Source organism: Pseudomonas sp. GW460-LB5 (assembly GCF_059423245.1).
Map to the genome: position 1 here is coordinate 1 of NZ_JBWKXT010000015.1, position 55606 is coordinate 55606.

At 62.6% G+C, this 55606-nt stretch carries 55 protein-coding genes and 1 tRNA gene; 31 read left to right on the forward strand and 25 right to left on the reverse strand.

The annotated features are described in order from the left end of the window. The first annotated feature begins 453 nt into the window (after positions 1 to 453). Positions 454 to 867, forward strand: coding sequence for an alternative ribosome rescue aminoacyl-tRNA hydrolase ArfB (arfB, locus tag AC07XM_RS11480; RefSeq protein ID WP_102689118.1), 414 nt, complete (start codon positions 454 to 456; stop codon positions 865 to 867). Between the two features lie 188 nt (positions 868 to 1055). Here the strand turns inward: arfB and AC07XM_RS11485 are convergent, their stop codons facing one another. Both AC07XM_RS11485 and AC07XM_RS11490 read right to left on the reverse strand, forming a co-directional pair. Further along, on the reverse strand, positions 1056 to 1697 hold the full coding sequence (locus AC07XM_RS11485) for a 3-oxoacid CoA-transferase subunit B (protein ID WP_102689102.1): 642 nt from the start codon (positions 1695 to 1697) through the stop codon (positions 1056 to 1058). Between the two features lie 8 nt (positions 1698 to 1705). Beyond that, entirely contained in the window at positions 1706 to 2401 is a 696-nt protein-coding gene (locus AC07XM_RS11490; protein ID WP_016488002.1) for a 3-oxoacid CoA-transferase subunit A, read from the reverse strand. Positions 2402 to 4304: 1903 nt separating this feature from the next. Here AC07XM_RS11490 and AC07XM_RS11495 point away from each other — a divergent pair. Together AC07XM_RS11495 and AC07XM_RS11500 are read left to right on the forward strand one after the other, a co-directional pair. After that, positions 4305 to 4955: a methyl-accepting chemotaxis protein gene (locus AC07XM_RS11495; RefSeq protein ID WP_371262284.1), complete on the forward strand. Its 651-nt coding sequence runs from the start codon at positions 4305 to 4307 to the stop codon at positions 4953 to 4955. A 129-nt stretch (positions 4956 to 5084) separates the two neighbouring features. Next, entirely contained in the window at positions 5085 to 5963 is an 879-nt protein-coding gene (locus AC07XM_RS11500; protein WP_016487999.1) for a LysR substrate-binding domain-containing protein, read from the forward strand. A 222-nt stretch (positions 5964 to 6185) separates the two neighbouring features. On the opposite strand, the gene AC07XM_RS11505 is transcribed toward AC07XM_RS11500, so the two are convergent. Further along, on the reverse strand, positions 6186 to 7403 hold the full coding sequence (locus AC07XM_RS11505; RefSeq protein ID WP_016487998.1) for an amidohydrolase family protein: 1218 nt from the start codon (positions 7401 to 7403) through the stop codon (positions 6186 to 6188). 281 nt (positions 7404 to 7684) lie between these two features. Here AC07XM_RS11505 and AC07XM_RS11510 point away from each other — a divergent pair, with 281 nt between their 5' ends. Next, positions 7685 to 8839, forward strand: a complete 1155-nt coding sequence (locus AC07XM_RS11510) for an MFS transporter (RefSeq protein ID WP_016487997.1) — start codon at positions 7685 to 7687, stop codon at positions 8837 to 8839. 36 nt (positions 8840 to 8875) lie between these two features. Here the strand turns inward: AC07XM_RS11510 and AC07XM_RS11515 are convergent, their stop codons facing one another. The 3 genes from AC07XM_RS11515 to AC07XM_RS11525 form a co-directional block, all read right to left on the reverse strand. Next, the gene (locus AC07XM_RS11515; protein ID WP_016487996.1) at positions 8876 to 9769 is read right to left on the reverse strand and encodes an SMP-30/gluconolactonase/LRE family protein; all 894 of its coding nucleotides are present in this window, start codon (positions 9767 to 9769) and stop codon (positions 8876 to 8878) included. A 26-nt stretch (positions 9770 to 9795) separates the two neighbouring features. Then, the gene (locus AC07XM_RS11520; RefSeq protein ID WP_016487995.1) at positions 9796 to 10614 is read right to left on the reverse strand and encodes an NAD-dependent epimerase/dehydratase family protein; all 819 of its coding nucleotides are present in this window, start codon (positions 10612 to 10614) and stop codon (positions 9796 to 9798) included. Between the two features lie 74 nt (positions 10615 to 10688). Next, positions 10689 to 11414: an oligogalacturonate-specific porin KdgM family protein gene (locus AC07XM_RS11525; protein WP_016487994.1), complete on the reverse strand. Its 726-nt coding sequence runs from the start codon at positions 11412 to 11414 to the stop codon at positions 10689 to 10691. Between the two features lie 340 nt (positions 11415 to 11754). Here AC07XM_RS11525 and AC07XM_RS11530 point away from each other — a divergent pair, with 340 nt between their 5' ends. The 9 genes from AC07XM_RS11530 to AC07XM_RS11570 all read left to right on the forward strand — a co-directional run bounded on the left by AC07XM_RS11530 (position 11755) and on the right by AC07XM_RS11570 (position 22293). Then, on the forward strand, positions 11755 to 12909 hold the full coding sequence (locus AC07XM_RS11530; protein WP_016487993.1) for a mandelate racemase family protein: 1155 nt from the start codon (positions 11755 to 11757) through the stop codon (positions 12907 to 12909). A gap of 69 nt (positions 12910 to 12978) precedes the next feature. Then, positions 12979 to 14589: an ABC transporter substrate-binding protein gene (locus AC07XM_RS11535; RefSeq protein ID WP_016487992.1), complete on the forward strand. Its 1611-nt coding sequence runs from the start codon at positions 12979 to 12981 to the stop codon at positions 14587 to 14589. Positions 14590 to 14655: 66 nt separating this feature from the next. Further along, positions 14656 to 15693, forward strand: a complete 1038-nt coding sequence (locus tag AC07XM_RS11540) for an ABC transporter permease (RefSeq protein ID WP_016487991.1) — start codon at positions 14656 to 14658, stop codon at positions 15691 to 15693. 55 nt (positions 15694 to 15748) lie between these two features. Continuing rightward, positions 15749 to 17359: an ABC transporter substrate-binding protein gene (locus AC07XM_RS11545; RefSeq protein ID WP_016487990.1), complete on the forward strand. Its 1611-nt coding sequence runs from the start codon at positions 15749 to 15751 to the stop codon at positions 17357 to 17359. 62 nt (positions 17360 to 17421) lie between these two features. After that, positions 17422 to 18339: an ABC transporter permease gene (locus AC07XM_RS11550; RefSeq protein ID WP_023047280.1), complete on the forward strand. Its 918-nt coding sequence runs from the start codon at positions 17422 to 17424 to the stop codon at positions 18337 to 18339. 11 nt (positions 18340 to 18350) lie between these two features. Next, positions 18351 to 19190, forward strand: coding sequence for an ABC transporter ATP-binding protein (locus tag AC07XM_RS11555; RefSeq protein WP_024717435.1), 840 nt, complete (start codon positions 18351 to 18353; stop codon positions 19188 to 19190). Positions 19191 to 19200: 10 nt separating this feature from the next. Next, positions 19201 to 19977 (forward strand): ABC transporter ATP-binding protein, encoded by a 777-nt coding sequence (locus AC07XM_RS11560; protein ID WP_024717436.1) that lies wholly within the window; start codon positions 19201 to 19203, stop codon positions 19975 to 19977. 69 nt (positions 19978 to 20046) lie between these two features. Continuing rightward, positions 20047 to 20415 carry a 5-carboxymethyl-2-hydroxymuconate Delta-isomerase gene (locus AC07XM_RS11565; RefSeq protein WP_016487988.1) on the forward strand — a complete coding sequence of 123 codons (369 nt, stop codon included), beginning with the start codon at positions 20047 to 20049 and terminating at the stop codon, positions 20413 to 20415. Positions 20416 to 20478: 63 nt separating this feature from the next. After that, complete coding sequence (locus AC07XM_RS11570) at positions 20479 to 22293, forward strand: glycosyl hydrolase family 28 protein (protein WP_016487987.1); 1815 nt, start codon at positions 20479 to 20481, stop codon at positions 22291 to 22293. 2 nt (positions 22294 to 22295) lie between these two features. Here AC07XM_RS11570 and AC07XM_RS11575 read toward each other — a convergent pair whose 3' ends face one another. Beyond that, positions 22296 to 23042: a FadR/GntR family transcriptional regulator gene (locus AC07XM_RS11575; RefSeq protein ID WP_016487986.1), complete on the reverse strand. Its 747-nt coding sequence runs from the start codon at positions 23040 to 23042 to the stop codon at positions 22296 to 22298. A gap of 96 nt (positions 23043 to 23138) precedes the next feature. Between AC07XM_RS11575 and AC07XM_RS11580 the strand changes: the two genes are divergently transcribed. Both AC07XM_RS11580 and AC07XM_RS11585 read left to right on the forward strand, forming a co-directional pair. Continuing rightward, the gene (locus tag AC07XM_RS11580; protein ID WP_102689104.1) at positions 23139 to 23858 is read left to right on the forward strand and encodes a FadR/GntR family transcriptional regulator; all 720 of its coding nucleotides are present in this window, start codon (positions 23139 to 23141) and stop codon (positions 23856 to 23858) included. Between the two features lie 171 nt (positions 23859 to 24029). Continuing rightward, positions 24030 to 24668, forward strand: a complete 639-nt coding sequence (locus AC07XM_RS11585) for a TetR/AcrR family transcriptional regulator (protein WP_096426444.1) — start codon at positions 24030 to 24032, stop codon at positions 24666 to 24668. Between the two features lie 3 nt (positions 24669 to 24671). On the opposite strand, the gene AC07XM_RS11590 is transcribed toward AC07XM_RS11585, so the two are convergent. From AC07XM_RS11590 to AC07XM_RS11605, 4 genes are all read right to left on the reverse strand, one after another. Beyond that, on the reverse strand, positions 24672 to 28229 hold the full coding sequence (locus tag AC07XM_RS11590) for a molybdopterin cofactor-binding domain-containing protein (RefSeq protein WP_102689105.1): 3558 nt from the start codon (positions 28227 to 28229) through the stop codon (positions 24672 to 24674). Further along, complete coding sequence (locus AC07XM_RS11595; RefSeq protein WP_016487982.1) at positions 28226 to 28699, reverse strand: (2Fe-2S)-binding protein; 474 nt, start codon at positions 28697 to 28699, stop codon at positions 28226 to 28228. The genes AC07XM_RS11590 and AC07XM_RS11595 overlap by 4 nt, the downstream gene beginning before the upstream one ends. A gap of 243 nt (positions 28700 to 28942) precedes the next feature. Further along, a complete protein-coding gene (locus tag AC07XM_RS11600; protein ID WP_016487981.1) occupies positions 28943 to 29419 on the reverse strand; it encodes a MarR family winged helix-turn-helix transcriptional regulator in 477 nt (158 codons plus the stop codon). Between the two features lie 69 nt (positions 29420 to 29488). Next, on the reverse strand, positions 29489 to 30541 hold the full coding sequence (locus AC07XM_RS11605; protein ID WP_016487980.1) for a 2,5-dihydroxypyridine 5,6-dioxygenase: 1053 nt from the start codon (positions 30539 to 30541) through the stop codon (positions 29489 to 29491). Positions 30542 to 30862: 321 nt separating this feature from the next. Here AC07XM_RS11605 and nicC point away from each other — a divergent pair, with 321 nt between their 5' ends. The 6 genes from nicC (at position 30863) to AC07XM_RS11635 (ending at position 37189) form a co-directional block, all read left to right on the forward strand. Continuing rightward, positions 30863 to 32011 carry a 6-hydroxynicotinate 3-monooxygenase gene (gene nicC, locus AC07XM_RS11610; protein ID WP_016487979.1) on the forward strand — a complete coding sequence of 383 codons (1149 nt, stop codon included), beginning with the start codon at positions 30863 to 30865 and terminating at the stop codon, positions 32009 to 32011. Beyond that, positions 32008 to 32814 carry an N-formylmaleamate deformylase gene (nicD, locus tag AC07XM_RS11615; protein ID WP_060517150.1) on the forward strand — a complete coding sequence of 269 codons (807 nt, stop codon included), beginning with the start codon at positions 32008 to 32010 and terminating at the stop codon, positions 32812 to 32814. Before nicC ends, nicD begins: the two co-directional genes overlap by 4 nt. 13 nt (positions 32815 to 32827) lie before the next feature. After that, the gene (locus tag AC07XM_RS11620; RefSeq protein WP_016487977.1) at positions 32828 to 33580 is read left to right on the forward strand and encodes a maleate cis-trans isomerase family protein; all 753 of its coding nucleotides are present in this window, start codon (positions 32828 to 32830) and stop codon (positions 33578 to 33580) included. 14 nt (positions 33581 to 33594) lie between these two features. Next, on the forward strand, positions 33595 to 34236 hold the full coding sequence (locus AC07XM_RS11625) for an N-carbamoylsarcosine amidohydrolase (RefSeq protein WP_016487976.1): 642 nt from the start codon (positions 33595 to 33597) through the stop codon (positions 34234 to 34236). Positions 34237 to 34443: 207 nt separating this feature from the next. Continuing rightward, positions 34444 to 35757 (forward strand): MFS transporter, encoded by a 1314-nt coding sequence (locus AC07XM_RS11630; RefSeq protein ID WP_016487975.1) that lies wholly within the window; start codon positions 34444 to 34446, stop codon positions 35755 to 35757. Between the two features lie 139 nt (positions 35758 to 35896). Further along, the gene (locus AC07XM_RS11635; RefSeq protein WP_016487974.1) at positions 35897 to 37189 is read left to right on the forward strand and encodes an OprD family porin; all 1293 of its coding nucleotides are present in this window, start codon (positions 35897 to 35899) and stop codon (positions 37187 to 37189) included. Positions 37190 to 37286: 97 nt separating this feature from the next. Here AC07XM_RS11635 and AC07XM_RS11640 read toward each other — a convergent pair whose 3' ends face one another. Then, positions 37287 to 37472 carry a hypothetical protein gene (locus AC07XM_RS11640; protein WP_016487973.1) on the reverse strand — a complete coding sequence of 62 codons (186 nt, stop codon included), beginning with the start codon at positions 37470 to 37472 and terminating at the stop codon, positions 37287 to 37289. Between the two features lie 777 nt (positions 37473 to 38249). Between AC07XM_RS11640 and AC07XM_RS11645 the strand changes: the two genes are divergently transcribed. Continuing rightward, positions 38250 to 38444 carry a hypothetical protein gene (locus AC07XM_RS11645; RefSeq protein WP_016487972.1) on the forward strand — a complete coding sequence of 65 codons (195 nt, stop codon included), beginning with the start codon at positions 38250 to 38252 and terminating at the stop codon, positions 38442 to 38444. A 131-nt stretch (positions 38445 to 38575) separates the two neighbouring features. Here the strand turns inward: AC07XM_RS11645 and AC07XM_RS11650 are convergent, their stop codons facing one another. Further along, positions 38576 to 39481 carry a LysR family transcriptional regulator gene (locus AC07XM_RS11650; RefSeq protein ID WP_016487971.1) on the reverse strand — a complete coding sequence of 302 codons (906 nt, stop codon included), beginning with the start codon at positions 39479 to 39481 and terminating at the stop codon, positions 38576 to 38578. A gap of 98 nt (positions 39482 to 39579) precedes the next feature. Here AC07XM_RS11650 and AC07XM_RS11655 point away from each other — a divergent pair, with 98 nt between their 5' ends. Beyond that, a complete protein-coding gene (locus tag AC07XM_RS11655) occupies positions 39580 to 40341 on the forward strand; it encodes a sulfite exporter TauE/SafE family protein (RefSeq protein WP_060517156.1) in 762 nt (253 codons plus the stop codon). Here AC07XM_RS11655 and AC07XM_RS11660 read toward each other — a convergent pair. The 4 genes from AC07XM_RS11660 to AC07XM_RS11675 form a co-directional block, all read right to left on the reverse strand. Next, the gene (locus AC07XM_RS11660) at positions 40315 to 41766 is read right to left on the reverse strand and encodes a GGDEF domain-containing protein (RefSeq protein WP_016487969.1); all 1452 of its coding nucleotides are present in this window, start codon (positions 41764 to 41766) and stop codon (positions 40315 to 40317) included. The two genes, AC07XM_RS11655 and AC07XM_RS11660, sit on opposite strands and share 27 nt — an antisense overlap. Positions 41767 to 41903: 137 nt before the next feature. Then, positions 41904 to 43733 (reverse strand): SLC13 family permease, encoded by a 1830-nt coding sequence (locus AC07XM_RS11665; protein ID WP_016487968.1) that lies wholly within the window; start codon positions 43731 to 43733, stop codon positions 41904 to 41906. A gap of 125 nt (positions 43734 to 43858) precedes the next feature. Further along, complete coding sequence (locus AC07XM_RS11670) at positions 43859 to 44251, reverse strand: glycine zipper domain-containing protein (RefSeq protein WP_060517179.1); 393 nt, start codon at positions 44249 to 44251, stop codon at positions 43859 to 43861. A gap of 73 nt (positions 44252 to 44324) precedes the next feature. Next, a complete protein-coding gene (locus AC07XM_RS11675) occupies positions 44325 to 44510 on the reverse strand; it encodes a hypothetical protein (protein ID WP_016487966.1) in 186 nt (61 codons plus the stop codon). Positions 44511 to 44734: 224 nt separating this feature from the next. Between AC07XM_RS11675 and AC07XM_RS11680 the strand changes: the two genes are divergently transcribed. Further along, complete coding sequence (locus AC07XM_RS11680) at positions 44735 to 45895, forward strand: GGDEF domain-containing protein (protein ID WP_016487965.1); 1161 nt, start codon at positions 44735 to 44737, stop codon at positions 45893 to 45895. Position 45896: 1 nt separating this feature from the next. Here AC07XM_RS11680 and AC07XM_RS11685 read toward each other — a convergent pair whose 3' ends face one another. After that, entirely contained in the window at positions 45897 to 46187 is a 291-nt protein-coding gene (locus AC07XM_RS11685) for an RcnB family protein (protein ID WP_016487964.1), read from the reverse strand. A 116-nt stretch (positions 46188 to 46303) separates the two neighbouring features. Between AC07XM_RS11685 and AC07XM_RS11690 the strand changes: the two genes are divergently transcribed. Next, the gene (locus AC07XM_RS11690) at positions 46304 to 46654 is read left to right on the forward strand and encodes a hypothetical protein (RefSeq protein ID WP_016487963.1); all 351 of its coding nucleotides are present in this window, start codon (positions 46304 to 46306) and stop codon (positions 46652 to 46654) included. Between the two features lie 167 nt (positions 46655 to 46821). After that, a complete protein-coding gene (locus AC07XM_RS11695) occupies positions 46822 to 47643 on the forward strand; it encodes a class I SAM-dependent methyltransferase (protein ID WP_095115579.1) in 822 nt (273 codons plus the stop codon). Here AC07XM_RS11695 and AC07XM_RS11700 read toward each other — a convergent pair whose 3' ends face one another. The 4 genes from AC07XM_RS11700 to AC07XM_RS11715 all read right to left on the reverse strand — a co-directional run bounded on the left by AC07XM_RS11700 (position 47644) and on the right by AC07XM_RS11715 (position 50817). Further along, on the reverse strand, positions 47644 to 48411 hold the full coding sequence (locus AC07XM_RS11700; RefSeq protein WP_016487961.1) for an SDR family oxidoreductase: 768 nt from the start codon (positions 48409 to 48411) through the stop codon (positions 47644 to 47646). 36 nt (positions 48412 to 48447) lie between these two features. Further along, positions 48448 to 49515 carry a phosphotransferase family protein gene (locus AC07XM_RS11705; RefSeq protein ID WP_095115577.1) on the reverse strand — a complete coding sequence of 356 codons (1068 nt, stop codon included), beginning with the start codon at positions 49513 to 49515 and terminating at the stop codon, positions 48448 to 48450. Between the two features lie 217 nt (positions 49516 to 49732). Then, entirely contained in the window at positions 49733 to 50050 is a 318-nt protein-coding gene (locus AC07XM_RS11710) for an SCP2 sterol-binding domain-containing protein (protein ID WP_016487959.1), read from the reverse strand. 56 nt (positions 50051 to 50106) lie between these two features. Beyond that, positions 50107 to 50817 carry a histidine phosphatase family protein gene (locus AC07XM_RS11715; RefSeq protein WP_070086355.1) on the reverse strand — a complete coding sequence of 237 codons (711 nt, stop codon included), beginning with the start codon at positions 50815 to 50817 and terminating at the stop codon, positions 50107 to 50109. A gap of 199 nt (positions 50818 to 51016) precedes the next feature. On the opposite strand from AC07XM_RS11715, the gene sohB reads away from it, so the two are divergent. The 5 genes from sohB to AC07XM_RS11740 all read left to right on the forward strand — a co-directional run bounded on the left by sohB (position 51017) and on the right by AC07XM_RS11740 (position 53850). Further along, complete coding sequence (gene sohB, locus AC07XM_RS11720; protein WP_016487957.1) at positions 51017 to 52036, forward strand: protease SohB; 1020 nt, start codon at positions 51017 to 51019, stop codon at positions 52034 to 52036. A 154-nt stretch (positions 52037 to 52190) separates the two neighbouring features. Beyond that, positions 52191 to 52264: transfer RNA gene (locus AC07XM_RS11725), tRNA-Cys, on the forward strand. 529 nt (positions 52265 to 52793) lie between these two features. Continuing rightward, positions 52794 to 53102: a hypothetical protein gene (locus AC07XM_RS11730; RefSeq protein ID WP_016487955.1), complete on the forward strand. Its 309-nt coding sequence runs from the start codon at positions 52794 to 52796 to the stop codon at positions 53100 to 53102. A gap of 92 nt (positions 53103 to 53194) precedes the next feature. Continuing rightward, the gene (locus tag AC07XM_RS11735) at positions 53195 to 53524 is read left to right on the forward strand and encodes a hypothetical protein (protein WP_016487954.1); all 330 of its coding nucleotides are present in this window, start codon (positions 53195 to 53197) and stop codon (positions 53522 to 53524) included. A gap of 86 nt (positions 53525 to 53610) precedes the next feature. Next, the gene (locus tag AC07XM_RS11740; protein ID WP_016487953.1) at positions 53611 to 53850 is read left to right on the forward strand and encodes a hypothetical protein; all 240 of its coding nucleotides are present in this window, start codon (positions 53611 to 53613) and stop codon (positions 53848 to 53850) included. 138 nt (positions 53851 to 53988) lie between these two features. On the opposite strand, the gene AC07XM_RS11745 is transcribed toward AC07XM_RS11740, so the two are convergent. The 3 genes from AC07XM_RS11745 to AC07XM_RS11755 all read right to left on the reverse strand — a co-directional run bounded on the left by AC07XM_RS11745 (position 53989) and on the right by AC07XM_RS11755 (position 55584). Further along, complete coding sequence (locus AC07XM_RS11745; protein WP_016487952.1) at positions 53989 to 54351, reverse strand: YceK/YidQ family lipoprotein; 363 nt, start codon at positions 54349 to 54351, stop codon at positions 53989 to 53991. A gap of 164 nt (positions 54352 to 54515) precedes the next feature. After that, on the reverse strand, positions 54516 to 54836 hold the full coding sequence (locus tag AC07XM_RS11750) for a hypothetical protein (protein ID WP_016487951.1): 321 nt from the start codon (positions 54834 to 54836) through the stop codon (positions 54516 to 54518). 28 nt (positions 54837 to 54864) lie between these two features. Continuing rightward, positions 54865 to 55584 (reverse strand): SOS response-associated peptidase, encoded by a 720-nt coding sequence (locus tag AC07XM_RS11755; protein ID WP_102689106.1) that lies wholly within the window; start codon positions 55582 to 55584, stop codon positions 54865 to 54867. Between the last annotated feature and the right edge of the window lie 22 nt (positions 55585 to 55606).

Consider the following 55606-nt stretch of genomic DNA (forward strand, 5'->3'; position numbering starts at 1 on the left):
TTCGAGGGAGGGGAGGGTGTGGGGTGGGTCGGGGACCATCTTTAACATTCCTATATCTCCAGATAGGCTGCGCCGATCCCGCTGTCAAACAGGTTAGGTGGCAGCTGTGCGTGGGTTGACAGACCGGCGGATATAGGAAGTTCCGGCGCACGCAAGCGTGCCCCACGCGCAGCCGCCATTGAGGGCGCCGCAGAACCTATATACCGTTACGGCCTGTCAAAGCCGTGTCGCTGATGAGCAACGACCGGCCCAGACTAGAGCGCCAATAGGGCACCCGCAACGGAAAATAGGCGGCATCAGTATCTTTGGGAAATGCCCTACAAGAAAGCGAAAAATTCTGATTTTTCGACACAGATAGACATCATCTTGGGTGGGGATAGCAAGGAATCGTGCATTGTCCTATGGGAGCGCGGCCAAGGCTGTGATAATGGCGGCAATGACAAGGGCCATACCATGCTGACCATCTCCAATAACGTGCATCTGCCGGATGCCGAAATCGAACTGACCTACATCCGCGCGCAAGGCGCGGGTGGGCAGAATGTCAACAAGGTGTCCAGCGCCGTGCATCTGCGCTTCGACATCCCGGCCTCATCGTTGCCTGAGTATTACAAGGAGCGGCTGCTGGCGCTGCGTGACAGTCGCATCACCGGCGACGGTGTATTGATCATCAAGGCCCAACAATACCGCACCCAGGAGCAGAACCGTGCTGACGCACTGGCGCGTCTTGCCGAGTTGATCATCGCTGCCGGCAAGACCGAAAAGAAACGCCGCCCCACCAAACCGACCCTCGGCTCGAAGACCCGCCGGCTTGAAGGGAAAGCCAGGCGGAGCACTGTCAAGGCGGGTCGGGGCAAGGTGGATTTCTAGGGCGGTGTCGGACCGTCGCTGGCAAGTCTGGGCTCTGGCGATGCCTGCGTGGCTAGTCCGGCTGCAAAGCGGCCCCCGGATTTTGGCGTTACATCAACTGGTGCTGGGGCTGCTTTGCAGCCCCTTCGCGGCACAAGGCCGCTCCTACAAAGGTCCGCGTAAGCCAACAGATCGTGTAAGCCGCAAGATCACTTGATCAGCGGCACACCGCTCAGCTTCTGCAACGCGTCAAAGTCGATATCTGCACAAATCTCGACCACTTTCAGCCCTTCAGGCGTTACTTCCAGTACGGCCAGGTCGGTGTAGATGCGGCTGACGCACGCAATGCCGGTCAGCGGGTAGGTGCACTCGGGCACCAGCTTGCTTTCGCCGGTCTTGGTCAGGTGGTCCATCATCACGAACACCTGGCGGGCGCCGGTGGCCAGGTCCATCGCGCCGCCTACAGCCGGGATCGAGCCTTCGGCGCCGGTGTGCCAGTTGGCCAGGTCGCCCTTGACCGACACCTGGAAGGCGCCCAGTACGGCGATGTCCAGGTGGCCGCCACGCATCATCGAGAACGAGTCGGCATGGTGGAAGAAGGCGCCACCGGTCAGCAGAGTCACGTGCTGCTTGCCGGCGTTGATCAGGTCATCGTCTTCCTCGCCCGGCGCAGGGCTTGGGCCCATGCCCAGCAGGCCGTTCTCGCTGTGCAGGAACACTTCCTTGTCGCCCAGGTAGTTGGCCACCAGGGTGGGGGCGCCGATACCCAGGTTTACGTACGCGCCTTCCTGGATGTCTGCGGCCACGCGCTGGGCCATCTCGGTGCGGGAGAGCTTTTTGGTGATGGTCATGGCAGGCCTCAGACAGCGTTGGCAATCGAAGAAGCGGCAGCACCGGAAACGGCAACCACGCGCTGGACGAAGATACCCGGGGTGATGATGTGTTCCGGGTCCAGTTCACCGAGTTCGACAACCTGGTCGACCTGGGCGATGGCGGTCTTGGCAGCCATGGCCATGATCGGGCCGAAGTTACGGGCGGCCTTGCGGTAGGTCAGGTTGCCCCAACGGTCACCCTTGTGCGCCTTGATCAGCGCAAAGTCGGCATGCAGCGGCATTTCCAGCACGTACATGCGGCCGTCGATTTCACGGGTTTCCTTGCCTTCGGCCAGCAGGGTGCCGTAGCCGGTCGGCGAGAAAAACGCACCAATGCCCGAACCTGCTGCGCGGATGCGCTCGGCCAGGTTACCTTGTGGTACGACTTCCAGTTCGATCTTGCCGGCCCGGTACAGTTCGTCGAACACGTAGGAGTCGGACTGGCGCGGGAACGAGCAGACCACCTTGCGCACGCTGCCCGCCATGAGCAGGGCGGCCAGGCCGATCTCGCCGTTACCGGCGTTGTTGCTGATAATGGTCAGGTCGCGGGCACCGGTTGCGATCAGGCCATCGATCAGCTCGGACGGCATGCCGGCTGTGCCGAAGCCACCGACCATGATGGTCGAACCGTCGGTGATCCCTTCCACCGCGCTGGCGATGGACTCGTACGTTTTGTTGATCAAGGCGAGCTCCTGGTTGTTCCTGGAGTAGGGTTGTCGGGCTGGCCGGCGCGTTGAAGCGATCAGGCCTGTCAGCGCTTGAAATGGGTTGCTGACTTTCGCTATAGCGTGCCGCAAGATAGGGCAACAGTAGAGGGGGTTTAGCGGAATTTGTGCGATTATCGAACTGTTGTGCGATGTGCGAGCAGTTCTGGTGGCTATTTGTCACATTTCGGACAAGGGCCTGATTTCATCTGGTTTGCGCCTCGTTGGTGCATGCAGGGCCTGGCATAACCTTTCTTGCACAAGTGCTGTGCATTCAATGACTTGAATTCCCCATTTATCACCGCTCCCGCCGTTGGCGTGCGAATTGCTATCAGATTGCCATCCGATGTCGCGTATGGTGAAGATAATGTCGCTTTCCAGTGGTTCGATGGCGTTGTCATCGAGTGAGAAGGGCTGGTTGCCCTGGTTCGGTAAAACCGGAAAGCTCAGCATGGGCTGGGCATGTCGCCTGAACCGGGCGAGCTATCCGCAGATCGAACAAACCTTCGAAGCCATTGCCCAGACCCGCATGCGTTTGTTGCATGACTGGGCGAACGAGCACTGGGAGCATTTGGCTGAACTTGCAGAACAACTCGCGCAAGGGTTCGCTCAACCCGATAGCACGCTGCTGCGGGACAAACTGGCGCAGGCCGAAGACTTTTCCGAGTTGTTTGTCGTCGATGCTGCGGGCAGCATCATCACCTCGACCTGGCCACAACGTGGTACGCCACGTATCGAGCAGACTGCAGCGCTGGCCCAAGGGCTGAAGGCGCCCTTTCTGCATGGCCCTTACAGCGACCCGCTGACCCTGCGCATCGGCCCGTCGTCGTCACGCTTCCACGACGAAGTGACGCTGATGTTCTACCAGCCGGTGAAGGCTGGCGGTAAAGTCCTTGGCTGCCTGTGCGGTCGGGTACCCAACGATGTTCTGGGTGACCTGATCCAGCGCGAGGCCGGGCATATTTTCGCCGAGTCGGGCGACAACTACCTGTTCATGGCGCAGTCGCGCTTCGACCCGGCGATCCAGCCCGGCACGGCCCTGTCGCGCTCGCGCTTCGAGGACGGCACCTTCACCCACGGCGAAAACCTCAAAAGTGGAGTGCACACGCCTTGGTCCACCGTACAGGTCCAGCGCCATACCGAACTGGAACTGCGCTTCACCGACCCCTCCACGCGCGAACTGCACCCTGGGGTGAGGGAAACCATCAGGCGTGGTGCCAACCTGTTCGTGACCTACCCGGGTTACTCGGATTACCGCCACGTACCAGTGGTCGGCAAGGGCGTAACGTTCCAGTTGCCGGGCTCGCCTGACCGCTGGGGCATGATGTGCGAAGCCGACCTGGAGGAGGTCTACCGCCGCCGCTCGCTGAGTCATGGGTTGATGAAACCCTATGTGGCGACCATGGCCGGGTTGTTCGGCTGCAACTACCTGGTGCAGCACTATGCCGGCCTGGCGCAAGGGCTGAACGATGTTGTTCTGGGCCTGAGCATGCTCGGCGCCACGCTGTTGTTCGGCGTATTTGGGCCCAAGCGCCTGGCTGCCAGGCTTAACGGCATGAGCGGCGTGCTGCGTACCATCGCCGAGGGTGAAGGCAACCTGCGTCAGCGCCTGGACACCAGCACCCTGGGCAATGACGAGAGCGGCGACATGGCGCGCTGGATCAACAGTTTCATCGACCGCCTGGACGCGGTGGTGGGCCAGGTGGTCAAGGCCAGCCGCACGGTCGGCAGTACCAACCAGATGATGCTCGGGCGCAGCCAGGCGGCCAGCGTGAGCTCCTCCGATGTGGCTGATGCGGTGCATCAGATGATGATCATCATGGAGGAGCAGCTTGGCGAACTGCAGCAGGCGTCGGTCAGCGCCGAACAGATGAAGCAGGCCATGGACGAGGTGGTCAGCCGTGCCCGCGAGCAGTTTCTGGCGGTGCAGGCAGGCACCCAGTCCATTCGCGATGTGGTGGCGCGCTCGTCATCCAGCGTGCAGCGGCTTGACAGCCGCATGGTCGAGATCGACAACATCACCGGGCTGATCAGCGACATCACCAACCAGACCAACCTGCTGGCGCTCAATGCCGCCATCGAGGCGGCGCGCGCCGGCGAGCATGGTCGTGGTTTTGCGGTGGTGGCCGACGAGGTGCGCAGCCTGGCCGCGCGAACCGCGCGCGCGGCCGAAGACATTCGCCACATGGTCGAGAGCCTACAGGGCGAAACCCGCCAGGCCGTCAGTTTCATGGAGCAGGGCGTACAGGACGTGGACAACAGCCTGCGCCTTGCCGAAGACGCCTCGTCCGAGAACGTCCAACTGCACCAGGCCGTGGAAAGCATGTTCGCCATCATCCAGCAGCTCAACCGGCGAAGCGTGGAATATGGCAAGACCATCGAGCAGGTCAACCAGTCCTCCAGCGAGATGCAGCAGACCGCGGTGGTGCTGCAGAGCAGCGCGCAGAAGGTGCGGGTGGATGCTGGCAAGCTGCAGAAGCTGGTAGGGCAGTTCGAGGTCAGCGGTGAGGGTAAGGGGGCCGCTGCAGCTTGAGCACAAGATCGGGTGCGCGAAACGGTTCGTGCATGCGTACAAGGCATGCCGTGCCCTCGGGCAATGCATCATGCACTCCAGCTTCAGGCATCATGTACCCAGCCCCATCCAGAAAGCTGAACCCGTCAAATGCCAGACTCCATCAAACCCAACCGCGCCATCTATGACCTGGACATGCTCCGCACCGTGGTCATGGTGGCCGACTGCGGCAGTTTCACCACCGCTGCCGCGCGCCTGCACTCCACCCAGTCCACGGTCAGCCAGAAGGTGCGCCGGCTGGAGGAAATGGTCGGCCAGCAGCTGCTCGACCGCAGCAACCGCGAGGTGCACCCGACCGATGCGGGGGAAACCCTGCTGGGGTATGCGCGGCACTTGCTGGCGGTGAGCAGCCAGTTGACCGAAGCCATGTCGGGCGGGGTGACGGTGACCGTGCGCATCGGCCTGCCGGACGATTTTGTCGCGGGCAAGACGATGCAGGCGCTGGCGGCGTTCAACCGCCGCAACCCGACGGTAAAACTGGAAATTACCGGAGGGCTTAGCCGGGACTTGATGAGCACCTATGACCGTGGCGAGCTGGACCTGGTGCTGATCAAGCAGCGGCGCCACAGCCGTGAGGCCAATGCGTGCCAGCCGGAGCGCATCGAATGGATCGACAGTGCGCAGTACCCGTGTTTTGCCCAGGACCCGATTCCGCTGGTGACCTTTCCGCCACGCGGGTTGTACCGGGATGACATGATCGGTGCCGTCGAGGCAATGGGGCGCAGTTGGCGGATCGCTTTTACCAGTTCGAGCCTGGCGGGGATTCAGGAGGCGGTGGCTAACGGGTTAGGGGTTAGCCTGTTGCCGTCGCGGGTAGTGACGGGTGGGCATCGAGTGCTCGGGGCGGAGCAGGGGTTCAAGCCTATCAAGGTGTTCGAGGCGGCGATTTTTCATCGGCCTACGGCGGACCCTATGGTCATGGCGCTGGCTGAAATTCTGATCGGGATCTTGCGGGCTGAGGCGGAGTAAGCATGCGCCTTCGCTCAGAGTGCAAAGTCTGAAACCGAGTCGCGTACTTTGTGGGAGCAACTGTCTTGCTCACATCTGAAAGCTTTCGCGATCACTGTGGGAGCGGGCATGCCCGCGAACACGGGCGAAGCCCGTGCCATCCACCGCGCCGCCTGCTTCGCGGGCTTGCCCGCTCCCACAAGGGGGCGCGCAGGGCTTAAAATCTGTGCTCTGCCAGGGGTTTTAACGGTGGATTTCCGTGGCGAACTGCGCAGCCTTCAACTGCAACTGTGCAGGCCTGCCCCAGAACGCGCCGTGGCGCACGATCACCCGTTCATGAATGGCCGCTGCCACCGCCGCAGCAGCATTCGGTGCCCTGAACAGAACGAAGCTGGCCTCGTTACCAACCTTCAACCCATAGTCCTGCTTGCCCATCACCCCGGCACTGGCTTCGGTCGCCATTTCCAGCGCAACCCGCAGCTCCTCATCGGTATTGAAGCCCGAGCGGTAGCTGACCAGCATGGCCCTTTGCAGCATGTCGCCATTGCCGTAGGGCCACCAGGCGTCCTGGATGTTGTCGTTGCCGGTAAATACCCGCACGCCGCCGTCACGCAGGCGCAGTACGGGTGGAAACGCATGTTCGCCGGGGGCGTTGGTCATGATGGAGATGCCTGCGCCGGCCAGCACTTCGGCCGTGCGGTCGACAACAGCATCGGATACGTCGCCCAGGCCATAGGCGTGGCTGACCGCCACCAGGCCTTGCATGCCCAGTGCCTGGGTGCGCGCAGCGATGCGTTGGAGCTGAGCGATGCAGATGTCGCCGGGTTCGTGCAGGTGGATATCAACCTTCACGCCATGGCGCTCGGCGATACCGAACACGATGTCCAGTTGGGCGTCGGCGTCGCCATCCAGTGTGGTGGGGTCGATGCCGCCGACCACCTGCACGCCTTCGCGGATGGCCGCTTCCATCACTTCAGCCGTACCGGGGCAGGTCACCACACCGGCCTGAGGGAAGGCCACCAGCTCGATGTCGAGCAGGTCTTTCCACTTGTCCCGGGCTTGGAGCATGGCGTGCAGGTTGCTCAGGCCGGTGGTGGCGTCTACGTCCACGTGGCAGCGCATCGCCAGGGTGCCGAACGAGGCAGCTTGGCACATCAGCGCATCGGCGCGCTCGACGATGGGTGGGGCACTGGCCAGTTCGCGTTTTTCCACGGCCAGGCGCTCGCGCAGGCTGGCCACGGGTTGGTGCGGTCGCCAGCGGTCGCCGACAAAGCTCTTGTCCAGGTGAATGTGGCCATCGACAAAGCCTGGCAGCACCAGCAGGCCTTCGAGGTCGATGGTTTCACGGGCTGGGGTGCTGGCGCGTTGCGGGCCGATGTGGGTGATGCGGCCGTTGGTTACGGCAATGTGCAGGGGCTTGCCATCGGCATCGATAGCGTTGATGAACTCACGGTCGTTCATGATCGGGCCTTTTTTACGGAGGCTTGGGTGACGGACCACGGTAGGGGGGATGCGGGCCTGTCTCCAATTAATTATCAGGATCGGGTGCAGTGCATTTCTGGATGCAGGCAGGGGATGCTGACCTGTATTAAAAAGCCCACTGACGTGGATGCCGATAATTAACTTTCAAAGCCCGCAATGTCGGCCCACGATTGCCACCGAGACCCGCCTCGCCGCCAGCTACGGCGCCTTTCGGGCAGGTCGCCACACACAATAAAAACAAATGCCGTGTCGGGGTCCCCATGACGCAAGATTCCAAGCTGCTGCGTGCCGCGCTGATTTTCATCGCCTGTACTTCCTTCATCGTCTGTGGCGTACAACCCATCTTCATGGGTTTGGTCACAGAGCAGCTGAGCCTGTCACTCGATCAGCAGGGCTGGGTGGTGTCGGTCGAGATGATCGGCATGACCCTGGGCACCTTGCTTTGCCCGGTGCTGATGAAGCGCCATGGCGGGCGCAGCCTGTGCCTGTTCGTTGGCGCGCTGTGCGTGGCATTGAGCATCGCGACCGCCTTTGCCACCACCAACACCGTGCTGCTGATCGTGCGCCTGGCGGCCGGCACCTGTGCGGGGCTGGTGTATGCCTATGCGGTGTCCACGCTGGGCCGCTTGCCCAACCAGGACCGTTCGTTCGGGTTGATGCTGTTGCTGCAAACGCCCGAGTACTCGTTGTTTTCCGCAGGGTTGCCGCTGCTGGCCGCGCAGAGTGGCACGGTGACCGCCTTGTGCGCGTTCGGCCTGTGGTACTTGCTCATCTGCGGCGCCAGCCTGGTGCTACCGCGTCGCCCGGCGGCGTTGCTGGCCAGTGGCGAAGCCTCACCTGCCCAGGGTGGTTCGGCGCGCACGGGGCGCACTGCGCTGGTGGGCATGCTGTTCATGCAGATCGCCATCTACTGCGTATGGGGCTTCATCGACCAGTTGGCGCGAGACCAGGGCATCAGCGGCGTCGATATCGGCTGGGCATTCGGCCTGTCGGCCCTGGGTGGTTTGCCCGGGGCGGGGCTGCCTAGCCTGCTGGGGGCGCGGGTCAATCGCCAGTTGATGATCGCCGTAGGGCTGGTGGCGGTGTTCATTTCCATCGCCATGCTTACGGGGCATACCCGCACGCCAATGCAGCTGTTCGTTGCGTTGTTGCTGATCAACTTTGGTTGGGTGCTGTCGTTGTCGTACTACATGGCGCTGATTACCACCAACGACCCGACTGGCAAGCTCACACCGCTGGTCAGCATCACGTTGATGGGGGCGGCAGCGGTGACGCCGGCGCTGATCGCCATGCTGGTGGAGGGCTCCAACCAGCAGCTGATTTTCCTGTTGGGTACCGGGGCGTTGGTGATTGCCTTTGCAGTCACTTGCCTTGGGGCAGGTCGCAGGGGGATGCCCAGCAAGGCTGCTTATTGAGCATACCCCTGGTGGCAGCCAATACCGGCCCAGGCTTCAGCCCCCGGCAATCGGCTCCGGCAAGCCCTTTACGCCGGGGTTGAGCGCGAACACGCCGCCGGCCAGGGGCTGGTCGCTCAGGTCGATGCCTTGTGGGCGAATCGACGTCACGAACAGCGTATCCAGCTGCGGGCCGCCGAATGCGCACATGGTCGGTTTCTTTACCGGTAGCGGCAGGGCGCGATCCAGCTTCCCTTCGGGGGTAAAGCGCAGTACCTGACCGGCATCGATCGCGCAAATCCAGTAGCAACCCTCGGCATCTACCGCAGCCCCGTCCGGTCGGCCGGGGTGCTGGTTCATGTCGACGAATATTCGGCGGTTGTGCGGTGTGCCGCTGTCGATGTCGTAGTCGAAGGCCCAGATCAGCTGAACGCTGGGGTGCGAGTCGGAGACATACAGTGTTTTGCCGTCCGGGCTGAACGCCATGCCGTTGGGCACGATCAGCTCGTCCAGTCGTGCTTGCATTGGCTTTACCGTTGCGTCCGCCGTTGCGTCATATCGGTAAAGCGCACCCACCGGCTCGGCGCCCATGTTTGTTTGCATCGTACCGGCCCAAAAGCGCCCCTGGCGGTCACAACGTCCGTCATTGAAACGCATGCCGGGCCTCGCGTGTTCGACGCTGGTGCGCTTGTCGACAACCAGGCGACCGTCAGCCTGGGGGGTGAGGTGAAAGATCCCGCTCTCCATGGCCCCAAGCCAGTGGCCTTGGTGGCTACGGACGATGCAGCCGAGCATTTCGTCTGCGGCCCAGTGATGTGTCTGGCCGTCTGGTTGCCAGCGGTGCAGGCGGCCTGCCGATATATCTACCCAGTACAAGGCATTTTCCTGCGGGTGCCAGACCGGGCTTTCGCCTGTGGCATTGCGTGCATCGGTAATCAGTTCGGCTGTCATGGAAGAAATACGCGCTCCATCAGGGTTTAGTCGTCAAAAGGGCCGGCAGCGGTGAAGGCGCCACCTTGCAGGTGGGCCGTCGGGTCATCTGTAGCGGGCTTTGGCTGCTGCTCCAGGGCCGGGCGGAAGCGCTCGGCACTGTCCTTCGGATTGAAGTCCAGGTGTGCGGCGTGGCGGTTGCTCCACCAGAGGTCGCGGTTGGCTGAGACACCGTACACCACGGTATGGCCGACGTTTTCGGCGAGCAATGCGCGATCTACCAGATGCGCCAGGTCGCCGTAGCTCAGCCAGGTGGACAGCATGCGCACATTGCGTGGTTCGGGGAATGAAGAGCCGATGCGCAGGCTGACGGTTTCGATGCCGTAGCGGTGGAAGTAGAACGTGGCCAGGTCTTCGCCGTAGGCCTTCGACAACCCGTAGTAGCAGTCTGGTCGGCGCGGCGAATGCGCATCTACCTGTTCGCCTTGAGGGTAAAAGCCGGTGACATGGTTCGAGCTGGCGAACACCACGCGCTTGATGCCGTGCTTTCGGGCGGCCTCATAGATGTGGAAGGTGCCGACGATGTTGGCTTGCAGAATCTCTTCGAAGGCACGCTCGGTGGAGATGCCGCCCAGGTGCACGATGGCGTCCACATCCTCGGCCAGGGCCAATACGCCGGCCTTGTCGGCCAGGTCGCAGTTGATGACTTGCTCATGCTCGCCCGCAGCCGCTGCCATGGGGCTGATGTCTGATACGCGCACGATGTTGGCGTGTGCTTGCAGTGCTTGGCGAAGCACTTGCCCGAGCCCGCCGGCGGCGCCGGTGAGCAGCAGGCGGTTGAAGGGTTTGCGGTTGGTCGTGGTCATTGTCGGATGCCTTTTGCTGAAACTGCATGAGGGTGCCGTGGTGCAACGACACCGGCATGGTCGGGCGGTTGCCCTTACAGGAAGTTGTACTGGATACCCAGGCGCCAACGGGCCTGGCGATCGTCCGTGTAGCTGTTGACCTTGATGTCACCCACTTCCATGAATGGCGCCCACTGTTTGTTGAGCTTGTACTTGATGATCAGGTTCTGCTCGTAGTCGCGCTTCTTGTTGTCGTAACGGATGTAGTCGGTGGTGAAGTGGATGTACTGGTATTCGAATGCCCACGGGCCGCTGGGGGTGTAGCCGAGCCAGCCTTCAAGGCGGGTGGTGTTCTGGTTGTCCTTGGCGCGGTCCGCTTTGCTGTGGTCGACCTGATCCCGGTCGAGGCTGCGTGCGTCGTGGCGTACGCGGGTGGCGACGTACCAGGTGTCGCTGAGCTTGTAGTTGTACTTCAAGCCGAACTTGTAGGTGGTTGCGTCCTTGGAACTGTCCATCTGGAAGGCGGGGGTCCAGGTCGACCGGGGGCTCATCTTGTAGTTGTAGTCCACGGTGAACTCATGGCCGTTGTTGACCATGTTGTCGTAGGCGACGTCTTCGCGGTCGCCGGCAGTTTTGTATTTGATTTCTGCGGCAAACCCCAGGCCGCTGTCCTTGCGGTAGCTCAGCTTTATCCGGTCGGAGTGAATGCTGTCGTCTTCGGTGTACCCATGCCGGTAGTTGATGCTGGCGGAGTCCGCGCAGGCGTAGAACGACAAGCCGAGGGTACTGGCGGCGATAAGGCGGCGAAGTGTGTTGTTCATGCGATCTCTTTTTTTGTTTTTGTTGAGGACGTGATGAGGCGTGTGATCGGGATGAGGTGGGTGGGGCGCTCCGTGATTTTTCAAATAAGTTATCGTACGACCAGGGGGCTGTCTACGAAATATTGAAATGTTGTCTGATCACCTTAATCGAAGGCTCTAAATCAGTAGTTATGGCTTTTGTTGTGCTTTGTGATGGGGATCACATGGTGGGGTTTAGCAGGCTATTCACGACTATTTCGTCGGTTTGAAGTGATGCTTTTCAAATGTTGTATGATGACGTAGGATTGCCCCCAGAGCGTGACTCACCCGCCACAAATCCAATAAGAAGGCTCAGACGTCCATGATCATTACTGCTGTAAACGTCCAGGTGTTTTCCTACCCCACGCGCCGCGCTGTAGACAGCGCCGGCCATGCCCATCCGGGCGACGTGACCCAGGCCAAGATGGCCTTGCTGCGAATCAAGACTGAGTGCGGCAACGAAGGCTTCGCCTTCGGCGCTCCCGAGCTGATCCGCCCGTACGTGCTGGATGGCTTCGTGCGCAAGGTGCTGGTCGGCGCCAATGCCTTCGACCGCGAAAAAATCTGGCACGACCTGGCGCACTGGCAACGCGGCAGCGCAAGCCAGCTCACCGACCGCGCCCTGGCACTGGTCGAACAGGCCCTGTGGGACTGGGCCGGGCGCAAGCTCAAGGTGCCGGTGCACAAGCTCATCGGTGGCTACCGCGACAAGGTCCCGGCTTACGGTTCGACCATGTGCGGTGACGAGCTGCCGGGCGGCCTGTCGACCCCTGAAGAATACGGCCGCTTCGCCGAGACCCTGGTCAAGCGCGGCTACAAGGCGATCAAGCTGCACACCTGGATGCCGCCGGTGTCGTTCGCCCCGAGCGTGAGCATGGACATCAAGGCCTGCGCCGCCGTACGTGAAGCGGTCGGCCCCGACATCGCGCTGATGATCGACGGCTATCACTGGTACAGCCGCACCGAAGCGCTGACCGTCGGCCGTGCGCTGGAGAAGCTGAATTTCGCCTGGTTCGAAGAGCCGATGATGGAAGACTCGGCCGAGTCCTACGCGTGGCTGGCCGCCCAGTTGGACATCCCCGTGCTGGGCCCGGAAAGCCTCGGTGGCAAACACCTGAGCCGCGCCAGTTGGGTCAAGAACGATGTCTGTGACATCCTGCGCGCCGGCGTTGCCGGGGTCGGCGGTATCGCCCCGTGCCTGAAGGTCGCGCACATGGCCGAAGCGTTTGGCATGGATTGCGAGATCCACGGCAACGGCGCGGCCAACCTGGCGGTGGTCGGCGCGATCAAGAACTGCACCTGGTACGAGCGCGGCCTGCTGCACCCGTTCCTCAACTATGACGAAGTACCGGCCTACCTCAAGCGCCTGGTCGACCCGATGGATGAAGACGGCTTCGTGCACCTCTCCGACCTGCCAGGCCTGGGGGAGGAGATCGACTTCGACTACGTCGAGACCAACACGCTGCAGAGCTTCTGATTCGTGCATGGCGGCACGCCTTGGTGCGTGCCGCCCGAGAGTCCAATAACTATAAAAAGGCTATCTCACATGAGCGTTCTCCCCAAATTCTGGGCGGGGGTCCTGGCCGCATCGCTGGCGATGACGTCGGTACCTGCCGCTTTCGCCAAGACCCCCGCCGACCAGTTGATCGTCGGCATGAGCATGATCAACCTGCTGTCGCTCGACCCGGCCGCCGCCACCGGCCTGGATGTCTCAGAGGTCAATGCCAACCTCTACGACATGCTGCTGGTGCAGGACGTCAAGCAGCCGGACCAGCTGGTACCGGCTCTGGCGCAAAGCTGGCAGGTCAGCGACGACCGCAAGACCCTGACCTTCACGCTGCGCCCCGGCGTGACCTTCCAGTCGGGCAACCCGCTGACTGCCGAAGACGTCGCCTGGTCGTTGCAGCGCGTGCTCAAGCTCAATCTGGCCCTGGCCTCGACATGGAAGGCTTACGGCTTCACCGCCGGCAACGCCGCCCAGTACCTGCGCGCCGCCGACGAGCACACCTTTGTCCTCGAGCTGCCGCGGCCAACCGACCCGATGTTGGTGCTCAACACCCTGGCGACCTCGCCCAGTGCCTTCATCCTCGACCGCAAAGTGGTTCAGCAACACCAGAAGGGCGACGACATGGGCGGCGCCTGGCTGACTACACACGCCGCCGGAAGCGGCCCGTTCATCCTCAATGACTGGCGCGCCAACGATGTGATCCTGATGAGCCGCTACGACGGTTACTGGGGTGGCCCGGCCAAGCTCAAGCGCATCGTCATGCGCAACATGACTGAGTCGCAGTCGCTGCGCCTGATGGTCGAGCGCGGTGACCTGGACCTGGCCAAGGGCATGTCCGCACCCGACATCGAAGCCCTGGAGAAGTCCGACAAGGTGCGCACCCAGACCGTGCAGCGCGGGACCCTCTACTACGTTGCCCTGAGCGTCAAGAACAAGCCCTACGATGACGCCCGTGTGCGCCGCGCGATGCGTTCGCTGATCGACTACCAAGGCATCAACCAGACCGTCATGCCGCACTACGGCCAGCTCAACCAGCGCCCATTGCCGCTCGGCCTGCCGGCACGGCTGGACGATCCGGGCTACACCCTGAACGTCGCCGAGGCGAAAAAACTGCTGACTGAAGCCGGTTACCCGAATGGATTCAAAACCACCATCCGCGTGCTCACTGAGCCGCCATTCATCAACATCGCCTCCAGCCTGCAGGCGACCCTGGCCCAGGCCGGCATCCAGGCGACCATCGTCACCGGCACCGGCAACCAGATCTACGGCGCCATGCGCGAACGCAGCTTCGACATCCTGGTCGGCCGCGGCGGTGGCGGGGCCGAGCGTCATCCGCATTCGAGCCTGCGGACCCTGGTGTACAACCCGGACAACCGCGACGAAGCCAAGCTGAGCAACTTCCAGGGCTGGCGCACGTCGTTCTACAGCCCCGAGTTGAACGCGCTGATCGAGCAGGCCGAAGTCGAGCCTGACAAGACCAGGCAACTGGCCCAGTACCAGCAGATCCAGAAGACCCTGGACGCGCAGGTCGGCGCGATCCTGCCGGTGTCGCAGATGACCGACACCGTGGTGGTCTACCACGATGTTCAGGATTACCAGACCCACAGTGCGGCCACCACCCGCTACAAAGACGTCTACAAGTCGCGATGAGCGGGAGCGGGGCGTGCGCGCCCCGAACGCCTCGGTGTTGGCTGAACGCATTTTCAGGAGCCTGTTATGTTAGTTTCGACTGCCTCTGTGCTGGGCACGCGCGTGTCTGGCACTGCCCGCCGGGCCAGCACGGTCCTGGTGACCCTGCTCGGTCTGTTGGCGCTGACCTTCTTCATTGGCCGGGTGATGCCGCTGGACCCGGTGCTGGCCGTGGTCGGTCCGGACGCCGACAGCTCTACCTACGACCAGGTGTACCGGGCGATGGGCCTGGACCAGCCGATCTGGGTGCAGTTCGGGCTGTACCTCAACGACCTGCTCCACGGTGATTTCGGCAACGCCCTGCTGACCGGCCACCCGGTGCTGGACGACATCAAGCGGGTGTTCCCGGCGACCATCGAGTTGGCCACCCTGGCGATCCTCTTCGGCATCGTCATCGGCTTGCCACTGGGCGTGGTCGCGGCCAGTAACCAGGGCCGCCTTGGCGACCATGTGGCACGGGTGATCACCCTGTTTGGTTACTCCACGCCGATCTTCTGGGTCGGCATGATGGGGCTGCTGGTGTTCTACGCCTGGCTCGGCTGGGCCGGCGGGGCAGGGCGCATCGACCTCGCCTACGACGGCATGGTGCCGGACATCACTGGCCTGTTGCTGATCGACACAGCCTTGGCCGGCGATTGGGAAGCCTTCACCAGCGCGCTGCGGCACATCGTCCTGCCGGGGCTGATCCTGGGCCTCAACTCGGTCGCCTACATCAGCCGCATGACCCGCAGCTTCATGCTCGAACAGCTGTCCCAGGAATACATCATCACCGCCCGGGTCAAGGGCCTGTCGCGCCGCCAGGTGGTCTGGGGCCATGCGTTTCGCAACATCCTCGTGCAGCTGCTGACGGTGGTCGCTTTGACCTACGGCTCGCTGCTCGAAGGCGCGGTACTGATCGAAACGGTGTTTGCCTGGCCCGGTTTTGGTCAGTACCTGACCAGCAGCCTGATGCTCGGTGACATGAACGCGGTGATGGGCTGTGTGCTGGTGATCGGGCTGATCTTCGTCGCCCTGAACCTGATCAGCGACGCCCTGTACAAGGTGTTCGACCCAAGGACCCGTTAAGCCCCGCGCGGCCAGCGCGAACACAGTGCATGACTATAAAAACAAGGACAGCCACATGAAAACTGTACTTCCGATCCTGCGCCTGAGCCTGCTGGGTGCGATGCTGGCACTGGGGCCGATGGCCGCCGTGCAGGCCAAGACCCCCGCCGACCAGTTGATCGTCGGCATGAGCATGGTCAACCTGTTTTCCATCGACCCGGCCAACGCCCCGGGCCTGGATGCCTCCGGGGTCAACGCCAACCTGTATGACACGCTGGTCAAGCGCGACCAGGGCAACCCGGAAAAACACCTGCCACAGTTGGCCGAACGCTGGGAGATCAGCGAAGACGGCAAGCAGGTCACCTTCCACCTGCGCAGCGACGTCAAGTTCCATTCCGGCAACCCGCTCACCGCCGAAGACGTGGCCTGGTCGCTGTACCGCGTGATGAAACTCAACTTCGGCCTGGCCACCACCTGGAAGGCCTACGGCTACAGCGTCGACAACATTCAGGGGCTGATCCGCGCCACTGACCCGCACACCCTGGTGGTCGAGCTGCCACAGCCCGCCGACCCGCTGCTGCTGATCGACTCGCTGGCAATCTCGCCCAGCGCGGTCATCGTCGACCGCCAGGAAGCCTTGAAGCACGAGAAGGACGGCGACCTGGGCGCCGCCTGGCTAGTCACCAACGAGGCCGGCAGCGGCCCGTTCACCCTGACCAAGTGGAGCGCCAACGACGCCTTGGTGATGACCCGCTTCGACGGCTACTGGGCGGGCCCTGCAAAAATGAAGCGGGTGCTGGTGCGGCACATGACCGAGTCGCAATCACTCAGGCTGATGCTCGAGCGCGGTGACCTCGACCTGGTCTACGGCATGGCCGCGCCAGACATCAAGGCCATCGAGCGCTCGCCCAAGCTGCAGGTGCAACCGCTGCAGCGCGGCACCATGTACTACGTGGCGATGAGCATGAAGCAGCCCGAATTCGCCAACCAGAAAGTCCGCGAAGCAGTGCGCAACCTGATCGACTACAAAGGCATCGACGAGCAAGTCATGCCGCACTACGGCATGCTCAACCAGCAGCCGATGCAGCTTGGCCTCGACGCCCGCCTGCCGGACCCAGGCTACAAGATGGATGTCGCCAAGGCCAAGGCGTTGCTGGCCGAAGCCGGCTACCCGCAAGGCTTCACCACCACCATCCGGACCTTGTCCGAGCCGCCGTTCATCGACATCGCCGCGCGCATGCAGTCGACGCTCGCCGAAGGCGGGATCAAGGCCAGCATCGTCACCGGCACCGGCAACCAGGTGTATGGCGCGATGCGCGCGCGCAACTTCGAGATGATCGTCGCGCGCGGTGCCGAGCGCTACCCGCACCCGTACTTCAGCCTGCGCACCTTTGTCTACAACCCGGACAACAGCGACAGTGCGGGCCTGCCCAACTTCCAGGGCTGGCGCGCGTCGTTCTTCGATCAACAGCTCAATGCGCTGATCGACCAGGCGGGCGTCGAGCGTGACGCCGCCAAGCGCGTGAGCCTGTACCACCAGGCCCAGCAGCGCTACGACCAGCAGGTCGGGCCGATCATGATGCTCTCGCAGATGACCGACACCGCGGTGAGCGCGGTGGACGTCAAGGGCTTTACCGGCGATGACGCCGAGGCGACCCGTTACCTGGGCGTCTACAAGCAACGCTGAACCTGTCCGGGGGCGCCAGCGGGCGCTCCGGGCGGCCATGATTTCACACCGAGAACATGCCGATGATTGCCAACATGTCTTCTACCCAAGCAAGCGCCAAGCCGCAGGCCGACACCACGCCGGCTTCCAGCCTCGACGCCTTTTACAAAAGCAGCCTGCGGGTGCTGCGCCACCTGTTGCGCAACCCCATGACCCTGGCCGGGCTGCTGGTGGCCGTGCTGCTGATCGTGGTCGCCACCTTTGCCCCGTGGATCGCCACCCATGACCCGGTGGTGCAGAACCTCGCCAATGCCCTGCAGGCCCCCGGTGCCGCGCACTGGTTCGGCACCGACGAATACGGCCGCGACATCTTCAGCCGGTTGGTCTACGGCTCACGCATCACCCTCTACATCATTACCCTGGTGACCGTTATCGTCGGACCGATCGGGCTGTTCATCGGCACTGTGTCGGGCTACTACGGCGGCATCGTCGACACGGTGTTCATGCGCATCACCGACATCTTCATCTCGTTCCCCAGCCTGGTCCTGGCACTGGCGTTCATCGCTGCCCTTGGCCCTGGCCTAGAGCATGCCGTGGTCGCTATCGCGCTGACCTCGTGGCCACCGATCGCACGGCTGGCAAGGGCTGAAACCCTGTCGCTGCGCAAGGCCGACTTCGTTGTCGCGGTCGAGCTGCAGGGCGCCTCGTCGACGCGCATCATCCTGCGTCACATTGTGCCGATGTGCCTGTCGTCGGTGATCATCCGCCTGACCATGAACATGGCCGGGATCATCCTCACCGCCGCGGCGCTGGGCTTCCTCGGCCTTGGCGCACAGGCGCCGCTGCCGGAGTGGGGCGCGATGATCTCCACCGGTCGACGCTACATGCTCGAATGTTGGTGGCTGGTGGCGGTACCGGGTGCGGCGATCATGCTGGTGAGCCTGGCGTTCAACCTGCTGGGCGATGGCCTGCGGGACATTCTCGACCCGCGTAGCGAGTAACTGGAGGCTTTATGTCGTCGCTCAAACTCAACGTCGAAGCGCTCAACGTACGCTTCGTCAACGGCAAGAAAGAAATGCACGCGGTGCGCGATGTGTCGTTCACCCTTGGCCGGGAAAAACTGGCCATCGTCGGCGAGTCCGGCTCGGGCAAGTCGACGGTCGGGCGCAGCTTGCTCAAGCTGCACCCCGGCAGCACGCAGATCACCGCCAAGGCCCTGCAGTTCGGCGATGTCGACCTGCTCAGCGCCAGCGAAAAGGCCATGCAGAAGATCCGTGGCCAGCGCATCTCGATGATCATGCAAGACCCCAAGTACTCGCTCAACCCGGTGGTCAAGGTTGGCGACCAGATCGCCGAGGCGTACCTGGCGCACCACAAGGCCAGCCGCAGCGAGGCACGCGAGCGGGTCATGCTGATGCTGGAAAAGGTCCATATCCGCGACCCGAAACGCGTCTACAACCTGTACCCGCATGAAGTCAGCGGCGGCATGGGCCAGCGCATCATGATCGCCATGATGGTCATCACCAACCCGGAGGTGATCATCGCCGACGAGCCGACCTCGGCACTCGACGTGTCGGTGCGCCAGCAGGTGCTCAACGTGCTCGAAGAGCTGGTGGTCGAGCAGCAGATGGGGCTGATCTTCGTCAGCCACGACCTCAACCTGGTGCGCAACTACTGTGACCGGGTGTTGGTGATGTACGCCGGGCGGGTGGTCGAGTCGCTCGCCGCGTGCGACCTGCAATATGCCGAACACCCGTATACCCGTGGCCTGCTGGCGGCCTTGCCGAGCATGGACAACCGCCGCCCGCGCTTGCCGGTGCTGCAACGCGACCCGCTCTGGCTCACCTGCTGAGGTAACTGACATGTCCATGATCCAAGCACAATCACTGAACCTGAGCTTCGGCGTTGGCGCCACACTCAACCAGGTGCTGCACCACGTCGACCTGACCGTCGAGGACGGCGAGTCGTTCGGCCTGGTCGGCGAGTCGGGCTCCGGCAAGACCACCGTGCTGCGCTGCCTGGCCGGCCAGTACCGGCACTGGAGCGGGGCGCTGAGCATTGCCGGCGGTGCGTTGCAGCACAAGCTGCCCAAGGAGCACTTTCGCAAGGTGCAGATGGTCTTCCAGGACCCGTACGGCTCGTTGCACCCGCGGCACACCATCGACACTGCCTTGCGCGAGCCGCTGACCATTCACGGCATGGCTGATCGCGACGACCGGATCAACGACATCCTGGTCAAGGTCGGCCTCAATGACAGCTTCCGCTACCGCTATCCGCACCAGTTGTCAGGCGGGCAGCGCCAGCGCGTGGCGATTGCCCGCGCGCTGATCCTCGAGCCGCGTGTGTTACTGCTGGATGAGCCGACCTCGGCGCTGGATGTCTCGGTGCAGGCGGAAATCCTCAACCTGCTGGCAGACCTGCGCCAGCGCGAGAAGCTCACCTACCTGATGGTGACCCACGACCTGGGGGTGGTCAGCCACCTGTGCGACAAGGTCGCGGTGATGCAGCAAGGGCGCATCGTCGAGCGCCTCGACAGCCAAGCGTTGAGCCAGGACCTCGCCCGTCATGACTACACCCGCATGCTGGTCCAGGCCAGCCGCGACTTCAGCGCCGAATCGCCGCGCGCCGCCTCTGCCTGAACCCCTCCCAAGCCTTGCGCCTGAGCCAGCGGGGCAGGGCGCACAGGGCTGCCGATCAAGGAATCCACCATGCCTCATTGCATTATCGATTGCCCGGCCAGCTTGGCTGAGCGGGTTGGCGAGCAGACGCTGCTGGCCGCCGTGCACGACGCCATCGATGCCAGTGGGCTGTTCAAGCCCGGCGACATCAAGGCGCGGCTGAACACCTTCAGCCATTACCGCTGCGGCGCCGGGCAGGATGATTTCGTGCATGTTGCACTGTACCTGTTCGCCGGGCGCAGCGCCGAGCAGCGGCGCAGCCTCGCCTCGGCGGGGGTGGCGGCGCTGGTCGGCCTGCTGCCCGAGGTCGAGGCGCTATCAATGGATGTGAGGGAAATGACCCGGGAGACCTTCGTCAACCGCAGCCAGTACCTCGAGCAAGCCGCGTTGACGGCCTGAGCCACGCGGTTCGGCCGCGCAAGCGTGGCGTTATCAATGGCAAAAACAAGGAAGATAAAAACCATGCCGTATGCACACCCTGCTGTCGCTGCACGCAAACACCCACTGGCGCGTGCACTGCTGAGTGCCCTGGCCATGGGCTGCAGCCTGCCGCTCTTGGCGCTGGACGCGCCCGCCAAACTCCAGGTGCCGACGCTGGCCTACGATGAGCAACAGATCATCCTGGTCTGGGAGAAGCCGGCCGACCACGCCGAGATCGTCGATTACCATGTCTATGCCAATGGCAAGCTGCTCGGTGGCAGCAACGCCAACAATGACCAGGTCTCACCGGCCAAGCCTTACATCGACCACTTCTACCAGCAGGACACGCAGAACTTCCATCACCGCATCGCCATTCACAGCTTCACCGCCCAGGGGCTTGCGCCCGATACCGAGTATCGCTTCACCGTGCGCTCGGTCGATAGCAAAGGCAAGGAGTCTGCTGATAGCCCCGTGGTTGTGCAGCGAACCACGGCCGTACCGGCACTGTTCAATGTGCAGCGCTACGGTGCCAAGGGCGATGGCAAGGCGCTCGACACGGCCGCCATCCAGCGTGCCATCGACGCTTGCAGCAAGGACTGCAAGGTGCTGCTGCCTGCCGGCACGTACAAGAGCGGGGCGCTCTACCTCAAGAGCAACATGACCCTGGAAATCGCCGAGGGCGCTACCCTGTTGGGCTCCGAGCATGCCGAGGACTACCCGCGCGAAGGCTATATCCAGTACCCGTATTCCACCACCGTGCGCCCGGCCTCGCTGATCAACGCGTTGCCGCGCGACCCGCAGGCGCATCAGGCCTTCGAGAACATCCGCATCGTTGGCAAGGGCACGATCGACGGCAATGGCTGGAAGCGTAACCCGGATGTGCTCGACGAGCGCGGGCGAGCCTTGCCCTTCTACCTGCCCAGCGACAACACCCGCTACATGCACGACGGCGTGCTGGCCAAGGCGCAAGTAGAGCGGGCGGTTGCCGAGGGCATGAATGTCAAGGACGCGTACGGCCAGATGCGCTCGTCGCTGATTACCCTGCGCAATGTGGAAAACGTGTTCTATGGAGGCTTCACGGTGGTCAACCCGGCCTATCACGGCATCATGAACCTGGAAACGCAGAATGTGGTGCTGGCCAACACCACGCACCGTACCTACGACGCCAACAACGGCGACGGTATCGAGTTTGCCAACAGCCGCGGCGCCCTGGTGTTCAACAACTTCTTCGACACCGGTGACGACTGCGTCAACTTCGCCGCTGGCACCGGTGCGGGTGCGGTCCACCAAAAGCCGCAGGAAGATGCCTGGATCTTCAACAACTATTTCCGCAAAGGCCATGGAATGATCGTGGCGGGCAGCCACACCGGCGCCTGGATCCAGAACATCCTGGCCGAAGACAACGTCTCGGATGGCACCGATGCCGGGCTGCGCATGAAAAGCACCAACTTCATGGGCGGTGGCGCACGCCACGTGACCTTCCGTGATTCAGCCATTCGCAATACCGCAAAACAGGCCTTCATCTTCACCCTGGATTACAACGACCCGAATGCCAAGCTCGACTACAAGCGCTCGACGGTGGCGGGGCAGTTTCGTGACATCACGGTCAGCGACGTGAGCGTGGAAAACGCCAGCACCGCTGCCATCGAGGTGAAGGGCGATAGCAGCCATGGCGCCTGGCATCAGGGGCTGGTGTTCGAGCGTGTACGTTTCAGCGGGCCGGCCCCGGTCAAGATCGATGGCCTGAAAGATTCGCGCTTCGTCGGGCTTCGCTTCACCCACACCGAAGGCGCTAACCCTTGGCAGGTACAGGGCAGCCAAGGGCTGGCCTTCACGGATGTGGAGCCTGCGCCTTAGCTTCAGGCCTCGCTGTAAAAAGCCTGTAGCCGTTGCGCCTCACGCAGGCGCGTACGGCTGTTGCTCAGGTGCAGGTACATGGCAGCGCGCGCCGCATCAACCTGGCGGCTGGCGATGGCATCGTAGATCTGCTGATGTTCGGCGTTGATACCGGCCAGGTAGGTGCTGCGGTTGCTCTGGCCGGTGTAGGCAGAGTTCATGCGCGTGCGGGGGATCATCTTGGTGCCCAGATGCTTCATGATATCGATCAGGTACTGGTTGCCTGCGGCCTTGGCAATTTTCAGGTGGAACTGGAAATCAGCGTTGGTGGTGCTGCCGGATTTTTCCGGGCCCTGCATCAAGGCTTCAAGTGCTTGATGCAGTTCTTCCAGCGCTTGCGGCGTGGCCCGTTCGGCGGCCATGCCGGCGGCTTGCACTTCAAGGCTCAGGCGGTATTCCAGCAGGTCGAGCACATCGGACAGCAGGCTGATGGTTGCCGGCCCCACGTTGAAGCTCTCCGGTGCCGGCATGTCCAGCACGAAGGTGCCGACACCATGGCGAGTCTCGACCAGGCCCGCGGCCTGCATGCGTGATAAAGCCTCGCGTATCACCGAGCGGCTGACACCTTCGGTTGCGATTAGCGTGGCTTCGGTGGGCAGCTTGTCGCCACGCTTGAGTGTGCCTTCGCGCATGCGCTCGGCGAAGCGTTCGACCAGCGCTTCGGCCAGGCGGCGGGGCGGTTGGGAGGGGCTGGCGGTGTGGTCTGGCATTGCTGTGCTCGCGTCTGAACAGCGGCCAGTATAGTGCGTTTTGGCACCAGGCTGCGGGTATACTCCGGGGTCTTCCGCTTATCAAGGGTTCACACAATGGCATCCGCCACCCCGGAAAAACGCCTGAATCTCGCCCAGCAACTGGTGCATGACCTGTCGCAGCAGATTCTCTCGGGTGAATTGCCAGCGGGTAGCAAACTGCCCACCGAAGAAGCCATGACCAAAGCGCGAGGCGTAAGCCGTACCGTGGTGCGTGAAGCCATTTCTCGGTTGCAGGCCGAAGGCCTGGTCGAAACCCGTCGTGGTATCGGCACCTTCGTCGTAGACGCCATCCCGGCAGGTGACTTCCAGAGTACCAGCCCTGGAATGGGCGATGCTTACAATGAGGTGGCGATCATCGAGCTGCGGCTTTGCCTGGAGGTCGAGGCGGCTGCCATTGCTGCCCAGCGTGCTACCGCAGGGCAACTGGCTGCCATGCGGGCGGCGCTGGATGAGGCCGTTGATACGCAGTCAGCGCCCTGCATGCGAACCGACTTCGAGTTTCACCTGCGCATAGCCCAATGCACGGGCAACAGTTTTTTCATCGACACCATGACCCACCTTGGGCATACCTTGTTGGCGGTGGCGCAGCAGGCCATGCCGGCGTGCGATGCCCAGCAGCGGGCACTGGAGGCGCTGGAGCGCGAGCAAGTGCATGCCGCGGTCACCCGCAAGGATGCCGGTGCTGCCCGTGCTGCCATGCGGCTGCACCTGGTCAACTGCCTGACACGCGCCCAGCGAAGCATCACCCAAGACGAACGGGGTGCCGAGCCGTAGGTGGCAGCACGGTGCACAGCCACACCGTATCCCCGGCCCTGGCCCGTTGCCGTGCCCTGTCGCATGTTCAGCTCCCCCGCGTTTATCGTGTCAGCCCAGCCGAAAAAGCCGCGCAATGGCCCAACGTCTGTGGCAGTGTTGGGTATCTGGCCAGCCCCCTCAGGGACCGACATGCAAACTCGCAAAACCGGTGTTCGCGCCCAACAGGCCGACCGCACCCGGGACAACATTCTCAAGGCTGCGGTGAAGGTCTTCAGCAAGGAAGGCTTCACCGGTGGGCGCATCGAGCAGATCTCCACACTGGCCAAGTCCAACGACCGGATGATCTATTACTACTTCGGCAGCAAGGAAAAGCTGTTCATCAGCGTGCTGGAGCACATCTATGCCAGCTTCAACCAGGCCGAAGCCAAGCTGCGCATCGACCTCGGCGACCCGGAACAGGCCCTGCGTGAGCTGGTGGCGTTCATCTGGGACTACTACGTGCGGCACCCCGAATTCGTCACCATTCTCGCCACCGAAAACCTGCATCAGGGCCAGCACGCGCGCAAGTCGCAGAACCTCAAGGCGCTGTCCGGCGAAGCGGTGGGCGTGCTGCGGCCGATCATTGAAGCAGGCCAGGCCAAGGGCCTGTTCCGCGACGACATCGACATCACCCACGCCTACCTGATGATTGCCTCGCTCTGCTATTTCTATAATTCCAACCGCCATACCCTCAGCTCGTTTCTGGCCGTGGACCTGGCCGACAAACAGGCCAAGGCCGACTGGCTGGCGTTTATCAGCGACCTTGCCCTGCGCGGCCTGCGCCGCTGACGCTCAGTGGCTGCCGGGGTTGGCGCGCACCTGCGCGGCCTTGGCCGCCAGCCCTTGCCAGGCCGGCTTGTCGGCAGCGAAGCGCTGGCGCAGATAAGCTGCCAGGTCGGCGACCTGGCGGTCCGACAGGCTGTCCTTGAAGCCGGGCATGTAGCCCAGGTCACGGGTGGCCGGGGTGGCAATGCCGTGCAGCACCACGCGCAGCAGGTTGTCCGGCAGAGCGCTGTGGACGTTGCTGTTGACCGCCATCGACGGGCTGACGCCAAACAGCTTCGGCCCCAGCCCATCGCTGTGGCAGGCCATGCACGCGCCTTTGAATACCCGCTCGCCGTTGCTCAGCGACACCTGCGTGTCCACCTGGGGCGCGGCCTTGGTGGCCACTGCCCGCGGCTCGCCGTCGAGTGAGCCGAGGTAGTGGGCAATGGCACGCACGTCACGCTTTGGCAGGGTGGCCAGTTCGCTGACCACCGGGCCCATGGGGCCGGCCGCCACACCGTGCTTTTCGGAGAAGCCGGTGCTCAGGTAGCTGAACAGCTCGTCTTCGCTCCACGGCGTGGATGATTTGCCCAGCGCATTCAGGGCCGGGGCTTCCCAGCCATCGACCATGCCGCCGGCCAGGTAGCTGCTGCCGCCTTTTTCCGCCCCCATCAGGTTGCGCGGCGAGTGGCAGGCTGTGCAGTGGCCCAGGCCGTCGACCAGGTAGGCGCCGCGGTTCCACTGCGCACTGCGCTGCGGGTCGGGCTGGTATTCGCCGCGTTGCAGAAACAGCGCATTCCAGCCGGCCATGAGCGGCCGCTGGTTGAACGGGAAGCGCATCTGGTTGGCGGGTGCTTCCTGGCGTACCGGGGTCTGCGACATCAGGTAGGCATACAGCGCCTGCATGTCGGCATCGTTGATGTTGCGAAACGAGGTGTAGGGAAAGGCCGGGTACAGGTGCCGACCGTCGCGGCTGATACCTTCGCGCATGGCCCGCTCGAAGGCGCCGAACGACCAGCGGCCGATGCCGGTTTGCGGGTCGGGCGTGATGTTGGTGCTGTACAGGGTGCCGAACGGCGTTTCCATCGCCAGCCCACCTGCATTGACGTTGCCACCGTTGACCGTATGGCATACGGCGCAGTCACCGGCCGCGGCCACCTGGCGCCCGCGCTCGAGCATCGCGGCGCTCCAGCTGCCAGCGCCTGGCGGGGTTACCGGGGCGATTTCGGCGCGCCACGGCAAGGCGGTGGCGAGCACACCCAATGCAGCGCCGAATACCCCGGCCAGCGAGCCGAACCACCACTTTGAACGTTTAGGCGTGGGCTGCGCTGGTGCATCAGGGCCCTGACGTTGGCCATCGAGGGCGGCACGCACCCGTTCTGCCGTGATCGGCAGCTCGCGAAAGCGAATGCCGGTCGCGTCGAAAATGGCATTGGCGATGGCCGCCGCGCTGGGTACCGAGGCCGACTCGCCACTGCCCATCGGCGCTTCGTGCTGACGCGGCAGCATCATCACGTCGATGGCCGGCAGTTCGGGGAAGGTCAGGATCGGGTAGCCGCCCCATTCCTTGCTGGCCACCGTCGACGCTTCGAAGCTGACCTGTTCCTTGAGCACCCGGCTGGTGGACTGGATGACGTTGCCGTGGATCTGATGGCGCACGCCTTCAGGGTTGACCATCATCCCGGCATCGTGGCCGATCACCACGCGGGTGACGGCCACTTCACCGGTGCGCCGGTCCACTGCGACATCGGCCACCCATGCCGCCCAGGCCGCGCCAAACCCTGGGAACTTGCTATGGATATAGCGCGCGTAGGCAAAGCCCCTGCCGCGCAGCACGTCACCTTCGGCCTGCGCCTGCATGGGGCGGGTATGCGGCTGCCATTCGGCGCGTTCGGCGGTGGCCTTGACCAGGTCGATGGCGCGCGGGTCGGACAGGTGGCTGAGGCGGTATTCGACCGGGTCGACGCCAGCGGCAAAGGCCAGCTCATCGATGTACGACTCGTGGGCGAAGCTGTTGGGCATGGCCGACACGCCACGCATCCACGAGGCACGTACCAGTGGCGTCATGTCGTTTATGGTGACGCGCATGTGTTCGTAGTCATAAGGCGGGATCGAGGTGCGGTCGCCCATTTCGAACAGGGCCGGCACCGGCTCCACGGCGCCGGTCAGCAGCAGGGCCAGGGTGGGGGCGCCATTGGACGGGTAGCTGGTCTGGAAGTCATAGGCGGCCACGCTGCCATCGGCGTTCAGGCCGCCGTCGATTTCCATCAACTGCGCAGTGCCCTTGGGCTCCCACACGTGCTCCTGCTCGCGGGTCAGCTGCACCCGCACCGGGTGCTGTACCGCCCGCGACAGCAGCACCGCATCGGCGCACACGTCATCGGCGCAGTTGCGACCATAGCAACCGGCGGCCTCCATGCGAATAATCTCGATGCGGGCTTCGTCGCACGCCAGCAGCCAGGCCAGGTCGGCGCGCAGCAGGTGCGGGTTCTGCGTGCCGGACCACACGCGGATCGGCCCGTCGGTGAAATCGGCCAGCGCGCACGACGGGCCGATCGATGCGTGCAACTGGTACGGCCATAGGTAGCTGCGGCTCAGGCGCTGGCTGGCATTGGCGAGGCCACCGTCAACATCGCCCTGGTCCAGCACGGTACGTTGTACGCGCGGGTTGTCGCGGATGGCCTGGGCGACATCGCTGAGGTCGGGCAGCTTGCCTGTGAATGGCTTCCAGCTGATTTTCAGCGCCTGGGCTGCGCGGATCGCTTGCTCTTCGCGCTCGGCCACCACGCCGACAAAGTCGCGGATGACGACCACGGCCACCACGCCGGGCAAATGGGCGATGGACGATTCATCCACCGCCAGCAGGCTGTTGCCGACAAAGTCGCCACTGTCGTGGCCGGCGTAGGGCGGGCGGATCACCCGGCCGTGAAGCATGCCGGGCAGGCGCATGTCATGCACATAGGTCAGCTCGCCGGTGGCCTTGCCGGGGATGTCTACCCGTGCGGTGCTACGCCCGACCAGGCGGTAGTCCTCGATGGCTTTTAGCGGGGCATCGTCGGCAATGGGCAACTGGTGGTTTTCGCCTTGCACCAGTTCGGCAAAGCTCAGGGTGCTGCCGTTGCTGGCAATGACTGCGCCGTTTTCAATGCGCAGCGCTTCGGCCGCGCAGCCAAGCCGTTGCGCGGCCTGTTGCAACAGAAAGCGCCGCGCCGTGGCGGCCGCCTTGCGCAGTGGCACGGCAGAAATCTGCAGGGTGGCGCTGGCAATGGTCGCGCCCTGGTTGGGGGCCCGCTCGGTGTCGCCCAGCACCATGTGCACCTGGTCCATGCGCAGGTCCAGCTCCTCGGCGACGATTTGCGCCAGCGAGGTACGGATGCCAGTGCCCAGGTCGACGTGGCCGTTGAAGGCGTAGACCATGCCGTCGTCGCTGACAGCGATAAACAACGCCAGCTCGCGCGCCTTGACCACAGGGGTAACACCCTTGGCCACGGGGCCCGAGGGAGGGGTGATCTGGTCGACGATCAGCAACACACCCGTCTTGGCCAGCAACTGCTCGCGGCTGGGCACCTGTTGTGAGTGGTTCATGCTTTCCTCCGGGTGTCGGCGGCGCGGCGCACGGCGCGCAGGATTTCGACGTGGGTGCCGCAGCGGCACAGGTTGCCGGACAGTTCGTTGCGAATCTGTTCGTCGCTGGGGGCGGGAATGCGGTCGAGCAGGGCCTTGGCGGTCATGATCATGCCGTTCATGCAGTAGCCACACTGGGCGGCCTGTTCGTCGATAAACGCCTGTTGCACCGGGTGTGGGGCGGCCTTGCTGCCCAGCCCTTCGAGGGTGGTGATATCGCGGCCCGCAGCACCGGCCAGGGGGATGACGCACGAGCGCGCGGCCACGCCGTCGATGATCACCGTGCACGCCCCGCATTCACCCAGGCCGCAGCCATATTTGGGCCCATTCAGGCACAGGTCGTTGCGCAGGATCAGCAGCAGCGGGGTGTCGGGCATGGCGCTGACTTCGACAGGCTGGCCGTTGATCCGCAGGGAGATGGTTGTTTGCATTGTTGGCTCATCTCTGGAGGTTGCTTGCGCTACCAAAGGACTCACATGGCGCGAGATTTTCGGTAAGTACTCACTACATGAAATGAGTGAGCAAGAAGCAGGCCAGAGAGGAATTTGCAGAGCGCTGTGATGGGGGGTATGGCGGAACATCATCGGCGCCTGGGCAATCGAGCGCCGCCCGCGCGGCGCTCGATCTCGAAGGCCGCGTATCTGTGACGGCAAGCGCGGCAGTTACAACCAATTTCAGCCCAGGTTCTCGTCGCTGTCGATCATCTTGCGCAGCAGGTACAAAATGGCCACGCGTTCGCCGGCATTCAGGCTGCCCATGCTCAATTCGCTGATCTGCCGGGCGCAGGGGATCATTGCGTCGAGCAAGGCCGCGCCGCTGTCGGTGAGTTCGACAATGACCTTGCGCCGGTCGCCCGGGTCTGGCGACAGCTGCACCAGTTCGCGGGTTTTCAGGCGCTCGACGATGCCGCGGATGGTGGCCTGGTCCACTGCGGTGGCCTTGATCAGTTCGGCCTGGGAGCTGGGGCCGTGGTCACGCAGGGCGCACAGGGTGACGAACTGGATCGAGGTAAGCTGCGGGTCGCAGGCCTGCTGCTGGAAGATCGCCGTGTGCCGCTGGTAGGCCTTGCGGAGCAAATGGCCGACCTGTTCGGTGACGTCATAGGGGGTGGTGTCGAGCGGGGCGCTGCTGGGTGTGGTTTTCTTTGGCATAGGATGGCTTGGGCTGGTGGAAAGGTGCTGGCCGGCCGCCAATAGCGGAGCGCCCGGCCAGTATAACCACTATCGCGCCCGCGACTCCTCTGGTGCGACCACGTCGCCGGCCAGCACCACGGCCTTGTCATCCAGATAGATATCGCAGTTGCGCAGCGGGATATCCAGGTGGCATGGGGTCTTGCGCTTGCCGCCGACCTCGGTATTGGGGCCGGTGGAGAACAGGAAGTTGCCGTAGAACGCACGGGCGTCCATGCACATGCCGTCGTTGCGGTCGTGCAGGCCCATGGCCGTCCACTGCGCGCGCGGCTGCAGGCCCCAGCCGATGTGTGAGATGCCGTATACCTCGGGGTCGTTGAAGTACCTCATGTATTCGCGCAGGTATTCGGCCTCGAAGCCGCCGTGGATACCGGTGATAAAGCCTTTTTCGATCTCCAGGGTGATGCGCTCGCGGCAGTAGTTCTTGAATGGCAGGATGATGTCGCCCACGTCCAGCACCAGCGTGCCCTCGGCGCTGTCCTCGTTGGGCCAGGTGAACAGGAAGCCGCTGGGCCAGTGATCCCAGCGCCCCGGTTCGTCAGCATAGCCGTACTCGGTCACGGCCGGGTACTGGCCGAGCGGGGCGTGAAAGTCGCTGCCAGCCTTGGACCGCACATGCATGCTACGGGCCTGCTTTAGCAGGGTTTCGGCGGCCAGCACCCGGTGTTTGTCGGCTTCGGTTGGCAGCATGCGTGCCAGCACCTCGGGTGGCTCTACGGCCAGCAGGATGCGCGTGCCAGTCTTGAGGATCTGCTCCTGCTCGGGCGAGTGCAGCAGCATCATGGTGTCGACGACCAGGTCGGCCGCTTCCAGCGCCCGCTGCGCCGCCAGGTTGCCGGTCAGCGCGGTATCGCCACAGTAGGCCGTCATGTCGTTGCCCATGGCGGTGGGGTGGTTGAACGCTGGCAACTCTACGGCATACACCTTGGCCTTCAAGCGCTGGGCGGCTTCCATGGCGGCGTTGACCGTGCGCGGGTCTGAGTAGTGGCTCTTGAGCACGGCCACGCTCTGCGTTTCATCCACACGAGACAGCTTCAGTACGTGCTCGAACATCTGGGTCAGTTGTGCATTGCTCACCGGCATCGGGGTTCTCCTGGGTGACGTTGACAGGGGTGCACCATGGCAGTGCCAGGTGCGTCATCTCGGTGCAAAACAACAGTGTGTACACCCTACTTTTGCAGATGTAAGCGCATCCGGTCAGCAAGCGCAAGTTATCTGTCACAACGTTACCTATCCACACAGTGCTCAATATTTTCGGTAGCAAGGCGCCGAATGTACTTTCGCCTGGCTGTTTTAAAAATATTTTCACAGGCCTCTTTCCAAAAGTGATTTGTAGCGTATACGCTCTAAATCGTCAGGCGGTCGAACCGCTGGCCACACATCAGAACAAGAGGAGACATACCCATGCGGGGTAGGCAGAAAATCGCAATCGTCGGTGCAGGTCTGGGTGGGGCAGCCGCCGCCACGTTGCTGCAGCAGGCCGGGTTCGATGTCGAAGTGTTCGAGCAGGCGCCGGCGTTCACCCGCCTTGGGGCAGGCATTCATATCGGCCCTAATGTGATGAAGATCTTCCGCCGCATGGGGCTGGAGCAGAAGCTGGAGCTGATGGGCTCACACCCGGACTTCTGGTTCAGCCGCGATGGCAACAGCGGTGATTACCTGGCGCGTATCCCGCTGGGCGAGTTTGCCCGGCGCGAGTACGGCGCTGCCTATATCACCATCCACCGTGGCGACCTGCATGCCCTGCAGATCGAGGCAATCAAGCCGGGCACCGTGCACTTCGGCAAGCGCCTGGAAACGATTGTCGACGAAGGCGACCAGGTACGCCTGACCTTTGCTGACGGTACCCACACCGTGGCCGACATCGTCATTGGGGCCGACGGCATTCACTCGAAGATCCGTGAAGAGCTGCTGGGGGCTGAAGCGCCGATCTACAGCGGCTGGGTGGCGCACCGGGCGCTGATCCGTGGCGTGAACCTGGCGCAACATGCCGATGTGTTCGAGCCTTGCGTCAAATGGTGGTCCGAGGACCGCCACATGATGGTCTATTACACCACCGGCAAACGCGACGAGTACTACTTCGTCACCGGTGTGCCACATGAGGCGTGGGACTTCCAGGGTGCGTTCGTCGACAGCAGCCAGGAAGAAATGCGCGCGGCCTTCGAAGGCTACCACCCAACCGTGCAGAAGCTGATCGACGCTACCGAGTCGATTACCAAGTGGCCGCTGCGCAACCGCAACCCGTTGCCGTTGTGGAGCCGTGGCCGCCTGGTGTTGCTGGGCGATGCCTGCCACCCGATGAAGCCACACATGGCCCAGGGGGCGTGCATGGCCATCGAGGACGCGGCCATGCTGACCCGTTGCCTGCAAGAGACCGGGCTGTCCGACCACCGCACGGCGTTTGCGCTTTATGAGGCCAACCGCAAGGAGCGGGCATCGCAGGTGCAGGCGGTGTCGAACGCCAACACCTTCCTCTACAGCCAGGAAGACCCGGCCTGGGTCTACGGTTACGACCTGTACGGGCAGGCGCTGAAAAGCGGGGAGGCAGCATGAGCACCTTCGTCGCTGGCGGTAACGTCAGCGCCAATGGCATCCGCCAGCACTACCTGCGCTATGGCGGCAAGGGCCACGCGTTGATCCTGGTGCCGGGCATCACCAGCCCGGCGATTACCTGGGGCTTCGTCGCCCAGCGCCTTGGGTTGTACTTCGACACCTACGTGCTGGATGTGCGCGGGCGCGGCTTGTCTTCAAGCGGCCCCGAACTGGACTACGGCACCGACGCCTGTGCTGCGGACATTCCGGCTTTTGCCGCAGCGCTGGGCCTGGACAGTTACCACCTGGTCGGGCACTCGATGGGCGCGCGCTTTGCCATTCGCGCGGCGGCCCAGGGAGCACCGGGGCTGCAGCGGCTGGTGCTGGTAGACCCGCCAGTGTCCGGGCCGGGCCGGCGTGCCTACCCGAGCAAGCTGCCGTGGTATGTGGATTCGATCCGCCAGGCCACTGTGGGCATGAACGGCGACGACATGCGCGCCTTCTGCGCTACCTGGAGCGACGAGCAGCTGGCGCTGCGCGCCGAATGGCTGCACACCTGTTACGAGCCAGCGATCGTGCGGGCCTTCGATGATTTCCACGACGTGGATATCCACCAGTACTTGCCCGCAGTGCGCCAGCCGGCATTGCTGATGGTGGCCGGGCGGGGCGGGGTGATCGAGCCCCGTGACATCGCCGAAATTCGCGAGCTCAAGCCGGATATCCAGGTCGCGCGCGTGGACAACGCCGGCCACATGATCCCTTGGGATGACCTGGACGGTTTCTTTGCCGCCTTTGGCGACTTCCTCGACCAACCCCTCGTCTGACGGAGCACGAGACATGACCAAGCTATACCGCATCGGCCAGATCGTGCCGAGCTCGAACACCACGATGGAAACCGAAATCCCGGCGATGCTCAATGCCCGCCAGGCGATCCGCCCCGAGCGCTTCACCTTCCATTCCAGCCGCATGCGCATGAAGCAGGTGAAGAAGGAAGAGCTGGCCGCCATGGACGCCGAGTCCGACCGCTGCGCCGTGGAGCTGTCCGACGCCAAGGTCGATGTGCTGGGCTACGCGTGCCTGGTGGCGATCATGGCCATGGGCCTGGGCTATCACCGCCAATCGGAAAAGCGCTTGCGGCAGGCTACCGCCGACAATGACGCACTGGCACCGGTGATCACCAGCGCCGGGGCGCTGGTGGAGGCCTTGCATGTGATGAAGGCCAAGCGCATTGCCATCGTCGCGCCGTACATGAAGCCGTTGACCGAGCTGGTGGTGAACTATATCCGCGAGGAAGGCTTCGAGGTGCAGGACTGGCGCGCGCTGGAAATCCCTGACAACCTCGCCGTGGCCCGCCACGACCCGGCCAACCTGCCAGGCATCGTCGCCGGCATGAACCTTGAGGGCGTCGATGTGGTGGTGCTCTCGGCCTGCGTGCAGATGCAATCGCTGCCGGCCGTGGCCAAGGTTGAGGCGCAAACCGGCAAGCCGGTGGTGACCGCTGCCATCGCCACCACCTACGCCATGCTCAAGGCGCTGGACCTGGAGCCGGTCGTGCCGGGCGCCGGTGCCCTGCTGTCGGGCGCCTACTGAAATTGGGGACGGACATGAGCGACGCACAAAGCGCACGTGACAACTACCAGGGCGTGTGGGGCCAGCGCATCGGCTTTGGCCGCAAGCCGGCCCTGCTGATGATCGACTTCATGCAGGGCTACACCACCCCCGGCGCACCGCTGTACGCCCCGGGCGTGGTTGCGGCGGTCGAGCAGGCCGCCGGCCTGCTGGCGCTGGCCCGCGACTGCGGTACCCTGGTGGTGCATACCAACATCCGCTACCAGCCGCCGCATTTTGCTGACGGCGGCGTGTGGGTGCGCAAGGCGCCGGTGATGAAGGACATGGTCGAAGGCAACCCGCTGGCGGCGTTCTGCGAGGCCGTTGCGCCACAGGCAGGGGAGGTGGTGCTGAGCAAGCAGTACGCCAGTGCCTTCTTCGCCACCAGCCTGGCCCCGCTGCTGCATGCTCAAGGCGTGGATACCGTGGTGCTGGCCGGCTGCTCGACCAGCGGCTGCATCCGCGCAAGTGCGGTGGATGCCATGCAGCACGGGTTTCGAACCATCGTGGTGCGCGAGTGCGTCGGTGATCGCCACAACGACCCGCATGAAGCCAACCTGTTCGACATCGACAGCAAGTACGGCGATGTCGTCACCCGGCAGGACGCCATGCAGCAACTCAGGCACCTGGCCGGCTGAGTGCCGGGCAGCCCTTATCCATAACAATCAAGGAACGGTGCGGGAAGCCCGTCCATGACCGCCTGCTGTCCGGGCGGTCGCCCCGCAGGAGCACTCGGGGTCTTCAGGCGCTGCCCAGGCACGCCGCGTATAGTGCGCGGGGTGCCCGGCGCGTCGAACACTGCTGGCCTTAAAACAACCACAAAGTCGCCCGCCAGGAGACAGGAAATGCCAATTGCGAATGCAACCACGGTCCACAGTGACATCGACCATGGCACGAAAGCGCTGTACAGCAAGATCACCTGGAGGCTCATCCCCTTCCTGTGCTTCTGCTACCTCGCAGCTTATCTGGACCGCATCAATGTCGGCTTCGCCAAGCTGCAGATGCTCGAAGACCTGCAGTTCAGCACAGCGGCCTATGGCCTGGGTGCCGGGCTGTTCTTCGTCGGCTATATCATTTTCGAAGTGCCGAGCAACCTGATCCTGCAGCGCGTTGGCGCCAAGCTGTGGATCGCCCGCATCATGATCACCTGGGGCCTGCTGTCGGCCTGCACCATGTTCGTCAGCACCACCACGCAGTTCTACATCCTGCGTTTCCTGCTCGGCGCGGCCGAGGCCGGCTTCCTGCCGGGCGTGCTGTTCTACCTGACCATGTGGTACCCCACCTACCGGCGCGGGCGCATCATTGCCCTGTTCATGATCGGGCTGCCATTGTCGAGCGTGATCGGCGGGCCGATTTCTGGCTGGATCATGGGCAATTTCGACCAGGTGCATGGCCTGCACGGCTGGCAGTGGCTGTTTTTGCTGGAGGCGATCCCCAGCGTGCTGCTGGGCATCCTCACATTCTGGGCATTGCCCAACCACTTCCAGCAGGCCAAGTGGCTGTCGGCTGAAGACAAGGCCCAACTGGCGGCAGACCTGGCCGCCGACGATGCCGAGGGCAAGGACAGCAAGCACAGCTTCCGTGACGGCTTTTTCAACCTGAAGGTATGGATGCTGGGGGGCATCGACTTTTCGATTTTGCTCAGTGCCTACGCCATGGGGTTCTGGATGCCGACCTTCATCCGCGATGCGGGCGTCAGCGACACCTTCCACATCGGCTTGCTCACGGCCATTCCGAGCCTGGCCGCCCTGGCCGGCATGCTGATGATCGGGGCCAGCTCCGACCGCCACCGTGAGCGCCGTTGGCACATCATCGTGCCGTTCATCATTGGTGCAATTGCCATGGCCAGCAGCACCTTGTTCAGCCAGAACCTGGTGATGACCGTGGTGCTGTTCGCCATTGCCTCGGCAGCGATCATCGGCGCGGTGCCGGTGTTCTTCAGCCTGCCGGCCACCTTCCTTAAAGGTACTGCAGCCGCCACCGGCTTTGCCCTGGCCTGTTCGGTCGCCAACATCGCGGGCCTGGTGAGCAACTCACTGATGGGCGTGGTCACCGACCTTACCGGGACCTCGCACGCTGCCCTGTGGGTATTTGCCGGGTGCCTGATCCTCAGCTGCTTCCTGGTCATCGCCTTGCCGGCGAAGCTGGTCAACCGCTAGCGGCCCAGCGTTTCAAGCAACGGCAGGGCAGGCGGGCCGGGCGCCCGCCTGCCGCCCCCCCTCTCGCTGCAACCCCACGTGGGTGGCCATACATGGCCGCTGCGCCGGGTTGCTGTTGCCCGAATCCAGGAGTAGCCCCATGCAAGGTTTCACTGCACCGCGTTTTTCTTCGTCTGCGCGTCTGGCCGGCGGTTGTATTGCCGCCGCATTGTGTGCAGAGGCCTCGGCAGAAGAGGCCGGTTTTATCGAAGGTGCTCGCGCCACGCTGCAGGCGCGCAATTATTTCTTCAGCCGCGACTATGCCGATATCAAGGGTGCCAGCACCCAGTCGCGTACTCAGGAATGGGCGCAGGGTTTCATCCTCAATGCCAGTTCCGGTTATACCCAGGGCACCGTTGGCATCGGTGTGGATGTTATCGGCCTGCTCGGTTTCAAGCTCGACAGCAGCCCGGCGCATGCCAGGTCCGGGTTGCTGCCCAGCCTGGACAGCGGCAAGTCGGCGGACGAATACAGCCGGCTTGGGGCGGCGATCAAGTTCAAGGTGTCGCAAACCGAGCTGAAGGTGGGCGAGTTGATGCCCAACCTGCCTGTGCTGCTGTTCAGCGACTTGCGTCTGCTGCCGCCCACCTACCAGGGCGCGATGCTGGAGTCGCGCGAGTTTGCCGGGTTGACACTGAGTGCCGGCCAGTTCCGCTCCACCAGCCTGCGCGACTCCTCCAACAGCCAGAAGATGTACGCGCTGGTCAACGACCCGATCAACCCGGCGCGGCTGGCGCGTTTTACCAGCGACCGCTTCAACTACGTTGGCGCCGACTACGCCTTCAACGATAACCGCACCAGCGTTGGCCTGTGGCAGGCGCAGTTGGAGGATGTCTACCAGCAGCGGTTTTATAGCTTCAAGCACGCCGAGCCGGTCGGGGACTGGACGCTGGGGGTCAACGCCGGCTACTTCGATGCCCGCGAGGACGGGCGCAAGATCGCCGGCGATTATGACAACCATGCGTTGTTCAGCCTGTTCTCGGCCAAGACCGGCGGGCATACCTTTTACGCGGGCTACCAGCAGATCGGCGGCGAGGACGGTTTTATCCAGGTGGGAGCCAACACCAACCCGATGGGTAATACGCTGCCGACTTATGAGTTTTCCGCGCCGGGCGAACGCTCGTGGCAGGTGCGGCATGATTACAACTTCGTCGCCTTGGGCCTTCCGGGCCTGACGTCGACCCTGCGTTATGTGAAGGGGCGGGATGTGGACACCGGGCTGGGCTATGAAGGGCGTGACCGCGAGCGCGATCTGGACTTGGCCTACGTGGTACAGAGTGGGCCGCTGGCCGGCCTTGGGGTACGGGTGCGCAACGTGATGGCGCGCTCCAATTACCGGACCGACATCGACGAGAACCGGTTGATCCTCAGTTACACAGTCAAACTGTTCTGAAGTGATTGCCCGAGCTGCGCGCTTTTGCAGGAGCCGCGTTGTATCGCGACAGGGCTGCTCCTGCAAGGCTGGGCATACTTTGTGGGAGCAGCAGCGGTCACTGCAAGGTCACGGGCCTCAGGCTATCCGGCAACTGCCTGATAGCCGCCTCAATCCGTGCAATAGGGCCAGCGAGGCGGTCCGCTTCCTGGTCTTTGCCCTCACTTCTCAGGCGGTCACACTCAAGACGCAGATCGAGCAATTTTTTCTGTAGCTTCAGGGCCGAAGTGTTGAACGGGTCCATGCTTTTCTCACGCTGTAGGCTTCCGTGCCGTTGTAGGAAAAATGGACCGTAGCAGCTCGGATTTGCTGGAGAAACTGATGTTTCATACAGGTGATTCCCAGTGCCGCGATTCTTCCTACAGCGCAGAGTAAACAATCCTACAAACTACGTTTCAATTCATGTGCTCGCGATTGCGCTCAACTTCCCGCCCCAGCTGGGTGCATTCACCCTTCGAGGGGCAGGCCACCCGGCGTGGTTGCAATCGGAGCCTTTAGTCCTTTTTGAAATCTCATGTAGCAATTGTCGCCCTGCAGGTCAGTGACCATCGGCGCAAAAGCTTCAGCAACTGACCTCATAAGCGCTGCCCGCCCCGGTCGTTGAAAGTTTAAGCAATAAGCACCATGAAGAATCTGCACAGTGCATCTGATCCGCTTTTTTTCCACAAACCTGAATCTGTAACCGTATCAGCCCAAGCCTGACAATAAGCCCATTCCCGCATCAAAACTGTAGAGGTTCCAATGGGCAAGCTGGCGCTGTTCCTGGGTGGTTTTCTGCTGCTGACCATTCTGATTGGTATTCTTGGCACCATTCCGCCAAGCTGACTGCAACTGCGTTTTCCCTCCGCGGCCCGTCTATTTCAAGTGGCGGGCCCAATCCCTGACCAATTGGCCAGTATTCTCCCTTCCTGCACTGCTGGACCAGCGGTAGGTGCAAGTCATTCTCAAGTGCAAAAGCCTCGTGTAGTCTCCCGCCGCCGCTCATTCGGGCCGGTCATTTTGCCTTGGAGTCGATACATCAATGGAATACAAGAAAGGCACTTCAGCCGTGCTGGAGTGGCGTAGCCGTTTTCTTGCTGAAGGCACACTTGATGAGCAGGTTTATGACCAGGCACTGCGCGATGCCTTGCTGTTGGAGCAGGCTGGAGTGATCAGTACGTCGGAGTGGATCGAGCTGGTCAAGCTGGCAAACACCGCGTTGCTGGTTGTGCGATAAGTCGTTCTTTGCGTAGGGAAATCTGTCCACAAAAAACGTGGGTAGGTCTGTGGATAAAGTGCTGAAAGCCAAGCCCGCTGCGGTCTCTGTTAAATTGAGCAGAAATTGAACAGTCATTTCAGGGGGCTGTTTCAGCAGGCGAGGCCGGCGCGGCGCAACGCCGTCAGCAAGTCGCGCACCCGCGCTGGCAGCTCGCCGGCAGGGTACACGGCATGCATTTGCGGGTCCTGGCCGCTGCTGGAAGTCAGGCGGTAGTGCGGGCACACGCGCACCAGCCGTCCGGCCCTGACCTGCGCTTCGCCAACCCAGGCGGCCAGGCGGGCGATGCCTGCGCCGGCCAGGGTGCTGTGGTACACCGCGTCACCTGAGTCCAGGCGCAACCTGGGCCTTGGGCGCAGGCTGGTGATCTGGCCGTCGCGGTAAAAATGCCAGGCCTTGAGGATGCGCGGCGCGGTGTGCAGGATCAATGCATGCCCTTCGAGGTCTTCCGGTTGCTGTGGCGTGCCGGCCACGGCCAGGTACGCCGGGCTGGCATACAGATGGCGCTGGTAGGCCCACAGCGGGTAGCCGATCAGCTCGCTTGATTGCGGGAAGGCCCCACGCACCACGAAATCGAACTTGCCTTGCAGCGGGTCGAGGGTTTCGTCGCAGTACGTTATGTCCAGGGTCACCCCGGGGTGGCAGCGGGAGAACTCGGCAAGCACCTGTGGCAATACATGTTCACCCAGCAGTTGCGGTACGGCAAAGCGTATCCAGCCTTGGGCGCTGCCGCTGAGCGCGGCCAACGCGTCGGCAGCATCACGTTGCACATCCAGCAAACGTTCGGCATGGGGCAACAGGCGCTCGCCGGCTTCGGTGAGGGTTACGGCGTTGGCGTTGCGGTTGAGCAGCTTGCTGGCGGCGTTGTCTTCCAGGGTTTGTACCGCGCGGGTTACCGCACTGGGCGAGCGCCCCAGTGCACGTGCGGCGGCCACGAAGCTGCGCTTGTGGGCCACGCTGACGAACGCCTGGATTTCCCGCAACATGTCCAATGCCATTGCCTGCTCCTTGTTGCAGTTTTTGCAATATGGCATTTCAACACATGCGCGGCACTTTGATTAGCCTTGCAGGCGTCTTCACTGCCTGGAACCGCGTCATGATGGATATTGCTGTGCTTTCTGTGTTCGCCTTTGCCGCTGGGCTGATCGACGCCGCAGTGGGGGGCGGGGGGCTGATCCAGATCCCGGCCTTGTTCAACGTGCTGCCTACCGCGCAACCAGCGGCCTTGCTCGGCACCAACAAGCTGGCGTCGGTCTGCGGGACGGCCTTCGCGGCGCGCTCGTTCATTCGCAAGGTGACGCTGGATTGGGGGCTTATCGTGCCAGCGGCGCTCAGCGCCTTTGTCATGTCGTTCGCTGGGGCTGCCACGGTCTCACTGGTACCGCCCAGTGTGATGCGCCCGGCAGTGCTGGTGCTGATCGTGCTGATGGCCATCTATACCTTCTGCAAGAAGGATTTCGGCACCCTGCACAAGCCCGCGCAGATCGGCCGCAAGGAGCAATGCCTGGCGGTGCTGATCGGCGGTGCGATCGGCTTTTACGATGGCCTGTTCGGTCCAGGCACCGGCAGCTTCCTGATCTTTCTGTTCATCCGCTTCTTTGCGTTGGACTTCCTGCACGCTTCGGCCTCGGCCAAGGTGGTGAACATTGCCACCAACCTCGCGGCGCTGGTGTTCTTCGTGCCCTCGGGCAACGTGCTGTATGCCATTGCCCTGCCCATGGCTGCGTGCAATGTGCTGGGGGCCCTTACCGGCACCTGGCTGGCGGTACGCAAGGGCGCAGGCTTTGTGCGCGGGCTGTTCCTGATACTGCTGTGCGTGTTGATCGCCAAGCTATCGTGGGACTTGCTGGTTGCGTGACTCAGCCACCTGGCGCTGTGCTTCGGCCTGCTCGACGCGGTTGCGGCCATGGGCCTTGGCCCGGTACAGCGCCTGGTCGGCACTTGCCAGCAACGCGTCCAGGCTGGGGGCCGGGATATTGGCGTCGCAGCCGGCCAGGCCGATACTCACGGTGATCTGCAGGCGCTGGTCGGCCTGCACCACGTGCAGGTCCTGTATGGCACGGCGCAGGCGTTCGGCGGTGAACTTGGCACGTTCAGGCGCAAGCCCCGGGAGGATGACGACGAACTCCTCGCCGCCCAGCCGCGCGAGCAGTTCATCGTTGTGCAACTGGTCCTGCAGGGTGCTGGCAAACTGGCGCAGCACCTGGTCACCGACCCCGTGGCCATGGGCATCGTTGATCGATTTGAAGTGGTCGATATCCAGCATCATCAGGGTTAGCGGCAGCGCCTGGGCATGCTGCTGGCGGCTGTCCAGCAATGCGTTGGCGCGGCGGGTGAAGGCACTGCGGGTGAGCACGCCGGTAAGGTGGTCGATGGTGGCCTGATGCGCCAGGCGCGCCATCAGGCTGCGGTTGGCCTGGCTGACACAGGCCACCACCAGCGGGCCGAGCACCAGCATCGCAATGCCCAGGCGCGCCGACATCAGCGTGGTCACACCGGGCTCGCTTTGCGGCACGCTGAAGTGCATGAGGTTTTGCGCCACCGCCACAATCAAGGTACTGCCAGCGGTAAGTGTCAGCAGCGAAACCATGAACGGCGAGTAGGTCCACGCACACCACAGCAAGGCGGCAATCGGGAAGGCAATGGCACCGGGGCCGCCAAAGGCAATGCTGACCGCCAGCGAGGCCAGCAGCATCAGCAGGGGCGCCAGGCGGATGGCTTGGGCGCCACCCCGCACCAAAGCCCGCGCCGAGGGTGCTGTAAGCAGCACCGGCAGTACCAGCACGCTGGTCGAAAACTGTTCGCTGAACCAGGCGAGCCAGGTGGCACGCAGGGATTGCTCGAACCACGGTGCGGCCATGACCGCTGCCATGCTGGCCGCCACCATGGCGGCGGCGGCACAGGCGGCAAACACGCTGAGTACGCCGTGCGGGGTGCGCATGCGCCGGTGCAGCCGCGGCAAACGCGATAGCAACTGCCAGAGGGTAACCACCACGCCAAGATTGCACAGGTTGAACCACAGGGCCGGCACCCAGGCACTGCCACACAGCAGGTCGGCACCGACCATGGCCAGCCAGACCAGGCTGAAGCCGGTCAGCGTGGCCTGGCGCGGGTAGCGCAGCAGCACGCCGGCCAACACAGCATTCACTGGCCAGAACAGCGACAGCGATTCGATCGGGCGTGCCAGGATACCGCCCAGGGTGAGGGCAAAGGTCAGGCAAAACAGAACGACATAAGGCAACAAGCGCGATTGGGCTGGAAAAACCATGAACTCGACCGGCAAGCGGAAACGAAATCCAGGACAACGCCTTGAAGCACCTGGGGCAATAGCCCGCAGTGTGTTTCGTCAGGCCACTTGATGTCAATCTGCCGCGATCGGTCGAGATAATGTCAAATTGCCTTTAGTCTATAGCGCTTTTCTCATAGCCCGAAGAACCACGGCACCATCACGACGGTGACCAACATCACCAGCACGGTGAAGGGCACGCCAATTTTGACGAAATCAGCGAAGCGGTATTGCCCCGGGCCCAGCACCAGTGTGTTGACCGGCGATGACACCGGCGTCATGAACGCCGCCGATGCGGCCAGCGCCACGGTCATGGCAAACGGGTAGGGCGACATGCCCAGCTGCGCTGCGGTGCTGACAGCCACGGGTGCCATCAGTACCGCAGTGGCCGTGTTGGAAATGAACAGGCCGATCACCGCTGTAACGGCGAACAGGCAGGCAAGAATGGCACTGGGGCCGGCACCACCCAGTACGCTTACCAGCCCACCCACCGCCAAATCGATGCCACCGGTTTTCTGCAGTGCCTGGGCGAATGGCAGCATGCCGACGATCAGCACCAGGCTTTGCCAATGAATGGCCTTATAAGCGCTGTTCATGTCGATACAGCGGCCGGCCCCCATCAGCAGGCAACCGATCAGCGCCGCGATGACATTGGGCACGGCACCGCTGACCATCAGCCCGACCATTACCGCCAGGCTAAGCAATGCCTGCGGCGCGCGGGTGCGGGCTGGCGCGACCTGATCGATCTCGGCGGGCAGGCTCAATACCAGAAAGTCTTTGGGCTGGCTTTGCAACTGGCGTACCGCCTTCCACGGGCCGACCACCAGCAGGGTATCGCCGAGGCGCAGTTTTTCGTCTACCAGTTGCTCCTCGATTGCCGCCTGTTCGCGGCGCAGGCCGACCACGTTGAGGCCGAAGCGGGTGCGGAAGGCCAGTTCGAGAACGCTCTTGCCGATCAACTGCGAGCCCGGCGGCAGCGAGACCTCGGCCATGCCCAGCTCCTGGGACTGGTCGATGAAATAGGCCGCCTTGAAGTGCAGGGGCTCCAGTTGCATGGTCTGGCACAGGCTGCGCAGGTTGTCGCGGTTGGCGAACAGGTCGAGCAGCAGCACATCGCCCTGGTGCAGTACGGTGTTGGAGTCGGCGCCGATCACCCGTGTGGTGAACTTGTGCTGGCGCTCGATGCCGATCACGTTGGCGCCGTGCCGGGTGCGCAACTCCAGCTCGCCGAGGGTATGGCCGATCAGCGGTGAATCAGGGCGTATGCGCAGGCGCCGTTCACGGCCGTTGAGCTTGTAGTCCAGCACCAGGTCCAGCAGTGTCCGGCGGGTTTCCACGCGGCCGTCCTTGCGCACTTCGCCGTTCAGCCAGTGCCGGGTCAGCAGCATGTAGCCGATCCCCAGCACCAGCACCACCAGGCCGAAAGGGGTAAAGCTGAAGAAACTGAAGCCCGCTTCGCCATTGCGCACCAGCTCGCTGTGCACCACCACGTTGGGCGGTGTGGCCACCAGGCTGAGCATGCCACTGATCAGCCCGGCAAATGCCAGTGGCATCATCAGACGGCTGGGCGACAGCTGCAGGCGCGCGGCAATGCTCAGCACTACCGGGATGAAAATGGCCACCACACCGGTGGAGCTCATCATCGACCCCAGCCCGGCCACGGCCACCATCAGCAGCACCAGCAGACGTGTTTCGCTATTGCCGGCCCGCTCGCTCATCCATTCGCCGATGCGGTAGGCAATGCCGGTGCGCACCAGGCCTTCGCCGATCACGAACAGGGCGGCGATCAGTACCACGTTGGGGTCGCTGAAGCCGGCCAGGGCCTGCTCAACGGTGAGGATGCCGAGTAGGGGCAGGGCGAGGATCACCATCAGCGCGACCACGTCCATGCGTGGGCGATTGATGATGAACAGGGTAACGACGATGGCCAGCAGGCCGAGGACCCAGAGCAGATCTTGGTTCATGGGGAGGGGGTGTTCCTTCACACGGGGCACGATAGACAGTAGCAGCCAGTGTGCCAGTTCGTGATGAAGGGGGTGTTGATGTGCTGCAACAAAAAGGGCCGCTATACGGCCCTTGAGTCAGGTAATCAGTGACGGTGACGGCGGTGCTTTTTGCTGCCGCGGTTGTCGTCACCCAGGTGGTTGCCGAGGGCCCCACCGGCTGCGCCGCCCAGGCCAGCACCGACCGTGGAGCCAGTCTTGCCGCCCACCGCGCCGCCTAGCAGCGAGCCGCCAGCCGAGCCCAGGCCACCGCCGATGGCGGCTTCGGTACGATTGCCCTTGCGTGCACCTACCGCGCTGCCGGCTGCGCCGCCCACGCCAGCACCGATGGCCGCGCCGGCCTTGCCGCCGAGTTGTTGACCAACAACGTTACCCAGCACACCACCCAGGCCACCGCCAATGGCGGCAGTACCGTCGCCGGCGAAAGCGCCCTGGCACAGCAGCAGGCCGAGGGCTAGGGAAGGCAGAGTCAGACGCATGATACGAACCTCAAAGGAATCATCAGGTTAAGGTGCCGCGCAACGGGCGGCAGGTCAGGGGTGCAAAGACGCTTCAGCGGTAGTCGCGGTCACCGCGGTACTGACGATTGTCATCGTCATCGCGGTCATGCCGATGGTGGTGGCGATGGCCACGGTCGCGGTCACGCCAGCCATCGTCGTCATCATGGTAGCGATGGCTGTGACAGCCTGCGGTCAGCAGGACTGCAGCAATCAGCGAAAGGCTTGCAAGGCGGGTCATCACGATATAGGTCCTTGATCCGCAAAGGTTTACGGGGCACTTGCTGAGACTGGGAATGATCCATTTGGTTTCCCGGGCAGGCAAAAATTTGTCGCGCCAGTGATGGGCGGCGTGCTTGCAGGCTGTTGTTCTGTCCCATTCGGTCATGGTCGAGTGCGCCATGGCCCTCTAGACTGTGGGGTAAGCCGCAGCGAAGACGGCAATCTGCCACTCGGTGAATCACGATGATCGCCCACACCCCCACGTTGTTTGCCGCCGTTGCCTTGGTCGCAACCATTCTGGCTTTCTGCCTGTTGCTGGTGGGGCGTAGCAACCGCCGTGACAACCTGCTGCTAACGGGTTGCGGGCTGCTGGTGCATGCCCTGGCTTATGTCTGCTACACCGTCTATGCCCAGGCCCCGCTGTGGGTCAGCTATGGTCTGGGCAACAGCTTGCTGTCGCTGGCCCTGGCGTTCTACACCGCCAGCTTGTTCCGGGTGCGTGAGCAGGTGGTGCCCTGGCGTGTCATCTTCGTCATTCCTGCCTGCATGCTGGGGGGGCTGGTGCTGCTGCTCGATACGCTGGAGCCGCGCATGCTGCTGGCGACGCTGGTATTGATGCTGCAGTGCTCGATGATCCTTTACTGGGCGTGGCGCCATGCCGAACGGCCGGGCAGGGCCCACCTGCTGCTGCAGATCGGTGCGCTGATCAGCCTGGTCGGCCTGGGTATGCGTGTGGTGGCGGTGGCCAATGGCACGGCAGTGGAAATGCGTTATGACACCAGCAACCTCAAGCAGAGCATTTCCGTGGCAATCGGCACGGCGACGGTAATGATGTATTCGATCGGGCTGGTGCTGATGGCCAAGGAGCGTAGCGAGTCCCGCTTGCAGCACCTGGCCCTGCACGATGTGCTGACCGGCACATTCAACCGCAGGGCGATCCTGGACCGGTTTGCGGTGGAACTGGACCGTGCTCGCCAGCAACAGGCCAGCCTGGCCGTGGCAATGATCGACATCGACCATTTCAAACGCATCAACGACCTGTATGGGCACCTGGCTGGCGACGAAGTGCTGTGCCATTGCGTGCGCCAGTTGCAGCAGCGGCTGCGTCAGGGTGACAGCCTGGGCCGTTATGGTGGTGAGGAATTCCTGCTGTTGTTGCCGGGCACTGACCGCAGCGGGGCGATGGCTGCGCTGCAAGGCCTGCGCGAGGCTATTGCGCGCAGCCCGGCCCGTTTTGCCGATGACCAGATCGAACTGCGCTTCAGCGTGGGCCTGTGGTGTGGCGTACCAGGTCCCAAAGATAGCACCGCCAACCTGCTGGCCCAGGCGGATGCCGCGCTGTACCAGGCCAAGGCCGCCGGGCGCAACACGGTGCACATGGCGGCATTGATCCAGGCGGGTTGAATCAGGACGCCGGCTGGATCGCCAGTACTACACCGTTGGTGATCTGCACCAGCACGTAGTGCTCGCCCATGCGTACCCAATGGCTTTCTTTCTCGGGGGCGGGCAGGCCTTTGGCTTTCCAGTCCTTGATGGCCTGCTCGTCACGTTTGTACTGGTCCGGTGCCTTGTCGCCCACTTCAAGCGTGCGGTTGTGGGTTTCCGGGGCGGTGATGCTTTCTTCGCTGGAGGGCGCGGCGCTGACGGCCAGGGGCAGGCAGGGCAGGGCGGCAAGTAGCAGATAGTGAAGCTTCATGTGGTGCTCCTTATGGCGGCGTACCTTATCTGCGACAGCGGCATGTGCGTGACAATTCACTCGCAATGCCCGCGAGTGCTAGAGTCGCATCTTTTTCGATACCCTGAGGATGGAACATGCGTGCGATTTTGCCGATGGCCGCGGCGCTGATGCTGGTCGGTTGTGCTTCTGCGACCATGGAGACGGCCCGCGGCGGCAAGCCGACTGCGCAGCTCGATTCAAGCAAGGCGCCGGAGCTGGTGGCGCAGTGTATCCAGTTCAGCTGGCAGGAAGAGAAGGTGTTCGGCGATGATGCCAGTGGCTACCTGCAACCGCGCAAGCAGGGCGGGTTCACCGTGTATACCCGTGAGGCAGAGGCGTTTGTGGATGTCTATCCACAGGCAGGCGGGGCTCGGGTGGATTACTACGCACAGAAAAACGACGGCGTGGCGCTGCAGCGCCGGGCAGCGGCGGCGACCTGTTTGTAAAGGCCGCAGCCTGTATTGGCTTCATCGCCGGCCTGTAGGGGCGGCCAGTGCAGTCCAGTTATTGCTCAGTGGGTGCTTTGCGGGCTTTACAATTTTTAGCAAGGCAGTGGTGTCTTAGAGGGGCAGGTGGCGGCTAGCATGAACCGTTACCACTCAAGGAAGGCACCATGGACCGTTCACTGCAACTCAACCGCAGCAGTTGGGACGAACGCGCCCCGCTGCACGCTGCCTCGAAGGACTACGAAGTCGAGACTCTCGTCCAGCGCCCTGGGCACCTGTCCGAAACCGTGCGCTTCGATTTGCCTTTGCTCGGCGACATCAATGGGCTGAGGACCGTCCACCTGCAGTGCCACATTGGCACCGACACCCTATCGCTGGCGCGCCTTGGCGCCAAGGTCTGCGGCCTGGACTATTCCGCGGCTTCGCTGGCCGAGGCACGGGTACTGGCCGAGCGTTGTGCGGTGGCCATCGAGTATGTCGAGTCTGACGTCTATGCCGCCGACACGGTACTGCCGGCAGGCACGTTCGACCTGGTCTACACCGGTATCGGCGCGCTGTGCTGGTTACCCCGCATCGAGCCGTGGGCGCGTGCGGTCGCGGCGCTGCTGAAACCGGGCGGGCGGTTATTCCTGCGCGATGGGCACCCGATGCTGATGGCCGTCAATGAAGACCACCAGGACCGCCTGCAGCTCGAATACCCGTACTTCGAGCACGAAGCCCCGACGGTGTGGCACAACGACCAGACCTATGTCGAGACTGAAGAGCGCCTTGCCCACACTGAAACCCACGAATGGAACCACGGCTTGGGTGAAGTGGTTACTGCCTTGCTGGCGCATGGGCTGCAACTGACGGTGCTGGTCGAGCACCAGAGCATCCCTTGGGAGGCCCTACCGGGGCAGATGGTCAAGGGCAGCGATGGCGAGTATCGCTTGCGCGAGCAGCCTGCACGCCTGCCCCTGAGCTACAGCTTGGTGGCGGTCAAGGCCTGATCAGGAAAGGAACCCGCCGTCGACGTTGAGTGCCGTGCCAGTGGTGTAGCTGGACGCATCGCTGGCCAGGTACAACACCGCGCCGGCCATTTCCTTGGGGTCGGCTACGCGCTTGAGTGGGATCTGCTGCAGTGCGGCGTTCAGGATGGCATCGTTTTTCACCAGTGCAGAGGCAAACTTGGTGTCGGTCAGGCCCGGCAGCAGGGCGTTGCAGCGAATGCCGAACTGGGCGCACTCCTTGGCGAAGACCTTGGTCATGTTGATGACTGCCGCCTTGGTCACCGAATAGATGCCCTGGAAGTGGCCGGGGGACACACCGTTGATGGATGCCACGTTGATGATGCTGCCACCGCCATGCTCGCGCATCAGCTTGCCGGCTTCTACCGACATGAAGAAGTAACCGCGGATGTTCACGTCCACGGTCTTCTGGAAGGCATGCGGATCGGTGTCCAGCACGTTGCAGAACTGCGGGTTGGTGGCGGCGTTGTTGACCAGGATGTCCAGGCGCCCGAATTGTTCGCGGATGCCGGCGAACACCTGCTGGATCTGTTCCAGCTCTCCAATGTGGCAGGCCACCGCCGTCGCCTTGCCACCTGCCGCGATGATCGCCTCGGCCACCTGCTGGCAACCGTCGAGCTTGCGGCTGGAAACGATCACATGTGCACCTTGCTGGGCCAACAGGTGGGCGATGGCTTCGCCAATGCCGCGGCTGGCGCCGGAAACGAAGGCAATCTTGCCGTCGAGGTCGAACAGGTGGGTCTTGGACATGCTGTTTTCCTTGTTATCCGTCGTCGTGGGCGTTGCTCAGAGGCTGGACCTGGCAATGACCTGCAAGGTCATCTGCTCGAGCAAGCGGTTCATGTGGATGAACTGGGCGAAACGCTTGTCCTGGGTCTGGCCGTGGTAGTAGCGGTAGTAGATCTGCTGGACGATGCCGGCCAGGCGGAACAGGCCATAGCAATAGTAGTAATCGAAGTTGTCCAGCGTGATGCCTGCGCGTGCCGCGTAGTAATCCACGAACTGGCGGCGGGTGAGCATGCCCGGCGCGTTGCTCGGCTGGCGGCGCATCAGTTGCACCGGCGCCGGGTCGTCGGCTTCGATCCAGTAGGCCAGGCTGTTGCCCAGGTCCATCAGCGGGTCGCCCAGGGTGGCCATTTCCCAGTCCAGCACACCGATGATGCGCATAGGGTTGTCGGCGTCGAGGATCACGTTGTCGAAGCGGTAATCGTTGTGCACGATGGCGGGCTTCGGGTGGTCGGCAGGCATTTTTTCGTGCAACCAGGTGGTCACCTTTTCCCAGCGCGGGGCATCCGGGGTCAGGGCTTTCTTGTAGCGGCTGGTCCAGCCCTCGATCTGGCGCTGTACATAGCCTTCCGGCTTGCCCAGGTCGGCCAGGCCACAGGCGTTGTAGTCCACCTGGTGCAACTCGACCAGGCGGTCGATAAAGCTTTTGCACAGGGCCTCGGTGCGGCTGGCGTCAAGGTTCAGCCCGGCAGGGATGTCCGAGCGCAGGATGATGCCCTTGACCCGTTCCATGACGTAGAACTCACCGCCAATCAGGCTGCTGTCGGTGCAGTGCACATACGCCTTGGGGCAGAAGGGGAAGCCGCTGTTCAACTGGTTGAGTATGCGGAACTCGCGGCCCATGTCGTGGGCCGACTTGGCCTTTTGCCCGAATGGCGGGCGGCGCAGCACAAAGTCCCGGCCCGGGTAGCTGACCAGGTAGGTGAGGTTGGAGGCCCCTCCTGGAAACTGGCTGATGCGCGGCAGGCCGTCCAGGTCGGGGATGTTGGCCTTGAGGTAAGGGTCGATGACGGCCGCGTCGAGTTCTTCGCCGGGGCGTACCTGGGTGGACTGGTCGGTGAGCGTCATGCGTTTTCCTTATTTTCGATCCCAAGGACTATTGGCTAATCTAATGGCCTGCCGGCGCTGGAACAAGCGTGCCAGGTGCCATATAGGTGAGGGTGTTGCTGGTTGATCAACTGCCCTTATGTCAACGACCAACGTGCCAGCGCAGGCTTTGGGGCAGGCAAAAAAAAACCGAAGCCGCCAAGGCTTCGGTCTTTCGATCATCCGGTGTACCCAGCCCTCAGGACGGGAACAGCTCGCTGAGCTTCATCGACAGCATCATGTCGCCTTCAACGCGCAGCTTGCCGCCCATGAAGGCCTGCATGCCATCGGTTTCACCGCTGACGATGCCCTTCAGGGTTTCGCTGTCCATCACCAGTGTGCAGTTGGCGTCCGGGTTTTCGCCTTCCTGCAGGTCGCAGGTGCCGTCTTTGACGATCAGCGCGTATTGCTTGCCTTCGTCGGTGATGTTGAAGCCGAACACCAGGTCCAGGCCGGCGGCAGCGGATGGGTTGAACTTCTCTTGCATCTTTTTGACGGCATCAGCTACGGAGGTCATGGCGCATTCCTTATAGAGTTATTTACACGTCCCCGCAGGGACACAACAAGCCGGGCTCATCGATAGGTGACAAGCTCCGGTACCTTCAACAGCTGCACATGGGCCTGGCTGTTGAAGGAGGCCAGTGCCACGTCGCGGCCGCGGAACTTCAGCTGGCTGAGCGACGTGTTGATGATTTGCCAGTTCAGCGCGAACGCCTGGCTGGGGGTAATACGGGTAACCAGGTGCAGCAGGGCGGCAATGGTGCCGCCCGAAGTGAAGATGGCGACATTGTCACCGCTGCCGGCGGTATCGAGCACGCGCTCCAGGCCACCTTGTACACGACGAGTGAAAGCCTGCCAGCTTTCCAGGCCATCGTCCGCCTGTTCGCCCGCGTGCCAGCGCTGCACCATCAATGCGAACAGGCGCTGGAATTCGCTGCGATGCTGCGCAGCATTGCGCAGTATATGCAGGGCATCGGGCTCTTCTGGCAGCAGCCCAGGCAACAGGGCGCGGATGACGCCATCGGCATCGAACTCATTGAACGCCGCGTCGGTCTCAACAGCCGGCACCTGGCAGCCGCTGGCATGCAAGGCCTGCAGGGCCAGGCGCGCGGTATCCTGCTGGCGGCGCAGGTCGCCTGCCACGCAACGGTCCAGCCGTACACCCAACTGGGCCAGGTGCTCACCCAGCGCGTGGCTCTGGCGCACGCCCACGGGCGAGAGGACGTCGTAGTCATCAGCACCGAAAGAGGCTTGGCCATGTCGGATCAGGTAGAGGTTGCCCACGAAAGGTTCCGGCCTGTTTGGAGGTTGCTGCGAGGTTAGGATGCAGCACACGGGCTGTCAACGAAAAAACATACAAGCGTTTGAAAAGGTTGTTTGAAAGGTGTTGCCAGCGTTTACACCAGCTGGCAGCACCTTTGGCGCAGCGGTATGCTTGCAACAGTTAACGCGCCGCCTTGGCGCAGGTATTTAAGGAGTCAACGTGGAGTTTCTTGCCGAATACGCAAGCTTTCTCGCCAAAACCGCCACCCTGGTCATCGCCATCCTCGTGGTGCTGTCGGCTATCGCCGGGTTGCGCAGCAAGGGGCGGCGCAAACCGGGTGGGCAACTGCAGGTCACCCGCCTGAACGAATTCTACAAGGACCTGCGCGAGCGCCTGGAGTCCGGCCTGCTCGACAAGGCTCAGCTCAAGGCTTTGCGCAAGCAGCAGGCCAAGGCGGAAAAACAGCAGAAGAAAGGCAAGGCCGAGGAAAAGGGCCGGGTTTTCGTGCTGGACTTCGATGGCGATATCAAAGCCTCTGCCACCGAAAGCCTGCGCAACGAAATCACCGCGCTGCTAACCCTCGCCACCCCGCGTGACGAAGTGGTGCTACGCCTGGAAAGCGGTGGTGGCCTGGTACACAGCTACGGCTTGGCGGCGTCGCAACTGGCGCGCATTCGTCAAGCGGGCATACCGCTGACCGTATGCATCGACAAAGTGGCCGCCAGCGGTGGTTACATGATGGCCTGTATCGGCGAGAAAATCATCAGTGCGCCATTTGCCGTACTGGGTTCGATCGGGGTGGTGGCGCAGCTGCCCAACGTCAACCGCCTGCTGAAAAAACACGATATCGACTTCGAAGTGCTGACCGCCGGCGAGTACAAGCGCACCCTGACCGTGTTTGGCGAGAACACTGACAAGGGCCGGGAGAAGTTTCAGGAAGACCTGGACGTTACCCACCAGTTGTTCAAGGACTTTGTTGCCCGCTATCGCCCGCAACTGCACATTGACGAAGTGGCCACAGGCGAAGTCTGGCTGGGCGTGGCAGCACTCAACCGCCAGCTGGTGGACGAACTGCAGACCAGCGACGAGTACCTTAGCGCCCGCGCGCGCAACGCCAACCTGTTCCACCTGCACTATGCCGAACGCAAGAGCCTGCAAGAGCGAATCGGCATGGCGGCGAGTGGTGCGGTGGAGAACACAGTGGTGGGCTTGTGGAGTAAACTCGGCCGCCTGCGCTAACACCTTGAACCCGTTGAAATTTTTTTTCGTTCAGGGGGTTGCAAGGTTAAAAGAATGAAGACATAATGGCGCCCATCGAAACGCAGCAAACTTTGAAAAAGGTTCAGCGTTTCAAGGAGATAGCAAAGCGCAAGCAGCTAGATCCGACCTTTGAGGCCGAGTAGCAAAGTGGTTATGCTCCGGATTGCAAATCCGTCTACGCCGGTTCGATTCCGACCTCGGCCTCCACCATTCGAAAGCCCCGCAGATTAACGTCTGCGGGGTTTTTATTTGCGCCTAAAAAAAGCCGCACCGTTTCCGGATCCTGTGCCCGCTGCGCTGCGCGGTGATTGATCCGGGACTGCCCCCCCCCCGCTGAACATCTCCATCAATCCCGCGAGCGCGTCGAAAGGCTCGACCTCTGAGATCCGCGCGACCTTGGCGCTGTTCATCCAGTGGCCGCGCTTAATCCAGATGCCGCAGTTCTGGATTGTCCCGTAGCGTCGTCGATGACTTGGCCAGCCCCAGTGATCGCCTTATAAATCTGCAAACACGCCTGCGGCATCCGCAACCGGAACCCTGGCAATATCGATTTCAGATCGCGTTGGCATGAAATCCTGAACCATCAGAGCGGTGCTGCTGCTGGAGGGGGCAGCGGAAAAAAATGAGCTTTTGTTCGCGGTCGGTGGTCAAGCTAGTTGGATAGGCCTAATTACAAATGAAGGGGTCTGCCAATCCTGGTTACATCAACCACCCACCGGCGATGACGGAGAGCTATATGCGAATGAGGGGCCACGTGTACTGGGCTTGGGCTGACCCGGCGTTGCACCACCAAAGTCATGAAGAAACACTGAGTGACGGCACTCGCATTGACGTTCAGGTGAGGCGTTGCCGACCTGGCGGGACGCAGATTTTCTTGGGGGTTTATGCTTGGTCAGGGATGGCGTTGTACGAAGAGGCATTCAACTCTCGGCCTGGCGAGTCGATGACCAGGGCGCTGGCATGGGGCGTGGGCCTGGCTCGCCGCGTGGCGATTGAAGGGGTGGCAATGGGCGCCATCACTGGTTCAACCGAAAAGCAGTTGTAAAAAAATGTAACGCAGAGCTTCTGCAGTGGATTCGGTGGAACAGCTGTGTATGCTGTCCCACCAGTCAAGAATTTGAGCTCAAGGTCCTTTCCATGCGCAATCGCGGCAAAGTCTACTGGGAGTGGGCCAATCCTGAGATGTATTTTCGGAACTACGATGAGCGCCTGACCTGCGGCACTTTAATCAACATCCAGGCGCGGCTCTCGCCTGAAAACGCTACTCAACTTTTCTTGGGTATCTATGGAGAAAAAGGCGTGCTCTTGCTTGAAGAGATTCACCCAAACTGCTGTGGCCAAAAACCGTCTGTAGCGATTGCTTGGGCGATCGAGCGTGCTCACGGCTGGGTCGCACAGGCGTTTCCGGCGCCAAAAGCACCAGGGCCTGAACCCCTTCCCCGCAGAGGTTCGCGTCTTCACAGATAACGATGCCGGGAAAACGGAACGCTCCTCAGATCGCATCAGTCGTATCTCTATCAGACGCGCATCAAGGCGCCCAGTTGGAGAAAGTGATGAGCCTTCAGTCCACCAGTCATGACCTTTACGTGCATTCCTATCTCGGTTACCAGGCATCGATTTACGTGCTGTGGGAGTCGAGCGTTGAATTTCCAACCGGGATGTTGGTTGAAGTAGGGAAGCCAGGTGCAACGGCGCGAACCCTGCGTGTGAGCCGCCCATTCTCCTCTTCGACAGAAGCCATTCTCGAAGGGAAGGTTATGGCGGAACAGTACGTGGAAAGTCAGAAAAGTTGAGTTTGGCCTGGCAGGCGCGTTCGCCGAGGTCGGTGATCGGGTGGCGCAGCGCGGTACATGCTGCACAACCCGCGTGTACCCCAGCTAGCCGCGCCTGCGTCGCGCAGGCCCTGAGCGATTACAGCCCCGAGATCACTATCAGTTCGACGGCCCAGGCTGATCCGATGGCTGACTCATCTGTGGGCTGAAGCTTGGTATCACCATATTGCCGAGCTTGTATTGCTGATAGCTGGTGTAGGGCAGAACCAGCGTATCAGCCACGCCCGACGCAGCCATATCTACCAGAATTTGATAGGGGTCTGAATGTACTCCCGTTCTTTCAGGTCCAGTCAAGTTGCAAAACTGGTAGGCGACCCCGCTATACATCCGGGGGATAGCGGGGCAATAAGAATTCCATTCAGCCAGGTCGCCCATGGCCTTTGATTCACTGGAAACGGTGCGTACCGTCCCACAACCGCCAAGCATCATGAGCAGCGCCAATCCCGTCCACAGCTGTTTCATCAGACCATCTCCTTGGTGATGGCCGGATAATAGCGCATTAATGAATGCCCCCGCGTCGTGCGGGTTTGGCCAAGACTCGCGGTAGCGATTGCCCCCTGCTTCACCGAATCGCACAGCTCACTCTGCAGGGGGCACAGGCTTGCGCCAGACAACCTTGGTGACGCCTAAAGCTTGTATTGAATGGTGTAGGACGCATCGGTTCTGGGCTCTATCAGAATAGGTATGCCGAAGAGCTTCCCTTGGCAATCACTGACAATACCGCGATACACCGCCCCCTGCCGGAGCTGGGCCCACAAGCCTTCGTCATGTATCGCGATACGCAATACATGATTGTTCGGGTCTTCTCTAACCTGAGCAACATGGTAATCCAGGTCGCATCCGAACTCAGCACTGGTAAATTCTGGATCGTAGCCGATCAGCACTCCGTGCCTTTTCAGATCGTCACGGATACGCTCAATCACGTCGTCTGCTTCTTGTTTTAGCATGATCGTTCTCTCGCGGTGTTTCACCTTGTCAAAACTCTAGCTGACCCTGATGGTTTTCGCCGTCTATTACCGCAATCAACGATTCCCCCTCATTCCTGACATTGCCCACCGCCTTGCCTACCGGATACCAACGAAAATCCTCAGCCGGCCTGCAACCCGCTGTAACAATTGCTGCCGCGCGCGCCGGAGATGTTGCCGGGTCCAGCCATTCTTTGGCGGTCTCCGGTTTGAGTACCAAAGGCTTTCTGTCATGTATGTCGATGAGCCCCTGGTCCGCCGCTGCGGTTATGATGACAAAGCCATCGCTCTCATTGGGCTCCATGCCCTGGTGCACTTCAGCGAGCGCTGCGAAGTAGAGCGGCCCTCCATCAGCGCTTGTGATGTAGTAAGGCTGCTTGCGCTTCGGGTCCGCGGGGTCGGCTACCCACTCGAACCATCCGTTTGCCGGCGCCAGCGCTCTGCCACCTGGCCACAGGCCTTTGAAAAATTTCCCCGTTACCACCGTTTCCGCCCGAGCATTGATCGGGTCGGGCCTTTTTCCCTTTGCCCAGAATGGCGACCATCCCCACTTGACCCGATCCACGCTGAGCGCGCCTTCTATCTGACGTATCACCTCCACCCGGGTCGACGGCGCCACGTTGTAGCGACTGATGGACGCGTGGTCGTAGCCATTGATTACCACCAGATCCAGCGATAGCTGGCGCAGGTAGTGGTCCATCGACTCGTACATCGAATACCGTCCGCACATTTTCCACCTCTCGCCCGTCAGA

Coding starts and splice junctions, on each gene's coding strand:
- AC07XM_RS11620 (WP_016487977.1), top strand. CDS start 32,828: ATGACCAAGCTATACCGCATCGGCCAGATCGTGCCGAGCTCGAACACC.
- AC07XM_RS11625 (WP_016487976.1), top strand. CDS start 33,595: ATGAGCGACGCACAAAGCGCACGTGACAACTACCAGGGCGTGTGGGGC.
- AC07XM_RS11595 (WP_016487982.1), bottom strand. CDS start 28,699: ATGCAAACAACCATCTCCCTGCGGATCAACGGCCAGCCTGTCGAAGTC.
- arfB (WP_102689118.1), top strand. CDS start 454: ATGCTGACCATCTCCAATAACGTGCATCTGCCGGATGCCGAAATCGAA.
- AC07XM_RS11670 (WP_060517179.1), bottom strand. CDS start 44,251: ATGCGTCTGACTCTGCCTTCCCTAGCCCTCGGCCTGCTGCTGTGCCAG.
- AC07XM_RS11680 (WP_016487965.1), top strand. CDS start 44,735: ATGATCGCCCACACCCCCACGTTGTTTGCCGCCGTTGCCTTGGTCGCA.
- AC07XM_RS11590 (WP_102689105.1), bottom strand. CDS start 28,229: ATGAACCACTCACAACAGGTGCCCAGCCGCGAGCAGTTGCTGGCCAAG.
- AC07XM_RS11690 (WP_016487963.1), top strand. CDS start 46,304: ATGCGTGCGATTTTGCCGATGGCCGCGGCGCTGATGCTGGTCGGTTGT.
- AC07XM_RS11575 (WP_016487986.1), bottom strand. CDS start 23,042: ATGCCAGACCACACCGCCAGCCCCTCCCAACCGCCCCGCCGCCTGGCC.
- AC07XM_RS11645 (WP_016487972.1), top strand. CDS start 38,250: ATGGAATACAAGAAAGGCACTTCAGCCGTGCTGGAGTGGCGTAGCCGT.
- AC07XM_RS11485 (WP_102689102.1), bottom strand. CDS start 1,697: ATGACCATCACCAAAAAGCTCTCCCGCACCGAGATGGCCCAGCGCGTG.
- AC07XM_RS11650 (WP_016487971.1), bottom strand. CDS start 39,481: ATGGCATTGGACATGTTGCGGGAAATCCAGGCGTTCGTCAGCGTGGCC.
- AC07XM_RS11555 (WP_024717435.1), top strand. CDS start 18,351: ATGTCGTCGCTCAAACTCAACGTCGAAGCGCTCAACGTACGCTTCGTC.
- AC07XM_RS11510 (WP_016487997.1), top strand. CDS start 7,685: ATGACGCAAGATTCCAAGCTGCTGCGTGCCGCGCTGATTTTCATCGCC.
- AC07XM_RS11585 (WP_096426444.1), top strand. CDS start 24,030: ATGCAAACTCGCAAAACCGGTGTTCGCGCCCAACAGGCCGACCGCACC.
- AC07XM_RS11580 (WP_102689104.1), top strand. CDS start 23,139: ATGGCATCCGCCACCCCGGAAAAACGCCTGAATCTCGCCCAGCAACTG.
- AC07XM_RS11505 (WP_016487998.1), bottom strand. CDS start 7,403: ATGAACGACCGTGAGTTCATCAACGCTATCGATGCCGATGGCAAGCCC.
- AC07XM_RS11545 (WP_016487990.1), top strand. CDS start 15,749: ATGAAAACTGTACTTCCGATCCTGCGCCTGAGCCTGCTGGGTGCGATG.
- AC07XM_RS11565 (WP_016487988.1), top strand. CDS start 20,047: ATGCCTCATTGCATTATCGATTGCCCGGCCAGCTTGGCTGAGCGGGTT.
- AC07XM_RS11495 (WP_371262284.1), top strand. CDS start 4,305: ATGGACGAGGTGGTCAGCCGTGCCCGCGAGCAGTTTCTGGCGGTGCAG.
- AC07XM_RS11700 (WP_016487961.1), bottom strand. CDS start 48,411: ATGTCCAAGACCCACCTGTTCGACCTCGACGGCAAGATTGCCTTCGTT.
- AC07XM_RS11630 (WP_016487975.1), top strand. CDS start 34,444: ATGCCAATTGCGAATGCAACCACGGTCCACAGTGACATCGACCATGGC.
- AC07XM_RS11685 (WP_016487964.1), bottom strand. CDS start 46,187: ATGAAGCTTCACTATCTGCTACTTGCCGCCCTGCCCTGCCTGCCCCTG.
- AC07XM_RS11710 (WP_016487959.1), bottom strand. CDS start 50,050: ATGACCTCCGTAGCTGATGCCGTCAAAAAGATGCAAGAGAAGTTCAAC.
- AC07XM_RS11705 (WP_095115577.1), bottom strand. CDS start 49,515: ATGACGCTCACCGACCAGTCCACCCAGGTACGCCCCGGCGAAGAACTC.
- AC07XM_RS11755 (WP_102689106.1), bottom strand. CDS start 55,584: ATGTGCGGACGGTATTCGATGTACGAGTCGATGGACCACTACCTGCGC.
- AC07XM_RS11740 (WP_016487953.1), top strand. CDS start 53,611: ATGAGCCTTCAGTCCACCAGTCATGACCTTTACGTGCATTCCTATCTC.
- AC07XM_RS11520 (WP_016487995.1), bottom strand. CDS start 10,614: ATGACCACGACCAACCGCAAACCCTTCAACCGCCTGCTGCTCACCGGC.
- nicC (WP_016487979.1), top strand. CDS start 30,863: ATGCGGGGTAGGCAGAAAATCGCAATCGTCGGTGCAGGTCTGGGTGGG.
- AC07XM_RS11560 (WP_024717436.1), top strand. CDS start 19,201: ATGTCCATGATCCAAGCACAATCACTGAACCTGAGCTTCGGCGTTGGC.
- AC07XM_RS11535 (WP_016487992.1), top strand. CDS start 12,979: ATGAGCGTTCTCCCCAAATTCTGGGCGGGGGTCCTGGCCGCATCGCTG.
- AC07XM_RS11540 (WP_016487991.1), top strand. CDS start 14,656: ATGTTAGTTTCGACTGCCTCTGTGCTGGGCACGCGCGTGTCTGGCACT.
- AC07XM_RS11570 (WP_016487987.1), top strand. CDS start 20,479: ATGCCGTATGCACACCCTGCTGTCGCTGCACGCAAACACCCACTGGCG.
- nicD (WP_060517150.1), top strand. CDS start 32,008: ATGAGCACCTTCGTCGCTGGCGGTAACGTCAGCGCCAATGGCATCCGC.
- AC07XM_RS11665 (WP_016487968.1), bottom strand. CDS start 43,733: ATGAACCAAGATCTGCTCTGGGTCCTCGGCCTGCTGGCCATCGTCGTT.
- AC07XM_RS11550 (WP_023047280.1), top strand. CDS start 17,422: ATGATTGCCAACATGTCTTCTACCCAAGCAAGCGCCAAGCCGCAGGCC.
- AC07XM_RS11500 (WP_016487999.1), top strand. CDS start 5,085: ATGCCAGACTCCATCAAACCCAACCGCGCCATCTATGACCTGGACATG.
- AC07XM_RS11600 (WP_016487981.1), bottom strand. CDS start 29,419: ATGCCAAAGAAAACCACACCCAGCAGCGCCCCGCTCGACACCACCCCC.
- AC07XM_RS11635 (WP_016487974.1), top strand. CDS start 35,897: ATGCAAGGTTTCACTGCACCGCGTTTTTCTTCGTCTGCGCGTCTGGCC.
- AC07XM_RS11745 (WP_016487952.1), bottom strand. CDS start 54,351: ATGAAACAGCTGTGGACGGGATTGGCGCTGCTCATGATGCTTGGCGGT.
- AC07XM_RS11675 (WP_016487966.1), bottom strand. CDS start 44,510: ATGACCCGCCTTGCAAGCCTTTCGCTGATTGCTGCAGTCCTGCTGACC.
- AC07XM_RS11750 (WP_016487951.1), bottom strand. CDS start 54,836: ATGCTAAAACAAGAAGCAGACGACGTGATTGAGCGTATCCGTGACGAT.
- AC07XM_RS11640 (WP_016487973.1), bottom strand. CDS start 37,472: ATGGACCCGTTCAACACTTCGGCCCTGAAGCTACAGAAAAAATTGCTC.
- AC07XM_RS11530 (WP_016487993.1), top strand. CDS start 11,755: ATGATCATTACTGCTGTAAACGTCCAGGTGTTTTCCTACCCCACGCGC.
- AC07XM_RS11695 (WP_095115579.1), top strand. CDS start 46,822: ATGGACCGTTCACTGCAACTCAACCGCAGCAGTTGGGACGAACGCGCC.
- AC07XM_RS11605 (WP_016487980.1), bottom strand. CDS start 30,541: ATGCCGGTGAGCAATGCACAACTGACCCAGATGTTCGAGCACGTACTG.
- AC07XM_RS11730 (WP_016487955.1), top strand. CDS start 52,794: ATGCGAATGAGGGGCCACGTGTACTGGGCTTGGGCTGACCCGGCGTTG.
- AC07XM_RS11525 (WP_016487994.1), bottom strand. CDS start 11,414: ATGAACAACACACTTCGCCGCCTTATCGCCGCCAGTACCCTCGGCTTG.
- AC07XM_RS11735 (WP_016487954.1), top strand. CDS start 53,195: ATGCGCAATCGCGGCAAAGTCTACTGGGAGTGGGCCAATCCTGAGATG.
- AC07XM_RS11655 (WP_060517156.1), top strand. CDS start 39,580: ATGATGGATATTGCTGTGCTTTCTGTGTTCGCCTTTGCCGCTGGGCTG.
- AC07XM_RS11515 (WP_016487996.1), bottom strand. CDS start 9,769: ATGACAGCCGAACTGATTACCGATGCACGCAATGCCACAGGCGAAAGC.